Source organism: Labilibaculum antarcticum (genome assembly GCF_002356295.1).
GTDB lineage: Bacteria > Bacteroidota > Bacteroidia > Bacteroidales > Marinifilaceae > Labilibaculum > Labilibaculum antarcticum.
In genome coordinates this window covers 2,998,916-3,056,586 of record NZ_AP018042.1, presented here as the reverse complement: position 1 = coordinate 3,056,586, position 57,671 = coordinate 2,998,916, and the positions used below count along the sequence as shown (strand labels likewise).

The 57,671-nt window shown below is 37.3% G+C and carries 37 protein-coding genes, 2 tRNA genes and 2 rRNA genes (1 of these 41 cut by a window edge); 14 read left to right on the top strand and 27 right to left on the bottom strand.

The window, feature by feature from the left end:
- The 7 genes from ALGA_RS12050 to ALGA_RS12000 all read right to left on the bottom strand — a co-directional run.
- A protein-coding gene (locus tag ALGA_RS12050) for a beta strand repeat-containing protein (protein WP_145957621.1) crosses the window boundary here: on the bottom strand, positions 1-1,995 show its 5' portion. Its footprint begins 867 nt before the window's first position; only the first 1,995 of its 2,862 coding nucleotides appear in the window; it begins with the start codon at positions 1,993-1,995; its stop codon lies beyond the left edge, outside the window.
- A gap of 289 nt (positions 1,996-2,284) precedes the next feature.
- Positions 2,285-5,569, bottom strand: a complete 3,285-nt coding sequence (locus ALGA_RS12045; RefSeq protein WP_096429529.1) for a CUB domain-containing protein — start codon at positions 5,567-5,569, stop codon at positions 2,285-2,287.
- Between the two features lie 800 nt (positions 5,570-6,369).
- Positions 6,370-6,858: a hypothetical protein gene (locus tag ALGA_RS12040; protein WP_096429528.1), complete on the bottom strand. Its 489-nt coding sequence runs from the start codon at positions 6,856-6,858 to the stop codon at positions 6,370-6,372.
- A 360-nt stretch (positions 6,859-7,218) separates the two neighbouring features.
- Positions 7,219-14,241, bottom strand: coding sequence for an ice-binding family protein (locus tag ALGA_RS23185; RefSeq protein WP_197705554.1), 7,023 nt, complete (start codon positions 14,239-14,241; stop codon positions 7,219-7,221).
- An 860-nt stretch (positions 14,242-15,101) separates the two neighbouring features.
- Positions 15,102-15,905, bottom strand: a complete 804-nt coding sequence (locus tag ALGA_RS12010; protein ID WP_096429527.1) for a hypothetical protein — start codon at positions 15,903-15,905, stop codon at positions 15,102-15,104.
- Between the two features lie 926 nt (positions 15,906-16,831).
- Positions 16,832-17,752, bottom strand: coding sequence for an immunoglobulin domain-containing protein (locus tag ALGA_RS12005; protein ID WP_096429526.1), 921 nt, complete (start codon positions 17,750-17,752; stop codon positions 16,832-16,834).
- Between the two features lie 415 nt (positions 17,753-18,167).
- Positions 18,168-20,174 (bottom strand): PA14 domain-containing protein, encoded by a 2,007-nt coding sequence (locus tag ALGA_RS12000; RefSeq protein WP_096429525.1) that lies wholly within the window; start codon positions 20,172-20,174, stop codon positions 18,168-18,170.
- 107 nt (positions 20,175-20,281) lie between these two features.
- On the opposite strand from ALGA_RS12000, the gene ALGA_RS11995 reads away from it, so the two are divergent.
- Positions 20,282-20,983, top strand: a complete 702-nt coding sequence (locus ALGA_RS11995) for a YjjG family noncanonical pyrimidine nucleotidase (RefSeq protein ID WP_096429524.1) — start codon at positions 20,282-20,284, stop codon at positions 20,981-20,983.
- A 613-nt stretch (positions 20,984-21,596) separates the two neighbouring features.
- Here the strand turns inward: ALGA_RS11995 and ALGA_RS11990 are convergent.
- Together ALGA_RS11990 and dnaB are read right to left on the bottom strand one after the other, a co-directional pair.
- Entirely contained in the window at positions 21,597-22,886 is a 1,290-nt protein-coding gene (locus ALGA_RS11990; RefSeq protein WP_162845437.1) for an asparagine synthetase B, read from the bottom strand.
- A 47-nt stretch (positions 22,887-22,933) separates the two neighbouring features.
- On the bottom strand, positions 22,934-24,466 hold the full coding sequence (gene dnaB, locus ALGA_RS11985; RefSeq protein WP_096429523.1) for a replicative DNA helicase: 1,533 nt from the start codon (positions 24,464-24,466) through the stop codon (positions 22,934-22,936).
- A 192-nt stretch (positions 24,467-24,658) separates the two neighbouring features.
- Between dnaB and ispE the strand changes: the two genes are divergently transcribed.
- Positions 24,659-25,474 (top strand): 4-(cytidine 5'-diphospho)-2-C-methyl-D-erythritol kinase, encoded by an 816-nt coding sequence (ispE, locus tag ALGA_RS11980; RefSeq protein ID WP_096429522.1) that lies wholly within the window; start codon positions 24,659-24,661, stop codon positions 25,472-25,474.
- A 71-nt stretch (positions 25,475-25,545) separates the two neighbouring features.
- Here ispE and ALGA_RS11975 read toward each other — a convergent pair whose 3' ends face one another.
- The 4 genes from ALGA_RS11975 to tgt form a co-directional block, all read right to left on the bottom strand.
- Positions 25,546-25,854 (bottom strand): biotin/lipoyl-containing protein, encoded by a 309-nt coding sequence (locus tag ALGA_RS11975; RefSeq protein WP_096429521.1) that lies wholly within the window; start codon positions 25,852-25,854, stop codon positions 25,546-25,548.
- 12 nt (positions 25,855-25,866) lie between these two features.
- A complete protein-coding gene (locus ALGA_RS11970; RefSeq protein ID WP_096429520.1) occupies positions 25,867-27,411 on the bottom strand; it encodes an acyl-CoA carboxylase subunit beta in 1,545 nt (514 codons plus the stop codon).
- 204 nt (positions 27,412-27,615) lie between these two features.
- Complete coding sequence (locus ALGA_RS11965) at positions 27,616-28,692, bottom strand: LptF/LptG family permease (protein WP_096429519.1); 1,077 nt, start codon at positions 28,690-28,692, stop codon at positions 27,616-27,618.
- A 119-nt stretch (positions 28,693-28,811) separates the two neighbouring features.
- Complete coding sequence (gene tgt / locus ALGA_RS11960; protein WP_096429518.1) at positions 28,812-29,942, bottom strand: tRNA guanosine(34) transglycosylase Tgt; 1,131 nt, start codon at positions 29,940-29,942, stop codon at positions 28,812-28,814.
- A 245-nt stretch (positions 29,943-30,187) separates the two neighbouring features.
- Between tgt and ALGA_RS11955 the strand changes: the two genes are divergently transcribed.
- The 7 genes from ALGA_RS11955 (at position 30,188) to ALGA_RS11925 (ending at position 36,085) form a co-directional block, all read left to right on the top strand.
- Positions 30,188-31,321: a glycosyltransferase gene (locus ALGA_RS11955; RefSeq protein WP_162845436.1), complete on the top strand. Its 1,134-nt coding sequence runs from the start codon at positions 30,188-30,190 to the stop codon at positions 31,319-31,321.
- Entirely contained in the window at positions 31,312-31,926 is a 615-nt protein-coding gene (locus tag ALGA_RS11950; protein WP_096429516.1) for an RNA polymerase sigma factor, read from the top strand. Before ALGA_RS11955 ends, ALGA_RS11950 begins: the two co-directional genes overlap by 10 nt.
- A 79-nt stretch (positions 31,927-32,005) precedes the next feature.
- A complete protein-coding gene (gene rsmG / locus ALGA_RS11945; protein ID WP_096429515.1) occupies positions 32,006-32,626 on the top strand; it encodes a 16S rRNA (guanine(527)-N(7))-methyltransferase RsmG in 621 nt (206 codons plus the stop codon).
- Between the two features lie 103 nt (positions 32,627-32,729).
- Complete coding sequence (gene rpmH / locus ALGA_RS11940; RefSeq protein ID WP_096429514.1) at positions 32,730-32,888, top strand: 50S ribosomal protein L34; 159 nt, start codon at positions 32,730-32,732, stop codon at positions 32,886-32,888.
- A 287-nt stretch (positions 32,889-33,175) separates the two neighbouring features.
- The gene (locus ALGA_RS11935; RefSeq protein WP_096429513.1) at positions 33,176-34,003 is read left to right on the top strand and encodes a PASTA domain-containing protein; all 828 of its coding nucleotides are present in this window, start codon (positions 33,176-33,178) and stop codon (positions 34,001-34,003) included.
- 14 nt (positions 34,004-34,017) lie between these two features.
- Positions 34,018-35,094 carry an RluA family pseudouridine synthase gene (locus tag ALGA_RS11930; RefSeq protein WP_096429512.1) on the top strand — a complete coding sequence of 359 codons (1,077 nt, stop codon included), beginning with the start codon at positions 34,018-34,020 and terminating at the stop codon, positions 35,092-35,094.
- A 16-nt stretch (positions 35,095-35,110) separates the two neighbouring features.
- Positions 35,111-36,085, top strand: a complete 975-nt coding sequence (locus ALGA_RS11925; protein ID WP_096429511.1) for a D-alanine--D-alanine ligase — start codon at positions 35,111-35,113, stop codon at positions 36,083-36,085.
- 410 nt (positions 36,086-36,495) lie between these two features.
- Here the strand turns inward: ALGA_RS11925 and gcvP are convergent, their stop codons facing one another.
- From gcvP to thpR, 3 genes are all read right to left on the bottom strand, one after another.
- Positions 36,496-39,387 carry an aminomethyl-transferring glycine dehydrogenase gene (gene gcvP / locus ALGA_RS11920; RefSeq protein ID WP_096429510.1) on the bottom strand — a complete coding sequence of 964 codons (2,892 nt, stop codon included), beginning with the start codon at positions 39,385-39,387 and terminating at the stop codon, positions 36,496-36,498.
- A 263-nt stretch (positions 39,388-39,650) separates the two neighbouring features.
- Complete coding sequence (locus ALGA_RS11915) at positions 39,651-40,301, bottom strand: MBL fold metallo-hydrolase (protein WP_096429509.1); 651 nt, start codon at positions 40,299-40,301, stop codon at positions 39,651-39,653.
- A 113-nt stretch (positions 40,302-40,414) separates the two neighbouring features.
- A complete protein-coding gene (thpR, locus tag ALGA_RS11910; RefSeq protein ID WP_096429508.1) occupies positions 40,415-40,993 on the bottom strand; it encodes an RNA 2',3'-cyclic phosphodiesterase in 579 nt (192 codons plus the stop codon).
- Between the two features lie 93 nt (positions 40,994-41,086).
- On the opposite strand from thpR, the gene elbB reads away from it, so the two are divergent.
- Both elbB and ALGA_RS11900 read left to right on the top strand, forming a co-directional pair.
- Positions 41,087-41,740, top strand: coding sequence for an isoprenoid biosynthesis glyoxalase ElbB (gene elbB, locus ALGA_RS11905; protein WP_096429507.1), 654 nt, complete (start codon positions 41,087-41,089; stop codon positions 41,738-41,740).
- Between the two features lie 53 nt (positions 41,741-41,793).
- Positions 41,794-42,354 carry a hypothetical protein gene (locus ALGA_RS11900; protein WP_145957620.1) on the top strand — a complete coding sequence of 187 codons (561 nt, stop codon included), beginning with the start codon at positions 41,794-41,796 and terminating at the stop codon, positions 42,352-42,354.
- A 3-nt stretch (positions 42,355-42,357) separates the two neighbouring features.
- Here ALGA_RS11900 and ALGA_RS11895 read toward each other — a convergent pair whose 3' ends face one another.
- Positions 42,358-43,002 (bottom strand): DUF4294 domain-containing protein, encoded by a 645-nt coding sequence (locus ALGA_RS11895; protein ID WP_096429505.1) that lies wholly within the window; start codon positions 43,000-43,002, stop codon positions 42,358-42,360.
- A 77-nt stretch (positions 43,003-43,079) separates the two neighbouring features.
- Between ALGA_RS11895 and ggt the strand changes: the two genes are divergently transcribed.
- The 3 genes from ggt (at position 43,080) to ALGA_RS11880 (ending at position 47,135) form a co-directional block, all read left to right on the top strand.
- A complete protein-coding gene (ggt, locus tag ALGA_RS11890) occupies positions 43,080-44,768 on the top strand; it encodes a gamma-glutamyltransferase (protein ID WP_096429504.1) in 1,689 nt (562 codons plus the stop codon).
- A gap of 438 nt (positions 44,769-45,206) precedes the next feature.
- Positions 45,207-46,496 carry an arginine deiminase gene (locus tag ALGA_RS11885; protein WP_096429503.1) on the top strand — a complete coding sequence of 430 codons (1,290 nt, stop codon included), beginning with the start codon at positions 45,207-45,209 and terminating at the stop codon, positions 46,494-46,496.
- A 99-nt stretch (positions 46,497-46,595) separates the two neighbouring features.
- A complete protein-coding gene (locus ALGA_RS11880; protein ID WP_096429502.1) occupies positions 46,596-47,135 on the top strand; it encodes an RNA methyltransferase in 540 nt (179 codons plus the stop codon).
- 2 nt (positions 47,136-47,137) lie between these two features.
- Here ALGA_RS11880 and ALGA_RS11875 read toward each other — a convergent pair whose 3' ends face one another.
- The 10 genes from ALGA_RS11875 to ALGA_RS11830 form a co-directional block, all read right to left on the bottom strand.
- A complete protein-coding gene (locus ALGA_RS11875) occupies positions 47,138-47,950 on the bottom strand; it encodes a hypothetical protein (protein ID WP_096429501.1) in 813 nt (270 codons plus the stop codon).
- A 140-nt stretch (positions 47,951-48,090) separates the two neighbouring features.
- On the bottom strand, positions 48,091-49,815 hold the full coding sequence (locus tag ALGA_RS11870) for a tetratricopeptide repeat protein (RefSeq protein WP_096429500.1): 1,725 nt from the start codon (positions 49,813-49,815) through the stop codon (positions 48,091-48,093).
- A gap of 114 nt (positions 49,816-49,929) precedes the next feature.
- Positions 49,930-50,565 carry a deoxynucleoside kinase gene (locus ALGA_RS11865; RefSeq protein WP_096429499.1) on the bottom strand — a complete coding sequence of 212 codons (636 nt, stop codon included), beginning with the start codon at positions 50,563-50,565 and terminating at the stop codon, positions 49,930-49,932.
- Positions 50,566-50,751: 186 nt separating this feature from the next.
- Positions 50,752-51,240 carry a hypothetical protein gene (locus tag ALGA_RS11860; protein ID WP_096429498.1) on the bottom strand — a complete coding sequence of 163 codons (489 nt, stop codon included), beginning with the start codon at positions 51,238-51,240 and terminating at the stop codon, positions 50,752-50,754.
- Between the two features lie 101 nt (positions 51,241-51,341).
- Positions 51,342-53,474, bottom strand: coding sequence for a polyribonucleotide nucleotidyltransferase (pnp, locus tag ALGA_RS11855; protein WP_096429497.1), 2,133 nt, complete (start codon positions 53,472-53,474; stop codon positions 51,342-51,344).
- Positions 53,475-53,578: 104 nt separating this feature from the next.
- Positions 53,579-53,848 carry a 30S ribosomal protein S15 gene (gene rpsO / locus ALGA_RS11850; protein WP_096429496.1) on the bottom strand — a complete coding sequence of 90 codons (270 nt, stop codon included), beginning with the start codon at positions 53,846-53,848 and terminating at the stop codon, positions 53,579-53,581.
- Between the two features lie 257 nt (positions 53,849-54,105).
- A 5S ribosomal RNA gene (gene rrf, locus ALGA_RS11845) occupies positions 54,106-54,216 on the bottom strand.
- Positions 54,217-54,319: 103 nt separating this feature from the next.
- Positions 54,320-57,195: ribosomal RNA gene (locus ALGA_RS11840) — 23S ribosomal RNA — on the bottom strand.
- Between the two features lie 118 nt (positions 57,196-57,313).
- Positions 57,314-57,387 (bottom strand) — tRNA-Ala (locus tag ALGA_RS11835).
- A gap of 88 nt (positions 57,388-57,475) precedes the next feature.
- A tRNA-Ile gene (locus tag ALGA_RS11830) sits at positions 57,476-57,549 on the bottom strand.
- Positions 57,550-57,671: the final 122 nt, after the last annotated feature.

The window sequence follows — 57,671 nt, the reverse complement described above, 5'->3', positions numbered from 1 at the left end:
GCCTGTTGTATTGTCAACTCCATCAAAGGCATAAGTCAATGCACCGCTTCCTCCGCTTGCTATCAAAGTTACTGTTGCATCACCACCGTTACAGCTAACCGGAATGGTTACTGCTGCACTGGTCAAACTGATTACTGCTGGTTCTGTAATATTTAAATTACCCGTTACTGCGGTACAGGAATTGGCATCTGTAATGCTATAAGATAAACTGGTTCCAGCTGCATGAGTGAATACGCCTGTTGTATTGCTTACTCCATCAAAAGTATAAGTCAAGGCACCGATTCCTCCGCTTGCTAACAAAGTTACTGTTGCATCACCACCGTTACAGCTAACCGGAATGGTTACACCTGCACTTGTCAATGTGATTACTGCTGGTTCTGTAATATCTAAAGTACCCGTTACTGCGGTACAAGAATTGGCATCTGTAATGCTATAAGATAAACTGGTTCCAGCTGCATGAGTGAATACGCCTGTTGTATTGCTTACTCCATCAAAAGTATAAGTCAAGGCACCGATTCCTCCGCTTGCTAACAAAGTTACTGTTGCATCACCACCGTTACAGCTAACAGGACTGGTTACACCTGCACTGGTCAAACTGATTACTGCTGGTTCTGTAATATCTAAAGTACCCGTTACTGCGGTACAAGAATTGGCATCTGTAATGCTATAAGATAAACTGGTTCCAGCTGCATGAGTGAATACGCCTGTTGTATTGCTTACTCCATCAAAAGTATAAGTCAAGGCACCGATTCCTCCGCTTGCTAACAAAGTTACTGTTGCATCACCACCGTTACAGCTAACAGGACTGGTTACACCTGCACTGGTCAAACTGATTACTGCTGGTTCTGTAATATCTAAAGTACCCGTTACTGCGGTACAAGAATTGGCATCTGTAATGCTATAAGATAAACTGGTTCCAGCTACATGAGTGAATACGCCTGTTGTATTGTCAACTCCATCAAAGGCATAAGTCAATGCACCGCTTCCTCCGCTTGCTAACAAAGTTACTGTTGCATCACCGCCCTTACAGCTAACCGGAATGGTTACTGATGCACTGGTCAAACTGATTACTGCTGGTTCTGTAATATTTAAAGTTCCTGTTACTGCGGTACAGGAATTGGCATCTGTAATGCTGTAAGATAAATTCGTTCCAACTGCATGAGTGAATACTCCACTTGTATTGGTTACTCCTGCAAATGTATAAGACAGTGCTCCGTTTCCTCCGGTTGCTACCAAAGTTACTGTGGCATCACCTCCGTTACAGTTAACAGGACTGGTCACACCTGCACTTGTCAATGTGATTACTGCTGGTTCTGTAACTTCTATTCCTGTAATCGTCCCGCTACTCTCACTAACAATCATTGTAGTACCATTATCATCATAGGTATAACGGTAATACAATGTATAATTATCCGGTCCTAAATTGCTGAACTCACTAACCTCCGTATAATTACTGCCATCCAAACTAAACTCCTGAATAACATCAAAATTGGAAGATGGAGTCAACGGTGGTGCGAAAGGTGGAGTAGTATTACCTATTAATATCTTACCATTGGTTAATCCATTACAAGAAATTGGAGTCACAGTTGCGCTAACTGAAGGTTTGCGGTGCACATAAATATTCAAACTTATTAAATCTGATTCGCAATTTGCCGAAAACTCTTTTATCTGCAATAAATATGCAGTTGATTTAGGAGGATATGAGGTGGCATCCCAAGTATGAGTAAAACTCCCCTTTTGATATACAGGAGAAGAACTCGGCACATTGTTGGCTGGTGTATTCAACACAATTGGCGGAGTCAACTCTGTTCCATCCACATAACGTTTTATGGTTGAACCTTCATACCCAAAAAAGGAATAGATAATCTCAGCCTCGGAGCATACATGCTGCTCTATGGGAGGTGTATCTATTATACTTTGTGCCAACGCAGAATACCCGAACAGAATGTTCAGGCCAATTAGTAGAAGAAGTTTGAAGTGTAAAAGTCTCTTCAAGCGTTGTGTATTAAGGGTGCAAGTAAAATCACCGGTGTAAAATAAACTAAATTTTTCTTAAAACTACTCTTTGATACGGCAATTGTTAAAAAGTGTTTAGTTTTTTATTAAATAAAATAAAAATATTTTGTTTAATGATTACAAAACAGCTTATCAGAACAGTTAAAAATCATCATTTTCCGGCCTTAATCAACAATTAATTGCATTTCAAGTATTTAACTATTCTTTTCATGTAATAAAATAAAATGCAATTATTTTCTAAATGCAATACCTCCAAACCTGGCAATACTTATTCGCCAAAAATTCCTATTGGGTTTGGTTTTTTTTGTATTGTAACTTTAAAGCTCATTTCGGAAGACAGACCAACTGCATCAGTCACTTCATAAGTAACAGTATTGACACCTTCAGGAAATTCAAAACCACTTGCATCACCATCCGAATCATCTCCAAAATCAACCAACACTGCATCATCCTTAGCTTTAATTTGATATTGAACCGTTAAAACACCACCACAATTGTCGGTATAATTTACATCAGGCAATTCAATACCTGAAACAATTGCTTTCTGTGTTAATGCATCCAATGCACACATGTTCACATCATTTAGCCCAATGATTACTGGCAGGCTTATGTCTCCATTCTCAATGGTAAACAATGTGTTTTTAGTACATCCCTTATGATCAATTACCGTAAGCACATAATCACCAACAGCTAAGTTGCTTAACTTATAATTATTGCTATCCTCTTCAGAAATATTTCCATCTAGGCTAAAAGAGGCTCCATCTTTTGTACATGAGAATGTATACAAGTTCGCTGCAGTAATATTTGAGGCATCCATACCAAACACTTGCCCATAAGAATCTGAATTCACCAGGTTGGAAATAAAGCCATTACTTATATCATTTAATCTCCAATGCCCTTTTGCTGTGTGTCCTCCCGGGATTGTTCCCTGACTCAAACCCTTTAATTCATCCGTGCTAGTTATTGAACTCTCGAAGTACCAAACATCAGCAATATTGCCATCAAAGATCCGACCTCCATTTTTAGCACCATCAAAAGTAGAAGCTTCAGAACCAGTACCAATAAATGCATAACGAGTATTCGAAGAACCTAAAGCACTCCCTGAATGAGGATTAGCAGTAGAAGAATCTAATTCTCCATCAATGTAAATATATTTATCAGTACCATCGTAAACGCCTACAACAAAATGCCATTGATCATCACCTATCGTACTTAACGAATTAAAATCGTGTATATTCCCACTTGGGGAACGAGTATTGAATGAAACATGATAAACATCAGAAGCATTTATACCGCCAATTGTAAAATTGAAATATTCAGATCTGTCAAAATCCAATATTGACCAACCTCCACCTCCGGAAGCCGGACCAACTTTAACCCAGGCTGCAACAGTCATTTCGGGAATTGCTGTGGTTGAATTGTAATTCAAATCCAAGGCAATATAACTATCAGTCCCATCGAACGACATCACTTGATCTCCACCACTCACATTTATATTTATTTCTCCATCCGTATTTGCAGAACAAGTTGCATCTATTAAATTGCTTTGACTAATCGTTATTGCAGTAGGATTGTCAACGGAAACTGATTTAGAGGCAGATTCACAATACCCTACGCCTATTTTTGCTCTAATTTTCACATCGTAATTACCTGCAGATAATCCAGTAAAAATATTTGAGGCTTGCCAATTTGCGCCATCAATACTATATTCAACAGCTCCTGAACCAATTGTAATATCATTCACCACAATTTGTCCATCGATAGATGTTACACAAGTTGTATTTGCTGCGGTAACAATATTAATTACAGGCTCTGAAGCAGCAACACCAACACCTAATCGACTTGAACTCAAACAGCCCGTTGCGATATTTTCTGATTCGGCATAGTAAGTTGTTCCATTAACCAAAACTTCAGTATTAGCTAAAACAGTTCCTCCTGTAACTGCAGGATACCAATTAACAGTACTTCCTGATGGTGGTATTGCACTTAAATCAGCCACAGTACTAGTACTAGTACTACATAAAGATTGAGCTCCCGCCCCTGTGGGCGCTGCTGGCAAAGAACTAATTACCACATTTATTTCCATACTGGTAGTAGAACAAGCATTCTCATTTAATACTTCCACCTTAACTTTATCTCCATCAACAAATACTTTTGAAGACAATTGATTGTCAGTAATACTATACTGAGCATTGCTCACAAGTAGCGTATTATTCAAGAAGAACTCGTATGTATAAACACCCGTTCCTCCACTAGCATTAGCTGTAATAACAATATCATCATCGGCGCAAGCAGGATTTTTATCAACTGACAGCGATGCTGTTAGTTCAGATACAGTAAAAGTCAAGGTGCTTTCCTCATCATTCACATTCCCGCACATATCCATAATACCTGCAGCCGTTATCTTAATCTCTGCTAGCCCTGAGTCAGCAATAATTTCATCTAAAAAAATAATATAACTATTACTGCCAACACCTCCTAAATCACAATTCGAAGAAGAAATATCCGCAACACCATATGCCACACCTCCAATTTGAACAGTAATATCGTTTTTATTAAGACTTCCACAAGGAATTATCTCTGAAAACTCTACCTTCAATTTATCTTCCCCATAACAAGCCTGCACAACTCCATCTAAATCAGGCAGTACGTCGTCATAAATTATCGCTGTTCCTCCCTCATTAAAGTTAATTGTATATCCTCTATTACTTTCAGACCAATTCGATACATACAAAACATAATTTCGGTTTGGCTTTACAGGAATATCAGCATTCCACTTTGGGCCATTACTTGTTCCCGGGCCATTACAATTCCCACTTCCCTGATCTGAGTCTGCTCCAGTCTCATTATTGTTATTCGCACCATAAGTATTTCCACTAATAAACACATCACTGGTAGAAATATCAATGCTAGATAAATCTTCACATGTAACATCAGTAACATCAAAAATCACCCAATCATAATCATCTTTACTATTGCTTGGGGTAATAGAAAATTTTAGTTCAGCATCAATATCATTCTGCGGTGAAAATGCATACCAAATTCCATTTTTTTCATCAGGAATACAATCACCAGTAGGAAGTTCGTTAGTTACATTACCTTGCCCCTCTATTTCTGGAGATGGCTCATCATAAAAAGAATTACAAATTGTTTTCGCACCTAAACAATCAGCAACAGTTGGAACAGTTGAAACATTTGGATCCAAAACCTCAATTACTGCTTTCCATCCTGAATTTTCAACCGATCCATCTGAATGAAATTGAAATGTCAAATCACTCCCAGTTGATAGTACAGGACTAGGTTTGCTTAATCCGCAATATTTTCCTCTTAGAGAACTCATGGTCGTACCATCTTCATCAAAAACTTTTAACCAATCATAGTTGCAATCAGTCTGACTTTCAATATCAAAACTCTCAAAAGTAACTCGAATCACAGTTCCTGCAGCAGACTTTAAAACTAGTGTGTAGTCCTTATTTTTGCTATAATCATTGTTCTTACCATCATCATAAAAATAATCTCCAGTACTTACAGTAACAGGAGATTTACTATTCATTTTAACATCCTTTGCCAAGAGTGAACCACTCAGCGAACAAAGAATGAAAAGTAGGTAAAAGAACTTTAGGTGTAAATGTTTCGTCAAGAGTATGGTTTTAATGTACAACAAGTACTTATTCAAATTAAAAAGGCCTCTATTTTTCGGAAATATAAATATCTATACGCGAATTGTTAAAAAGGGTTTGGCTATTTTTTAGTTAAAAACGGATTACCACGACCTTACCTTCTAAACTAAAGCAGTTAGTCATTCTAAAACAGTCACACACCCACCCTCACAAGCACTTAATCAGCAATAAATTAAGCTTAATCTAAGAATATATTTCCTTGATCAATAAATATACTTGCAACACAACAGGGAAAAACCATTAAAATTGCAATTTCATTTTTAGGATGGCGAATATATCTATAAGGCGGGAAAGTAAAAAGAGCTTTTCATCGTTAATTGAGGAAGGCATCTATTTTTTTTATGAAAACAGTTTTGAATGGGAGCAAAACTCAAGAGATTTAGAAAGCTTTGACTAAATCGTAAAGAATTTGATCCTTTCAGTAAAGCTTTACTCATTTCAGCAAAAGCTTTGGTATTTTTTTGAAAGCTTTACTCATTTCATCAAAGCCTTTTCTGATTTTACGAAAGCTTTGGTAAATTTATGAAAGCTTTGATGTTTTCTTCAAACCACTTGCTGATTTTATCAAAGCTTTGATGATTTCACCAAAACTAGAGTCTTTGCCAAAAAAAAGAATGGCAAGAAAATATAAATTTTCTCACCATTCTTTGTATTCATCACCCCTGGTTAGTAACTATTCTTCTTCCGTTTTATTTGCATTCGATTTATTTCCGGTTCCCGGGAAATAGTGTTTCAAGCTATTGTAAAGGGGTTTTGCATTTGGCACACCATCTTTTGCAGCCTGCTTTAAAAAATTGTAAAAACTCAACATTGAGGAGTAAGACTCGCTGCCACTCAGCGTAGCGGTATCGCCTAAAAGACTTACCAAACGCTCAAGATCACGCTCAATAGCATGAAGCAGTTTCCATGCTTCCATATCTACCTTAACTTCGTCGAGTTTTAAATAGGGAGGCACCAATTCAGGATTTTTTTCGGCTCCTTCGAAGGCACGATCTACAAAATCCATGTAATGCTCGCCTATTTTGGGCAAATCTTTTTTCTCAGCTGCCGACAAAGCAATCAGCAAGGTGCTTAATTCTGTTTTTAATCCGTTAAGATTTGTTTCGATGGCTTCGCGTTTTGCACCATCTACTTTAATACTAATTCTATTTTCAATACTCATATTATATGTGTTTTAGTAGGGTTGATCATTTTTGAGTAATAATTCCAATCCGGCTTAAAAAGGGAATGAGAAACAGAAATTTCATATTGAAAAACCCGATCCACACAGAAGCCTGAATTAAAGCCTTTTAAAGATAGCAACAACAGCTATATTATCTTCAACACAAAACATGAAATAATCAAAACATCTACCAACAGCCATAAAATACATGTCAGGACAAGCTAGCAGTATGTCAAGTTTGTTTGTTTTTTACGAACGGATCATAAAAAAAAGCCTCAGGTAAACTACCTAAGGCTTGTATTGTTCTTAATAAATGCTTTTGCTCGTAAAAAATACAAATTATAAAATGAAGGCTTGTACTTAGTCGAAGAAAATTCCTATTGGGTGTGGTTTTGGATTAACTGTTACCCAAAATGATTTACGTTTACTTTTTCCGGCTTCATTCATCACTTTATAGGTAACCTGAGAAATCCCTACCGGAAATGCATATCCACTAGGGTCACTAGTTGTTATAGGTCCAATATCATCAGGATCACTACCAAAAGACACTATTTCAACATAAGTGGAACTCTCATCAGCCTTAAATCTGATTCTGTATTCTATTGTCATATTCGCATCAGATGAACAATTATCGGAATACTTATCTTCTGATAAGCTTAAATCGTCAACTTTCGCTGTTTGAGGTGTATCCCCCTTTGTACCCTCATCAGCACAAAGCGTTATGGACATTGATTTTAAATTTTCTAGAATTGGTTTTTCATCATCGGTTACGGTTATATCAAAACTACAAGTAGCTATATTGTCCGCCTTATCAGTAGCAGTATAAATAACAGTTGTTGTTGTTCCAACTGTAAAAATATCTCCCGATTGATGGGTACTTATTAATTCAAAAGTACAATTATCGGTAACAGTAGGTGCTATCCAATTTACAGTATTATTACATGCACCAACTGTTATATTAGTTGGGCAATCTGTGAGTATTGGCTTACTATCATCTGTTACCGTAACATTTTGCGTACAAGTCGCTGTATTTCCTGATCCGTCTGTTACCGTCCAGGTTACCTCAGTAGTTCCGATTGGGAATACAGCTGGTCCATTATTTTTTATACTTGCAATGGTACAATTATCTACTGCTGTTGGTGTTCCTAATACTACCGGATTTGTCACTGTGCTCTGACCCATAGTAACGGCAGTTTGAGCCAGCAACATCCCATTGATTGAAGCACCTGTCTGTAAAGTAGCACTAGTTTTCCCCATAATGATTCCTTCAAAATGGCTGGCTGCTCCTAAAGTAACAGCACCGGCTGTCTGCCAAAAGATATTTTTTGCCTGGGCACCTCCTGTTAAAGTAACTCGCACATTTGCACTCATATCAAGTGTACTCGCAATCTGGAATATCCAAATATCCTTTGGCCCCCCCGCAATAGTAACATCTGTTGGGATAGTAACTGCAGTCGTAAATTTGTAAAGACCACGTGTAAGTGTTTTGCCACCAATATTTCCGGCGCCTAAATCCAAAAAATCAGGACCAACACGTCCTGCAGCATCAGCATAAGCAGTTTGCATATCAGTTACGGCCGTGGCTAACCTGCTGGCATCGGTTACAACACATGACGGTCCGGCAGCATCAACAGAATATATTGTTCCGGCAACTTCGAGACAGCTTAAGGTCATTGCGGCACCTGTTATTGGACCAGAACCTACATCTCCGGTAATCGTTGATTTAAAGACACTGGTAATACCTGTTTTTGACAGAATTGCAAATTCGCCTGCCAGACCTAGATTTACGGTTGGCAATGCTTCTTCTTCGCCACAATTATCTGCAATTATTGGTGTTCCTAATGCTACAGAACTTGCTGTACACAAGCCTGCATCTACAAATACTTTTACATCATCTGGACATGTGATTGTTGGATTTATTTCATCTTCTATCGTTACAAGAGCTACACAATTACCTGTATTTCCATGTGCGTCTTTTACAGTCAATGTAACTTTGTTTGCTCCTACATTATAACAACTAAAAGTTGTTTTACTCAAGCTCATGCTGGTGATACCACAATTATCACTTGATCCATTATCTATGTCTGTTGCTGCGATCGTCACATTACACGTTGCATCTAGTTGTACGGTGATATTCTGACAAATCGCTATTGGTTCAACCTTATCTGTTACAGTCACTTTCTGGGTTGCCGTATTTTTCAAACCAACATTATCCGTTACAGTCCAAATCACTATTGTTTCTCCCAGCGGAAATGTAACTGGAGCATTATTCTTAACAGACTTAATGCCACAATTATCATCCGTTACGGGTGTTCCCAGCATAACTGAACTCGCTGTACAATTATCCAAATCTGAATCTACGGCAACATCAACTGGTGCTGCTATTGTTGGAGCTTCATTATCACTTACTGTTACTGTTTGCTTACAAGTCGCTGTATTTCCTGATGCGTCTGTCACGGTCCAGGTTACTGTAGTAATTCCGATTGGGAATACTGCTGGCGCATCACTTGTGACACTTCCATTGGCACAATTCACTGTGTTCTGATCAAGTGTCACTGCAGTTTGAGACAGAAATCTTCCATTGATTGAAGCGCCTGTCTGTAAAGCAACACTAGTTTTCCCTAAAATGATTCCTTCAAAATGACTGTATGTTCCTAAAGTAACTGCACCGGCTGTCTGCCAGAAGATATTTTTTGCCTGGGCACCTCCTGTTAAAATAATTTTTACAGCTGAACTCATATTAAGGGTACCAGCAATCTGGAATATCCAAATATCATTTGGCCCCCCCGCAATAGTAACATCTGTTGGGATAGTAACTGCTGTCGTAAATGAGTAAAGACCAGGAGTAAGTGTTTTGCCACCAATTATTCCTGCGCTGAAATTATAAAAATCAGGGTTAACACGTCCGGCAGCATCAGTATAGGCAGCTGCCATATCAGCTACGGCTTTGGCTAACCTGCTGGCATTGGTTACAGCACATGGTTTTGGGCCGGCAGCATCAACTGAATATATTGTTCCGTCAACTTCGGCACAGTCTAAGGTAATTGAGGTACCTCCAATTGGACCAGAACCTACATCTCCGGTAATATTTGATTGAAAGACACTGGTAACGCCTGTTTCTGACAGAATTGTAAATTCCCCTGCCAGACCTAAATTCACGGTTGGTAATGATCCTTCTTCGCCACTTGCAAACATACAATTATCTGCGACTTTTGGCATTCCTAATACTACCGAACTTGCTGTACACAAACCTGCATCTGCAAATGCTGTCACATCAACCGGAGAGATGATTGTTGGATCTGTGACATCAGCAATAACTACATCTTGAGTCACATCAATATCATTTCCATTGCCATCGTCAAAGTTCCAAGTAATTGTATGGGTACCTTGAGTGATATAAGTCAACGGATCTGATGTTGTTCCCGTAATGGTTCCGGCACATGCATCTGCGGTTGTTGGCGCTACTACTGTAGCTGAGCATTCACCTGTTACGTCTTCCAGTTTTGGTATTACCGGATCTGTTGTATCAGACAAGATAACATCGAACGAACAGTCACTTGAATTACTACTGGCATCAGTTGCTGTTAAAGTAATTGTTGTATTTACACCCACAATAGTTCCTGCAGCAGGACTCTGTGTCACAACAGGAGCTGAATCGCAATTATCACTCACACTTGCCAATCCAGTATCCGTATAATCGAGCAAAGTATAATTACAAGAACTGGTGTAGTTTGCATTTTGGTTGCCAGGACAGGTAATTGTAGGATCCTCATCATCAGTTACAATAACATTAAAACTGGAGGTTAGCTCATTGGCGCCATCTGTTGCCGTATAAGTAACTTTTGTTGTTCCAACAGGGAAATCATCTCCACTATTGTGATCAGAGGATAGGGTTACAGTACCACAGTTGTCTATTGCAGAAGGCGTATCCCATGTGGCCTGAGCTGAACATTTTCCAGATTCAGCAGAAATGTTAATATTGGCCTTAGTTTGAGAAGTACAGCCCATAACCTCAACTTCTGCCAATGAAAGGTAATTAGTGCCGCTTAGCTGTATTTTCACATAGCGAAAAGTATTTCCTGACGTTAAAATCCGTTTCAAATCGCTAGGATCACCGACCACATAATAACTCTCCACTGTCGGATCATGTAAAGCATCAGTAAGCGAAACACTTTGAAGATCATTATCTGAAAGTAACACATAGAAATTCTGCAAACGATCTGGACAACAATTTGTTCTTCGATATATATTCACATAATCCACATTCTCTTGAGCACCCAAGTCAACCTGCCACCATTCTTGCAGATTATTTTGGGTATGAGTTACCGAATTATCACTCCAATCTCCACTAATATTCCCATCTACGGCACGCGGAGCGATTCCACTACCATACAAACTGGATTGACTCGCACTTCCCTCAAATGCATAATTCTCGGCCTCAAAACAAAGTAGAGGAGCTTGTCCGCCATCCTGAACTGTCACCTTAAAACTTGCAGGAACACGACCAGCACCATTCGTAGCCGTATAGGTAACCACGGTTTCGCCAAAAGGGAACGCCTTTCCTGGATCATAATCTTTAGTTAATGTAACTGCACCACATTTATCTAATGCAGTTGGCTCTGTCCAATTAACCACCTGATTGCAATTAGTTATAATTATATCTGCTGGCATTCCGCCAATAACCGGAAGTTCAGTATCTCCAACCATTATCGTAGTACTTGCAGAAATACTAAGCTTTGGATCAGTCGTAAACCCACCATATTCAACAATATAACCTTTGGGCTGATACTGACCACTTCCTCCTCTATTATCTAAATCATTCCAACCCCATTCTACATTCTCAGTATGAGTTGGATCGGTAATGTGAGCATAATATTCATCACTACTATTGTTAGGCTCCGACTTATAAGTATTCGTGTTCCATCTCGAATATTCACCATTAACAGGAACACCTCCATTTTTAGATGAACGCCCCTGCCAAAAATGAAGTCCTTTACCACCATCCTTTTTTCCTTCTGGACCAGTAACCCATCTCCATTCACCATCTTCGTCTCCATCTGCATCACTAGCACCAATCCACCCAGCACCAATGGTTCCAGAGCCAGTTATTTTAGCACCTGCGAAAACAGCTTCTTCCTCAGATGTTAATGTTGCCAGATAGCCCTTGAGGCCATAATAAGTTTTTTTCTCTGCCTCATCACGTGCGTCTGTCCATGTTATATCCAGCTCCGAAACAAATTGATAAAAATGGCCCGACTCAGGAAGAAAATTGGCATCCTCTAAGGTTATTGAAAAAGTCCGGGGACCTTCTGTGCGAGGACTAGTAAGACTAACAAACTCAACATACTTTATTGCATTCTGAAACTGAGCATCAGTAGTAGAAGCCGATCCGGTTAATATAAGCATCCCTGTAGTTTCATCCCAACTCGAAGTTATATCACCTATATGATCTGGACCTGCAAAAAGCTCTAATTTATCTTCACCTGAAACATAGCCACCTGAAATTTGCACAGACATTGAAACCAAAGCAGTTCCACTCGTAACCATAATTGATTCAACAACAAAAATTTGCTTATTATCATCAGCACAAATTGACTGATCTCCTCTTGCTGTAATTTCAGGAGCTGCAGTTGTTCCCGAGTTTACAGTAATTGATAATGCAGAAGAATTACCATTTCCACATGAATTAACTCCACTAACCGTCAGGTCTCCTGAGGTAGCATCGTCAGCAAAATCAATTGTAATCTCATTGTTACCATTATTGTTTATAGTTTCTCCAGTTCCTGAATACGACCACTCGTAGCTATCTGAATTAGTAATTGAAGAAACCTTATAACTCACACTTGTTTGCCCTTTTAAAACAACATCATCACCTGCTATAATCCCAGCATCGCCAACTAAAGGATTTATGACAAGATCACCGTCACTTGTTACAGATATTCCGCCTATAGTGACAGTTATTTTACCCGTTGTTGCGTCATCCGGGAGAATTACAATTATTTCGTCTGTGGTATTCGATTTTATTGTTGCTGCTTTACCTCCAACTGTAACTTCCGTTGCGCCATCTAAATAATTTCCTTCAATTGTAATTTCAGCATTTGATTTCTCGCAGGCACTAGAAGTAATACTACTAATTTCAGGCGGTTTACGCACACCCGTAACTTTAATATTGTCGATATACTGAAGCTCATCCGTAAAGGTATTCATTAAAACCACCCTAATTTGTAACATTCCCCCATCAGGGACTGTAGTGCACGATTTTGAACCTAATGAAATATCACCTAGAAACTCCCAACTAGTATCAAATTGATACTCCACTCCACCTACTATATAATAAACCCGGACATAATCAGCCTGAACACCGGTATCCTCTAAGCTATTCCCATTTATTGCCCAAGAACCGACATCCATAGAGACTTTAATATCAGAATAACTGGAAATTGGAATCGCCTCACTCAACCACACCCCTTCATAAGAACCTGATATTTGATATGGAGATAGATTATTACCAACCAATCCCCAATCAGATTTAGACAGTGGATATTCATCTCTCTTAAGATCTCCATAATCAAAAGTAGCAACTCCTTTTATTGGCAAACTATTGAAATTCTCATTCCAAATAGCTGTTGCGCCAACAGCTGGAGTACATGGATCTGATCCGGAATCTGGAGAGACAATATTTAAAGTATAGTCTTCCACTTCACCCCAAAATGAATCTCCGCAAGCATCTACAGCACCATCATTAATTCTTATCCTCATTCTTGTACTACCTATTGTAGCACCAGATGGAGGAGTTATTGTTCTAATAAATACTGCAGAGCCACTGGAGGCAGAAATAGTTTCATCTTTATCATTGAAATCTCCATCCTGATTCCAATCAACCCAAATTCCATATTGATCTCCAGACCAATAATACCCATTCGTAATAGTTATTGAATATCCTACTCCTATATTAACATCTGTTAACAGGGATGTATAATCAGAATAACCAGACCAACCACTGAATTTATCAATACTACCTACTTGTACTCTACTTATATACTCATACTGATTGGTCGCTTTAGCTAAACAATACGGGGCTGCTACAAGAGTAACAGTCTCATCTCCAGCCTTATTCCAATCGGAGCGACTTTTCCGCCAATATTCTAACACATAATCACCCTCATCCAGTCCGTTAAAATTCAAGACATTATTAGCCTTCTGAATTCCATTAATCTTAACATACTTTACCCCATTAGCAGGCCAATTTATAGTAATACTTCCATCATTACTCGTTGGAGTGGTTGGGTGTAAAACACTTGCTGTCTGCCCCAACAAAGTACCACTCAGCGAACAAAGAAAGAAGAATAGGAAGAAAAATTTTAGGTGTAGATGTTTCGTCAAGGGGATGATTTTAATGTGCAATTGGCACTTATTCTAATTAAAATGGAATCTATTTTTTCGCAATGTAAGCTTTAGGATGGTGATTGTTTAAAAGTATTTGGCTAATTTTTAGATGATTAAGGCATTATGACAAGCCACCTCTCTAAACTCAAATAGTTAATCATTCTGAAACAATCAGCACATCCGGCCGCAAATGTTTTATCTACAAAACATTAGGCTTCCTGTAAGATTACAGTCACTTTATCAATAAATACACTTGCACCACAATAGAAAAAAAGTTGATAAAAATGCAATTTTATTTTCGATTGGTCACTTTTCTTATAAAAAGGGAAAGTAAAGAGAGTTTTTAATGGAGTAAAGAACTGATTTGATTTTTCGAAATAGCTTTGGCAAATTCACTAAAGCTTTTCTGCTTTTTTCGAATCCATCAAGATTTGCTTAAAGGGCTTCGCGTTTTATACCATCCACTTCAATACTAATGCTGCTTTCTATACTCATATTGTATTTGGGTTTAATTAGGGTTGATCATTTTTGAGTAATAATTCCAATCCGGCTTAAAAAGGGAATGAGAAACAGAAATTTCATATTGAAAAACACCATCCACATACAAGCCTGAATTAAAGCCTTTTAAAGATTATAACAACAGCTATATTATATTCAACACAAAACATGAAATAATCAAAATATCCACCAACGGCCATAAAATACATGTCAGGACAAGCTAGCAGTATGTCAAGTTTGTTTGTTTTTTACGAACGGATCATAAAAAAAAGCCCAAGGTAAATTACCTCAGGCCTGTATTGTTATTAAGAAAAGCTTTTTCTTGTGAAAAGTACAAGTTAGAAAATGAAGGCTTGTACTTATTTGAAAAAAATTCCTATTGGAGCAGGTAATGGAACAACAGTAACTTCCACATAATTACTGTACATATAATCTTCCTCATCATTCTTTTTTGAAACTTTCCTTCTAAAATAATAAGCTCCATCCATTAGTTCCAAACCAAGGGATATTAACTCAATATCAGCCTGGCCCTCAATAATGTTCCAGTTATTATTATCAACAGAATACTCCCAGGAATATTTCTTAAAAGCAGCAGGCCAAGCCACAGTCATATTTACAATTGAAGGCAAAGAAGACCCAGCACAACTAGTCGAACTGCCATCAAGCTCAATAGTACCCCCGGTAACACCACCAATTACTTTCTGGTAATAATCCCAAACATCTTTATCAATACCTTCTAATTCCGGAATTATAGAATGACCTCCAGGAAGCAATACAGGCATGTGCTGTTTATCACCTCCATAAGCTTCGTTTATGAATACTTTACTTATTGCACCTTCCTTAAATTTTCCTCCCCACTTATCGGGAGAAGTAAAACTCTCCGCAATTAAATAACCAAGAGCTGACACACTAACATTCTTCCCTATTAATAAATTCCCTGTAACAATTACGATACCTCCCTCATTAATTGTTAAACTTTCCTTCTCACCCATAACAAGGTCACCTAATACAATTAAAGTACCATTAACTATTATATTTTCATCTGATGTAAAACTGGTCTCGTGAACTTCCTCAACTCCGAGTTTAATTTCTCTTGCAAGCAAAGAAAAGCTAAACAATAAACATACAATGAATAAGATACTTTTAAAAAAATAATTTGCCATAGTACGATACCTAAATTTGTTAATTGAAAGTGAACATTAAATAAAGATTCAACTCCAGCATCAGTAGAAATATAATTAATATTTATAGATGAATTAGGCTCTTTGGCCGTATTTTTTCCTTTTTGAGCCATCAAATCATTGACTGATAGTAGTACATAAAATAAACGAACAGCGAACCCTGAAATTTGTGATGCGGGAAAAGCTTTTGAATTTAAGATGATTTATCAGTAACAAAATAGATTTAACAAAAGGGTGCAAGGATACACACAATAAAACCTCTTCTTTTACCAACGGAATATTCATTTGAAAGTACATAAGGCGTGATTCAACCAACTACTTATACTAAACAGTACAAACAAAGGTAACAACAAGTCGCACACACGCACTACAACTTAAATGTCAAGTCACAAGTATTCCGTCAACATATTCATTTGTTATGTCAGGATTATCAAACTGTTTGTCAAATGAATATTTTTACACATCAACGATTCATAAGAGATCATAAAACAAAATACGCCAGCCTTACATTCATCAATTACAACTACCAATAAAGATTAGTTTCAGGAAATGCAAAAAAAAGAGTCATCCTAAAATAGTCTGATACTTTTTATCTGACTCAACATTACAAATTACTCATGGTAAAACCCAACGCCCGTTGGGTTTTGATTGACTACAAGTGTGGCAGAATTGGTCAGATTTGCTTCACATGAACCACTTACTGCTTTGAAATTAATTACATTATTTCCAATCGAAAATCCTGCTGTCGGAATTGTAATACTATAATTCTCCACGAACGGACACGAATACATCTGGCAGTATAAGTCAGCAACTTGTCAAGCTTGTTTTTGTTTGCAAACAAATCACAAAAAAGCCTGGAGTAAACTACCCCAGGCTTCGATTTTTATGTTATAATTGAAAGCTTGTACTTATTTGGAGAAAATCCCTAATGGGCTTGGAGTTGGTGTAATTGTAATCGTTACTGCTTTTGAATTTGCAACACAGCCATTCCCTTTTTGCACTTGTCGATAATACGAAGTCGTTTGTGACAATACACCTGGAGTATAATTTAACTGAGTAGCTCCACTTATTTCAGTCCAATTCGGCACATCAGAATCAGTACTGTCTATCGACAAAAACCACTGATAGGTAGTCTCAGTACTTGCAGTTAATTGAACAATCTCTGAAGGATTATCCCCAATGCAAACAGTTTGATTACTACCAATACTACCCGGATCTATACCAACACCGCACAGAACCTCTTGATAATACTCTTCAATATTCTTTCCTTCAAGATCTTCTATATATCCATAATTACAATCAGAATTAGTATGATCTCCTGTATTACATTCCAAAACAGGATAATTTGTAAATGGATCTTTACCGCTTGGCAACGACACGCTACCCCCAACATATACTTGCGCGGGATCCTGATCACTTGTAAAACTACCGTTCTTACTACTCCCTAAAAATGCCAGATCCCCTTGAACAATAAATGTCCCACCTGCTTCAATATCAACCTTATTTGCAACAGAAACACTACCTAATACAATTAAAACAGCACCACTTCCTAAAACCAAATCGGCATTATTCCCCAAGATAAGATCACCGTAAACTACTAGAGTATCTCTAACTGTCAACGTCCCTGAATTATATTTTAAATTAGCACCAGCATTTATTTCGCCATAAATACTTGTATTTCCACTTACACCATTCAATGGTGGCATAGATGACAACCAGGATCCAGAATCTGTCCAGCTGCCAGAATAACTATCAATGGAAGTATATTGTCCAAAACAAACAGTTGAGAATGTTAAAAATAACAGAACAAAGATTAGGGGCTTCTTCATAATATTTACTCTTTGTAAAAAAAAATAAAAACAATAAATCGATAATGACTAAGACATATTACGCAAAACTAACACATTTGTTTACTTTTATTCTGTAAAACTAAAAACACTTTTTTTTAAAATATAACAAACTTAAAATACGAACACATTTTCTTCAATCTAGACCGCACGCTTTGGGATTTCAATAAAAACTCAGAGATTAGTCTTCATCAACTCTTCGAGATTACCAATTGCAATCAACATTTAGTAGCTTCCTATTCTTTAAATCCCGATACGAATATCATAACGGCAAATTATGGAATGCTTACTATCAGAAAAGGCTTACAAGAAGATTTGATGTGCCGAAGATTTTACCTGACCTTAAAAGAGGCAGGAAAAAATGAATTGCTTTTAGCAAAAGAAATTGCGAATTATTTTATTCAAAATAAATCCCAATTGGCAAAGGAATAGGATCAATATGTATCACAGCCTTGTTCAGAAGATCTAATTCACAAGCACCCTTTGCTGCATGAACAGTAATTGTATTATCGCCTACGCTTAATACTGAAGAGGGAATCGTTAATACGAGAGTAGATACACCTCCTGTAACAGAACTTCCAATTTGTGTTGTCCCATTAAATAAGGAGTACACAACATCAGTTTCGCTAGCCAGAATCGTTACACTTGCATCCACGCCTTCACATTGCGTATCGTCTGTAACCGTTAAAGAATTATCTGGTGTTCCCACAACTTTCACATTAATATCGCAGAATGTAGAATTCCCGTTCACATCAGTTACTGTGAAAGTCACGGCATTATCTCCACTATCATTACATGTAAAATTAGTTTTACTTAACGTTCTTGAAGCGATACCACATTCATCGGAATAGCTAGGATCCACCTCATCTACCGTAAGATCATAAGAGCCTGTTGCGCTAACATCCACCGTTACATCCTGACACGCTCCAGAACCATCGCTCTTCACAAACTGCCGCGCAAGTCCTGGCCCACTCATTTCTAATTTTATAACAGCACCACCTGTGCGTTCATAATACTCTAAAATAATTGGTACCACTTGTCCTGCCAATAAAGATATCGCTCCTGAATTTACTGTAGTCCCATGATCAGTCCAATTATTAACAACCTGTGACCCGGCAACCCACAAGCGGACTCCATCATCCGAGGTCGTATAAAAAGTATAAGTTCCTGCATCAACAGCCTGAACACTTCCTTGAAATCGAATGGAGAAATAATCACTTCCAACCAGAGTCGATTCAGGAGCTCCTGAGCCCCAATAATAATTCAATTCATCAACAGCTATGGTTTCTTGAAAGGTATCAAAATTCAGTCCATCGTAATAGTCTGCTAGTAAAGCTGAAATTTTAGGCGGCGTAACATCTGCAACAGTTACAGTAAAACTATGGGTCGCAGTATTCCCAGCATTATCGGTTGCAAGAAAAGTATTCGTTGTTGTTCCTACCGGAAACAAAGAACCAGAAGGCAAACCAACAGTTTGAGTCACTAAAGCACCTTCAAACTCCACAACATATCTACGAGTAGATCCCACGGGTAAATCATTCCACAGGCCAGTAGTATACATTTCGGTATAATCTTCTCCTGTGCTATAATCATTAGGTTCAGCACCATTCCAATTGGTATAGCTTACAGCTTCTCCATTAGACCAAGCAAATGTTCCTTCATTTGTCGCATCATTTAACCCTATCCAAATTCCACCAACCAAATTATCAATAAAATCGTTTTCAGTCTGACTGGTAATAGTTACTAAATGTCCTCCAACATTCGCAGCCGCTAACATTGCATCAGTTGCAGATGCAATTCCGTCGGAATAATAGTAAGTATGGTAATCTAATTCTCCCAAATAGGAAAAACCTGTTAAAGTTCCGGTGTAAGCAGAAAAATTATCTGTCGCGGAAGGCGAGGTGTAATTTACAATCTCTCCACATTCGATTCCTAATGCATCGATCGTAATATTTGCTTGTGGATTTTGAAAAACGGGTGGCGTAACATCAGCACCATCAGCAATTACAACCAATAATGATGTTGGCCCTGAAGGTGTTGCATTCTCAATTCCAGAAAGAGTTATTTTTAACTCAACTTTCGAGGAACCCCATTCTTGATAAACACCAATAATTTTAAAAGAAAAACTAGTCTCATTATTATCAAACTTCCTGTAATAAACAGCAGGTTCGATTTCAAAATCATAATTCATTGATCCTGTACCGTTCGTCTCATAACTCAAGCTTACTATAGCATTATTACCATTACTTTTTTTACTTAAGCTTACAGTAACTATAGCTTCACCTCCATCTTTTAAGATATTATCATTATCAACACTAATAGAAATCAAGGGTAGATCTTTAGCAGACACTCCCATACCAGAAAACCCTAACATCAATAAAAACAGCAATAAACACCTAGTCATATAAATCAATATTGATTATATTAATATATATAAAACTAGAAAATAGTACGCAGAACTACCACATTTATTTACTTTTATTCTGTATAATAAAAAAACTCACATACTACATGACAAGTTTAAAGTACAAACATATTTTTTTCGACCTCGACCGAACACTTTGGGATTTCAATAAAAACTCAGAAGTTAGTCTTCATCAACTCTTTAGAGATTACGAATTGCAATCAACATTTGGCAGCTTTCTGTTCTTTAAATCACGATATGAATATCACAACGGAAAATTATGGAATGCTTACTATCAAAAAAGGCTTTCAAAAGAAGATTTGATGTACCGAAGATTTTATCTGACACTGAAAGAAGCGGGAAAGGATGATTTGGCTTTAGCGAAAGAGATTGCAAGTGATTTTATTGAAATAAGCCCCTTACAAACAGTCACTTTCCCAAACACACATGAAACCCTTGGCTATTTAAAAGAAAAAGGCTACCAATTACATATCATCACAAATGGTTTTAATGAGGTTCAAGGCAAAAAACTCAAAAACTCAAAATTAGACGGCTATTTCACAAAGATTATTACCTCGGAAGATGCAGGTGCAAATAAACCGACTCCGCAAATATTTGAATATGCATTTTCTGAAGCTGGTGCTTTAGCAAAAAACAGCATAATGATTGGGGATGATCTTTCGACAGATATTGCCGGTGCCAAAAGAATGAAAATGGATCAAATCTATTTTAATCCTCACAGAACCAATCACAAAGTTGAGCCAACATTTGAGATTAGTAATTTGCTTGAAATAAAAAACATCCTATAATATGCTAATCAACATGTTTTAATTGCAATCTGTAAGCTGGTTTTAATATTTTTTAACAATTCGCAACAAAAAACAGATGAAAGCTGAGTAATTATAAGAAAAAACTTTTACATTTGTGGTAGCAAACAACAAAACCCGATATGCAAACTTGTTTTGTTGCCAACATCCGGTTTTGTACTGTGACATTCATAAATAATTCTAAAGGGTTAGTGAAGTTACTAAGGTTAATAGATTACAAATGGTTAATAATATATTGAAACTGGTATTTAACCGATGTTGAAATACGAAGGCTGCGTTTAGGGGACGCAGCCTTTTTTTTTGTCTCTATTTTTCAAAAAAAACCACTATTTCAAAGAAATGGAAATAAAGAAAAAAAGTTTCACCACAGACAACACGGAGTTACACAGAGAAAAAATCATTAAAATAGTTTTGCCTTATTCGGGTTGGAGTGGAATTATTCACAGATGTTTTGCAAGTAGAAACTTAGCACGATGAACTTCACAAGAACCAAAAAGGCACACAGCATATTGAATTTTGGACCATTTGACTTTTCGAATCTTGGACCATTTGACCTTTCAAGACTCTTCCAGACTTTTTGACTTTTCGATTCTCTTTACGTTTTTCTCTTCTTCTTCTTTGCTGCAGGAAATAAAACATTATTTAGAATTAAGCGATAACCTGCCGAATTCTTTTTCAAATTAAGATCTGTGGGTGGATCTCCAACTAAATGCTGGTAATCTTCGGGGTCGTGTCCCCCATAAAAGGTCCAGGTTCCTTTCCCCAAATTCCCATGAATATACCGAGCTTCACCGGCAGACTTATTCTGTCCCATTACAAGTACACTTGGCTTTAGTAACTCCAATTTAAAGGCCGTTGTTTGTCCCATGAACCCTTTTATTAGGTTCTTATGGTTCTGACACAACATTGTTGGCACGGGATCCCATTTTGCTGAAAACTCAAACAAGGAGAAATAATCTTCATCCTGCCTTATCGTTCTCGTTAAGGTCACATCAATATCCGAAAACTCATATACATTCGGATTTGTTTCAATCGAAAAATTTTGAAAGGCGAGAGTTTTTGAATAATCCAGATGAGACTGAGCATCCGGCTCCATTGGATCACCATCAAATACAGCAGCACAAATATCGTGTTTCCCAGCAGCTAATGAAATATCGAAGGTATCGGTGGCAGAACACATAGCAAACAAAAAACCACCCGCCTCAACAAAGCTTCTTATTTTTACAGATATTGCTTTTTTCAAATCTGAAACCTTCGAAAAACCATAGCGATTAGCCATCTCCAGATTTGATTGCACCTCATCCTTATACCATTTCATATTTCGGTAAGACGCATAGAATTTTCCAAACTGTCCGGTAAAATCCTCATGATGCAAGTGCAACCAATCGTATTTTGACAATTTCCCTGTCATCACCTCATCATCATAAATAATGTCATAAGGAATTTCGGCATAGCTAAGTGCCATAGTAACCGCATCATCCCAAGGTTTCTTTCCTTTTGGGGAATAAACTGCAATTAAGGGTACTTTTTCAAGTTTAACCGCATCCATATTCACTTCATCGCTCGAAATATCATTTAATATCTGTTGGGCAGAGACATCACTTAAAACGGAGAAACTAACACCTCGAATCTGACACTCATCTTGAATTTCCTTATGGAAAGGAACTAAAAAGGACCCTCCCCGATAATTTAACAACCAATGAATCTCATAATTATCCTCCAAGGCCCAGAATGCAATTCCATAAGCCTTTAAATGGTTCTTCTGTGTATCATCCATCTGAATCAACAAACTCGCTGAAAAAGACACATGGGCAGACAAAACAAGAAATAGCAGAAGAACTATTTTTCGAGCAAATAATTTTAAGAACAATTTATCTTCTATCATGAAAACAAGATAAGGAATTCTATTTGGTAAGAGATTTTTAGAATATATTAAAAAGGAGGAGCATCATTAAAATCATTTCCTCCGCCAAGGCCTGCATTAAAATCATCAAAACCTGAAGGTTCCTGATTCATGCTAGAACTAAATGTTTTCACATCGTCTAAACCTGGTGTTGCGAATGGGTTTGCTGCTTCACCTTCTAAATCGGTAAATCGAGCTAAATTAGTACGGAAACGAAGCTGAATATCTCCTACGGCACCATTACGATGTTTTGCAATAATGATATCTGCAATACCAATTAAAGAATTCCCTTCTGCATCTTCCGTAATTCCATATCTCTCTGGTCGGTGAATAAACAACACCATATCCGCATCCTGCTCAATCGCACCAGATTCACGTAAATCGGAAAGCATTGGTTTTTTAGCATCACCAGTTCTTTGCTCCACTCCACGATTCAGCTGAGAAAGTGCAATTACCGGTACATTTAATTCTTTTGCAATAATTTTTAGCTGTCGCGATATTAAACTTACTTCCTGCTCACGGTTACCGCGCATATCAGAACCAGCTGTCATCAGCTGCAAATAATCAATTACGATACAACTTATATCATGTTTTGCTTTTAATCTACGGCACTTTGACCGTAATTCATAAATAGACAAACCTGGCGTATCATCAACATAGATGGGCGCTTCAACAAGATCTTTAATTTTCACGTGCAATTGTTCCCATTCAAAATCCTCCAAACGTCCACTTCTCAACTTCTCAGAACCTAATTCCGTTTCACTGGATATCAAACGTTTCACCAATTGATCTGCACCCATCTCGAGTGAGAAGATAGCGATAGGTGCTTTATGGTCAACGGCCATATTTCGAGCCATAGACAACACAAATGCTGTTTTCCCCATAGAAGGACGAGCTGCAATAATCACCAAATCGGACTTTTGCCATCCGGAAGTAATACGATCCAAGGCAGTAAATCCTGAAGGCACACCACTCAAACCATCGGTACGTTTTCCCGCCTCAAGAATTTGATTGATTACCTCATCGGCCAAAGGGCGAATATGAGAAGATTCTTTTTTAATATTTCCCTCAGCAATCTCAAAAACCTCTTGTTGAGCTCTATCTAAAAGATCAGCCACATCAACACTTTCGTCAAAAGCTTGTGTTTGAATTTCAGATGAAACTCTAATTAATTCTCTCTGAATAAATTTTTGAGCGATAATTCTTGCATGGAATTCAATATGAGCTGCCGAAGCTACTCTATTGGTTAACTGCGTAATGTAAAATGGTCCACCTACATCATCTATCGTCCCCTGACGTTTCAACTCCTCAGTTACCGTTAAAATATCAACAGGCTCCTCATTAATTGAAAGAGACAGTATGGCTTTGTATATTTTCTGGTGAGCATCCTTATAGAATGAATCAACATTTAAAATATCCCCTACCGAAATCATTGCATCCTTTTCAAGCATTAATGCTCCCAAAACAGCTTCCTCAAGCTCTAAAGCCTGTGGAGGAACTTTCCCGTAATCAAGATCTACTTTATTCTTCGGTTGATTGTTATATTTATTTGCCCCAGCCATAAAATATCAAATTGTAATAATTCATTATCCCTTTAAAATCAACACTCTACATATTTAACCCAGCCTTAAAAAAAGCTAAAGAAAAATTACAGAACGCAAGGCCAAAGATAGAAAATAAAAATACTACAAATTGATTTTTTTTGCTCTTATAAATCGAGTATTTTTACCCTTCAATCATAAAACTTATTACTTGTGCTTCGCTTCCCAAATGCTAAAATTAATATCGGATTAAACATCGTTGAGAAAAGACCGGATGGATTTCACAACATCGAAACCATATTTTACCCAATTCCTCTTACCGATGGTTTGGAAATTACGGATTCGAACAATGAAAAAAATTACACTTTCAGTTCATCAGGCATTCCAATTGATATTGACGACAAGGATAATATTGTTTGCAAAGCATTTGAATTGCTTCGTGCCAGCAACAACATCCCTTCAACCAATATTCATTTGCACAAAAACATTCCGTTTGGCGCTGGGTTGGGAGGTGGATCTTCGGATGCAGCCTTTATGATAAAAATGCTGAACGATCATTACAAACTGGGGCTTTCATCGGATACAATGAAAAATATGGCTGGACAATTAGGTAGCGACTGTCCTTTTTTTATTACCAACAAACCCATTTTCGCAGAAGGAAAGGGTGATGCTTTCTCCGAGGCACTTATTGATCTTTCTGGATATCACATTATGCTGGTAAAACCAAATATTCACATTAGTACACCCGAGGCTTACTCAAAGATAATTCCTTCGCGTCCCAACAAATCAATAAAAGAACTTATTAAAGAACCCCTCGAAAACTGGAAAGACTTACTATTTAATGATTTTGAAAACAGCATCTTCCCCAATCATCCAGAACTGGAAGAAATCAAAAATAACCTGTATGACATAGGTGCAATTTATGCATCCATGTCGGGCAGTGGATCTTCTTTATTCGGGATTTTTAAGGGTGAACCAAACTGTCCCGCAATATGGAGTGACTATTTTTGCTGGAAAGGCAAGCTGTAATACCAAAAGCCTTAAAAACAGAATGAGCCTGTTCGTAACGAACAGGCTCATTTTATTTTAAATCGGAAAAATTACTCGATTTCCACCATTAATAACCTGTTGGGAACCTTTGATCCTTCAACAACATGGATCGCACCAATTTTACCATCAAAAGGCATTTTAATCTGATTCTTCATCTTCATAGCTTCAAGAATCATAATCGTTGTACCTTCTTTAACTTCTTGTCCTTCCTTAACGTATATTTCAACAATTGTACCAGGAATGAATGAATTTATATGCTTAGGGTTAGGTCTAACCCAAGGCTTTCTTTCCTCAAACTTCTTAGTTAATTCTGTTGTATAAATAGTACCGTCAACGTTGAATTGTTTTAAATTTCCCATATCGAATACTTTTTAAAATGGAGGAATACCGTGTTTCTTCGCAGGTCTGTAATCAACTTTGTTACTAGAAACCTCAATAGAGTGCAACAATATGTTACGTGTCTCCTGTGGTTCAATAACAGTATCGATATAACCTTTAGCTGCCGCAACATAAGGATTAGCAAACTTCTTTCTGTACTCAGCCACCTTTATTTTTCTCATAGCTTCAGGATCCTCTGCTGCCATGATCTCCTTTTTAAAGATAATGTTAGCCGCTCCATCAGGTCCCATAACCGCAATTTCAGCATTTGGCCATGCAAACATGAAATCGGCCTTCATATGGCGAGAATTCATCGCAATGTAACCTCCACCGTATGCTTTACGGATAATAACTGTGATTTTAGGAACTGTTGCCTCACTGTATGCATAAAGAATTTTAGCACCGTGACGAATAACACCCATATGCTCCTGATCAACACCTGGCAAATAACCTGGCATATCCTCAAGGGTAACAAGTGGAATGTTAAAAGCATTACAGTAACGAATAAAACGTGCAGCTTTATCTGATGAATCACAATCCAATACACCTGCCAATACTAATGGCTGATTCGCAACAAAACCTACTGTGTCACCATTCATTCTACCGAAACCAATTACAATGTTTCGTGCAAAATTTTCCATACTCTCAAAGAAATCCGAATCATCTACAATAGATTTGATTACGTTACGAATATCATATGGCTGAGTAGGATCAGAAGGAACAATTTCTTCAATTTTGTATTCTGGTTTTGGTGGTTTAGGTGGAAATGCCTTCGCTTTTTTCGTATTGTTCCATGGTATGAAGGTAAGCAGCTTCTTAATTTGTTCGAAGCATTCGTATTCGCTTAGAGCATAGAAATGAGCATTACCTGTGATTTCACTATGAACTTTAGCTCCACCCAATTCTTCCATGGTAATTTCTTCACCCAAAACTGTTTTTATCACCTCAGGACCGGTAATGAACATTTTAGAAATGTTCTCAACCACAAAAACATAATCGGTAAGCGCAGGAGAATAAACAGCTCCACCAGCACAAGGACCAAGAATAACTGACAATTGAGGAATTACACCTGATGCTAATGTGTTTCGGAAAAAGATTTCTCCATATCCAGCCAGTGAATTAACACCTTCCTGAATACGGGCTCCTCCCGAATCATTAATACCAATCAACGGTACACGCATCTTCAATGCATGATCCATGATTTTAGTAATTTTACGTGCATGCATAAGACCAAGAGAACCCCCAGCAACGGTAAAATCCTGTGCAAAAATACACACGGGCTCACCATAGATAGTTCCGGTTCCAATGATAACTCCATCACCATGGAGTTCTTTCTTTTCCATACCAAAGTCGCGAGCCTCATGCTCAACAAACATATCGTATTCATGAAAAGAATCTTCATCTAATATAGACGTTACTCTTTCTCTGGCAGTCAATTTCCCCATCGCAACTTGCTTCTGAATGGCTTTTTCACCGCCACCTTGAAGCACTTTTTCTTTTCTCTTTCTAAGATCAAGAATGTTTCGTTTCAATGACATATTTTGTACATTTAGTTTAGAAAATATATACTTTCATATATATATATTGAGTTTCATGAGCTCATGAAACTCCAAGATACAACATTACTAATTTTTAGGGTAAAAAAAAATTCTATTCAATATCACCCCACAATTAGCCACATATAAAATAAGCTCTTTCGTCTGATAATCAAATCAATTCAGAAAAAACTATTTGTAATTTTTCTATTTTGGCGCAGTTTTATACAAATACATCGCTATAATTGAAAAAACAATATTAGGCAACCAAACGGCAAGCAATGCATTCATACTGCCATTAGTTGCGAAAACAATGGATATCTGCATAAAAAGGATAAAAGAGAAACTTAACACTAATCCAATCCCTAAATGCAGTCCCATCCCTCCACGAATCTTACGTGATGCCAATGACACACCAATTAGCGTAAGAATAAAAATCGAGAATGGATTTGCCATCCTTTTATATTTTTCAATTTTATACGCTTCAATATTACTATCACCCCGCATCGATTGCTGATCAATATATGCATTCAACTGAGGTAAATTCATTGCCTCAACAATATTTTTCTTCGAACCAAACTCTTCTGGTCCAAAGTTAAAAGTCGTATCCTTTGTCCTTCCAGTCTCAAACGATTCTTTATCACCATCTATTGTGCGAATAAAGAAATCATTAATGGTCCATTTTTTCTTCTCTTTACTCCATCGAATCGACCGGGAAGTTAATTTAGACACCAATTCCTTTCCCTCAAACTTCTCCAGCGCAAATTTGTACCCCGTATTACTTGACACCTCGTAATTAATCATATAGATAAAAACACCAGGTTTTATCTGTCTATGAATATTTCGCTCTTTATTTCGAAATTGCTTATCAATATATGTCGCTGTAAAGTCAAGTCTTTTTTGATTGGCTGGAGGAATAATGTAATTACTTAAAACAAATGAAAAGATTCCAATAATTAGCGCTGAAATAAAGTAGGGATACATCATCCTTTGAAAGCTAATTCCACTACTTAATATGGCAATTACTTCAGTATCATAAGCCATTTTAGAGGTAAAGTAAATTACCGCAATAAAGGTAAACAACGCACTAAAAAGATTGGCGAAGTATGGAATGAAATTTAGGTAATAATCGAAAATAATTGCCCTTAGCGGAGCTTCTTTATCTATGTATTCATCGATATGTTCCGAAAAATCGAAAACTACTGAAATACTTATTATTAAGACAATAGCGAAAAAGAAAGTTCCCAAAAACTTTCGGATAATGTATAAATCTAATTTCTTCAAAACCTGAATTTTAAATTCCTTATTTCCCGAAAATTGCAGAATAACAAATTCCAGGATAAAAGTATAACTTATTCTTCAATTACCAATCGAGCTGGCTGTATTGTAAGATTTTTTAACAGTTATAAGCGAACAGCTAATTTCTTAACCATGATTTCTTTCCATGTTGAGAAGGTTCCTGCAATGATGTGCTCTCTTGCTTCGCGCACCAACCACAGATAAAATGCCAAATTGTGAATACTACAAATTTGAGAACCCAACAGCTCACCCGAATGAACTAAATGACGAACGTAAGCTTTTGAGTAGGCCTGATCCACATATGATGTTCCATTAGGATCAATTGGTGAAAAATCATCATGCCATTTCTTATTCTTAATATTGATAGTTCCTTCACTTGTAAACATCATGCCATTTCGACCATTTCTGGTAGGCATAACACAATCAAACATATCTACACCTCTCGAAATAGCTTCCAATATATTAACCGGAGTACCAACCCCCATTAAATATCTCGGTTTGTCTTCAGGTAAAACCTTATTTACAACCTCAATCATCGAATACATATCTTCCACAGGCTCACCAACAGCCAAACCACCAATAGCGTATCCGTCCCGATCTAAAGATGCTGCATGTTCTGCTGATTTAACCCGTAAATCGTTATATACACAACCTTGTATTATCGGAAATAAAGTTTGTGAGTAACCATACTTAGGCTCAGTCTCATCAAATCTTTTCACACAACGTTCCAGCCATCTTTGAGTAAGCTCCAGTGAATTTTTCGCATACTCGTAAGTTGACGTTCCCGGAGGACATTCATCAAATGCCATAATAATATCGGCTCCAATCGTTCTTTGAGTATCCATTACATTTTCTGGTGTAAAGAAATGCTTCGACCCATCAATGTGAGAACGAAACATTGCCCCTTCCTCAGATAACTTTCTATTATCAGCAAGAGAAAAAACCTGAAACCCACCACTATCGGTTAATATAGGGCGTTCCCAACCATTAAACTTATGCAGGCCTCCTGCCTTTTCCAACACATCCAAACCTGGGCGTAAATACAAATGATATGTATTTCCCAAAATTATTTCGGCATTGATATCATCTCTTAATTCTCTTTGATGTACGCCTTTTACAGAGCCAAGTGTCCCTACCGGCATGAAAATGGGAGTTTGAATTTTCCCATGATCAGTAGTCAACTCTCCTGTCCTAGCCGAAGACTTAGGATCTGTATTCAGTAATTTAAAATCCATACAAACTATTTTTATTTATTTACAAACAGGTTTCTCTTCCAATCTGTAAAAAATCAGGCAGCAAAGATACTAATTAATCCTATTCGGAAATCATTCATTCAATTCAAATGTAAAGAGCTGATATCTATATCAGGAACATTCAAAATATGAATCGGCGAACTTTTCAGACATCAATCATTCTGCATAACTAAGTTTTTTAATCAATAAGATTCTCGTATTTTTGGGAAGTATAAATAAACCTAAATTTGGAAACAATAATTACTCTACCCGCATCAAATAGTCAATGGGCGATTTTAATTATTCTCTTTATAGCATTTTGCATACAGGGATTATATCATCTACACTATATTTTATTTTTCAAAAAAGAAAAGAAAAACATTTACAGTGAAAAAACAGAACCAGTCTCAATAGTTATTTGCGCAAAAAACGAAGGGCAATACTTACAAGAGAACCTTTCCGGATTTTTAGAACAAGACTATCCCAATTTTGAGTTGATTGTAGTAAATGATGGTAGTGAAGACGACACCGAAACTATAATCGCACAGCATCAAATAAAGTACCCTAATCTTCGAACCACAAAAATACCTTTGGATGACAAATTTCATCACAACAAAAAACTAGCCCTTAGTATCGGAATAAAAGCGGCTAAAAATGAAAAAATAGTTTTCACTAATATTCAGAGCAAAGCTTCAAGTAAAAGGTGGTTACAGGAATTTGTAAATTCATGGGACAAAGGAGTACAAATAGGTTACGTTAACTTTGAAAACAAAAAAGGCTTCCTGTATAATTTTTTTAAATTTGATTTGCTTTCCAAGAACATTAAAAATGCAAGCTTCGCATCTTCAGGAAAAGCCCATTCAGGAAATGGAGATAATCTTGGATACAAGAAATCCGAATTCTATGCCAACAAAGGTTTCGTGAAACATTCGCATTTCGAGGCCGGGCATGATCATTTAATGGTTTTACAACTAAGCAAACTTTCCGGAACATCAGTCTGCATCCAACCTGAGGCAAAAATCTACCTCTCATCGGAAAACGCATTTAGTCAATGGGTTAAAATAAATCAACAATATTATAAATGCAGAAAATACCTGCCTTTAAAAATCCGCTTACTTATTGATTTAGAACCGGTAAGCAAATTATTTTTTTTCGCTACAATTGTTTATGCTCTATTCTTCACACACTTATACTTTTTCCTTGCAATAATTTATTTAGCAAGAATAATTTTAATTGGAAGCCTCTTTAAAATAAGCACTAGTCATTTGAAGGAAGAAAAATTATTTTTATCTTCGTACTTATATGACATTTTTGTACTATTTTCAAAGATCTATTTTTTATGTGCAAATTTCATTTTTAGTAAAAGCAACCAATGGAAATAAATCCTAACCTCTCGGAAAAAGCTCAACACGATTACAGGCTTGTTTTATCTGCCATTAATGGTTCACAAAAAGCATACGAAGAGCTTTTCAAAAGATACAAAGACGCTATCTTTTTCATGTTGCTAAAAATGGTGAACAACAAAAATGATGCTGAAGATCTAACTTTTGAAGCATTTGGAAAAGCATTCAGAAATATAAGACAGTACTCACCAAAATATGCATTTAGTACCTGGTTATTTAAAATTGCCTCTAATAACTGCATCGATTTCCTAAGAAAGAAGAAAGGAAATACAATTTCCATTGACGGAAGAGATGACAATGATAATGAACGGACTATTCCTCTGGAATCCAACACTCTTAATCCAGAGCAAGAATTTATTAAAGACCAAAAAGCAAAAATAATGCGCACCGAGGTAGGTCGTTTAAAGGAACGCTACCGAAGATTGATTGAACTTCGCTATTTTGAAGAGTTCTCCTACGAGGAAATTGCTAAAGAACTAAATTTACCGATTGGAACCGTTAAAGCACAATTATTTAGAGCTCGAGAATTGCTTTTCAATACCCTTAAGGATTCAGAGGTGAAGATTGAGAAGAAAAAGGAATAAGATCTGTTTCCCTTATCGCTTTCTTATCTTCATCTTCAAAAATTAGCCTATCTTTGCCAGGTTTAAAATTAGAATTGGCATGGAAATCATAGAAAAATACTTTCCCGATTTAACTGAAGAACAGAAACAAAAATTCTCCAGATTAAAAGAATTATACACTTTTTGGAACGAACAAATTAATGTGATCTCCAGAAAAGATATGGATGCTTTATACGAACATCATGTTTTATATTCGTTAGCAATAGCTAAAGTAATCCAATTTACTCCCGGTTCAAAGATAATGGATGTTGGAACTGGAGGTGGATTTCCGGGAATTCCACTTGCAATTTTATTTCCAAAATGTAGTTTTTATTGCATCGACTCGATTGGAAAAAAGATAAAAGTTGTAAAGGAAGTTGCCAGCGCCTTAGAGTTAGGAAACGTAAATGCCGAACACATAAGAGCTCAGGAAGTTAAAGAGAAATTTGACTTTATTGTAAGTAGAGCTGTTACCGCTTTTCCTAAATTTGTGGACATGGTTAAAAAAAACAGTAAGGCAAAAGATCAAAATAGTTTACCCAATGGTATCATTTATTTAAAGGGTGGTGATTTTGAAGATGAAATCTCTGAGTATGGAAGTAGAATCAGCCTTTACGAGTGTTCTGATTATTTCAAAGAAGAGTTTTTTGAGACCAAAAAAGTAGTACATCTTGATATTTAGTAAAAAAAAATGCGCTGATCTTTTTGTTAGACTAAAAAAAATCCTATTTTTGCAATCCGAAATCAACGCATATAATAACATTATTCGATAAAAATTTTTCGCGATGAAAAGAACATTTCAACCTTCAAATAGAAAAAGAAGAAACAAGCACGGATTCAGAGAGAGAATGGCTTCAGCAAACGGTAGAGCAGTATTGTCTCGTAGAAGAGCTAAGGGCAGAAAAAAACTGTCAGTTTCCAGTGAACACAAACACAAGGCTTAAATTTAATTAAGTTGATGATATACAGAAAGTAAAGGATTCTATATTCTTTACTTTTTTGTATTTTATAGAATATTATTTATTCTATATATTGATGAAGATGGAGTTCCGAGGGAGCTCTTTTTTTATGGATTAACCCCAAATCGAGTATTTAGTGCTGCTTTAAGTCATTTTTATCTGTAATCTAAAAAATCTCTGCTATTTTTGTAGAATGAAGATAAAGGAAAATTAAAGCAATATTTTCTTTTGCAGATAGTTGTTTATAAAGAATACTAAAGCCCAATATAAAGATGAAATCAGTAGAATTCTTCAAGAGTAAACTATTTCTAATACAAATAGGAATTGCTTTCTTAGTAGCAATAGTTTTAATTTGGATCACTCTAATTAGTTTAGGATGGTATACTCATCATGGGGAAAAATTGGAAGTACCTGACTTATACGGCATGAGTCTTGAAGATGCTGGAGACAAGCTTAAATCGGAACAATTAGTATTTTCCATCTACGATTCCATATTCAATCCAGATTTTGCTCCGGGCACGGTTCTTGACCAGAGACCATTGGCAGGAGCTATTGTTAAAAGAAAGAGAAATTTATTCTTGACCATTAATGCCAGTAATCCTGAGCAGGTTCGATTTCCAAATGTGGTAGATAATTCATTCCGACAAGCATATGAATTATTAATGACCAACGGATTTAAAATTGGAAAATTAGAATATGCCAACAATCAATTTTTCAATCTTGTGCTGTACCCCAAATACAATGGAGATACGATACAGGCCGGAAGCATGATTGACAAGGGAGCAAGCATTGACTTAGTTTTAGGAAAGGGTGATAATGATGGAATGATTGCACCAAATTTAATTGGGAAAACACACTCTCAAGCAAAAGAAAAAATTATATTATCCACTATGAATGTGGGAAGAATAGAATTTGATGCATCCATTAGAAATCATTTTGATTCAATTCAAGCTAAGGTCTGGAAGCAATCTCCATCCTTTACTAACAATCAAAAGATGCCTCCAGGGTCCAAAATTGATATCTGGCTAACAAAAGATTCGTTAAAGCTTCAACTTGCTGATTCTCTGCTACAACAACGTTTAAGCAACCTGCTTTACTAAAAACAATTCAAAAAATGACTGAAAAAGAGCCTTTAGATAAAATCAATATTGACGCTGAATTGGATGTAAACCAAGAACAATTCGAACATTTTCGCTTCGAGGCTGATCCTGGACAAACACCACTAAGGATCGACAAATTTCTTGTTGCCAGAATGTTTAACTCATCTAGAAATAAAATTCAAGATGCGGCTAACAATGGGAATATCTTCGTAAATGATGTGTGTGTTAAAAGAAATTACAAAGTAAAACCAGGGGATGTAATCACTATTGTACTGAGTTATCCGCCTAGAGAAATTGAAATTATTGCCCAAGATATTCCAATAAATATTGTTTACGAAGATGATTCTTTCCTAATCGTTAACAAAGAACCAGGAATGGTTGTACATCCTTCGTACGGACACTACAGCGGTACTATGGTGAATGCATTGGCATTTCATTTGCAAAATTCACCTCTGTTTAATGCTAAGGATCCTCGTCCGGGATTGGTACACCGTATTGATAAGAACACCTCAGGAATTCTTGTTATTGCAAAAACAGAAGATGCCAAAACCAAATTAGGATTGCAGTTTTTCAACAAAACCAGTGATCGAAAATATCGCGCACTAGTGTGGGGAGATCTTAAAGAGGACGAAGGAACAATTACGGGTCACGTTGGAAGAAACCTAAAAAACCGAAAAGTAATGGATGTTTTTCCTGATGGAGAATATGGAAAGCATGCCGTAACTCATTATAGAGTTCTTGAGAGACTTGGTTACGTGAATTTAGTGGAGTGTATCTTAGAAACCGGAAGAACTCATCAAATCCGTGTCCATTTTAAGAGCATCGGTCATCCTCTGTTCAACGATGCTGAATATGGCGGAGATGACATCAGAAAAGGAACCACCTTTACCAAATACAAACAGTTTGTACAGAATTGCTTCAAAATTTGCCCAAGACAAGCCTTACATGCTAAAACATTAGGCTTCATTCATCCAGTAACTGAAGAGTATGTTTCATTCGATTCAGAAATCCCTGAAGACATGGCGACTCTCATCCAAAAATGGAGAGATTACACATCTAACAGACCCTTAGAAGTAGGAGAAGAAGATTAAAACTATATAATGCCCAATGAAAAGAACAATCGCTGTAATTACCGGAGGAGATTCTGCTGAATTTGAGATCTCTCTTCAAACTGCAAGTCTAATTTTCTCAAGCTTAGATACTGAGAATTACACTCCCTTTTTAGTAATGCTAAAGGGAACAGATTGGAATGTTAAAATTGAAGATCGATATTACCCAATCGATCTAAATGATTTTAGTTTTAGTGTAGATAATAAAAAAGTAAAGTTTGATTTTGCTTACATTGGAATTCATGGAACTCCTGGCGAAAATGGAATTTTACAGGGATATTTAAATTTATTAAATATTCCTCACTCTACTTCTGATGTTTTTAGCAGTGCGCTTAGTTTTGATAAGCATGCCTGTAATACATATCTAAAATCATTTGGCTACAGTGTAGCCAAATCCATTTTATTAAAACGAGGACAAAACTATTCGACCAAAGCAATTGAAGAAAAACTAGGCATGCCTTGCTTTGTGAAACCAAATGCAGATGGATCTAGTTTTGGTATTTCGAAAGTTAAAAAAGTGAAAGATCTTGATGGTGCGATTAAAAAAGCATTTATGGAAGGAAAAGAGGTAATTATTGAAGAATTCATAGATGGCCTTGAATACACTTGCGGACTCGTTAAAACAAAAAAGGAAAGTATTATTTTCCCGATAACGGAAATAGTGCCTAAAAATGAATTCTTTGATTACGAATCCAAGTATGATCCAACCAGGATGGCCGAAGAAATTACTCCAGCAAGAATCTCGGAAGAATTAACCCTTCAATTTAAGAATTTATCATCTGAGATTTACGATGTCTTAAAATGCAAAGGGATTGTGCGAGTTGATTACATGCTTCGGAATGATGAGATTTTTATTTTGGAAGCGAATACTGTTCCTGGAATGACTGCAACTAGTTTTATACCCCAGCAAGTTGCTGCAATGAATAAAGATTTAAAAGATATTCTGAGTATGGTGATCGAAGATGAATTTTAATCCCCTGTTTTAAGTTCCATTAAACAATTGAAATTCTGACGATTACAACATTTCGTTAAATAAAGAGGGAAATATCTTTTTTTTCATTTTTTTTTCATTTTTTTTCATCCTAGGGAAAGACTTGTAATGAAAGGGAAAGAGTCATTTTTATGAAAATTACTCAAACTAAATTGAGGATCTAACCTCTTAAGAACTAAAACTTTTTCACAACTCTCACGTAAAAAAAGGTAGATTTAGTGAATTTATTCAATTCATTATTTTCATAGTTAAATTTTAGGGTTAGTAATAGAACAATAAAAGGAGGCCGGGGCAGCCTCCTTTTTTGCGTCCACAAGTTTGCACTTATATATAAAAAAATCCGATGAGAATTAACTCACCGGATTCTTACCTTTTTATATTATTTTGACTACTTAGTCAACATTGATATGTTCTTCCATATACGCTTCCAATGGAGCACATGTACACATTAAATTCCGATCACCAAAAGCATCATCTACTCTGCCTATCGAAGGCCAAAATTTATTATCAGCTACCCAAGCTAATGGATAAGCCGCTTTTTTACGACTGTATGTATGATTCCACTCATCTGCAGTTAATACCATATGCGTATGAGGTGCATTTTTCAATACATTATCAGAAACATCGGCTACGCCATCTTCGATCTCTTTCATTTCTTCATTGATTTTCGCCAATGCTTCAATAAAACGATCCATTTCTTCCAACGGCTCACTTTCTGTAGGCTCAACCATTAATGTTCCATGAACAGGGAACGACAATGTTGGGGCGTGAAAACCATAATCCATCAATCGTTTAGCAATATCAGTATCTGTAATACCTACTGATTTATTAAACTCACGACAATCAAAGATCATCTCATGACCTACACGACCATTTGCTCCTTTATAAAGGATTTTAAATCCTAACTTCTCGAATGACGAAGCTAAATAATTGGCATTCAAGATAGCCATCTTTGTAACTTCCTCCAATCCATCAGCACCTAACATGGCAATGTATCCATAAGTAATTGGCAATACACTTGCCGACCCGAATGGAGCCGCAGCAACAGCCGTAATTGCATTTTCGCCACCTGTTTTCACAAATTTGTGAGAGGGTAAAAATTGCACCAAATGTTCAGCCACACAAATTGGGCCAACACCAGGTCCACCCCCACCATGAGGAATTGCAAATGTCTTATGAAGATTCAAGTGACAAACATCAGCGCCAATAGTCCCCGGATTAGTCAAGCCAACCTGAGCATTCATATTCGCTCCATCCATGTAAACCTGTCCGCCGTTTTCGTGAATCAGATTCATCATTTCTTTAATTCCTGTCTCGAATACACCATGTGTAGATGGATATGTGATCATATAAGCACACAAATCATCTTTATGCTTTTCTGCTTTCTCTTTTAAGTCCGCAAAGTCTACATTCCCGTTCTCATCGCATTTCACGATCACAACATTCATTCCAGCCATAGTTGTCGAAGCTGGGTTTGTTCCGTGAGCCGACGATGGAATTAAAACAACATTTCGGTGACCTTCACCTCTTGAAATATGATATTCGCGGATCACCATTAATCCGGTATACTCACCTGCAGCACCTGAATTTGGCTGCAAAGTACATCCTGCAAATCCGGTAATAACCGAAAGCCATTTTTCCAGATCTTCAATAATTTCTTTATAACCAAGAGCCTGATCAATAGGAACAAATGGGTGAATCCCACCAATCTCCGGCCAGCTAATTGGCAACATTTCAACTGCCGCATTTAGCTTCATTGTACATGAACCTAAAGAAATCATAGATGTATTCAATCCAATATCTTTCTTCTCCAAGCTTTTAATGTAACGCATCAAAGCCGTTTCGGAACGGTAACGCTTAAATACATCATAAGTTAAAAATTCGCTTGTTCTTGTATATTTTGAATCGAATGAAATTTTATCTTCAATTTCCTCCACAACAACTTCAGCTTTGCCTGCTGCTTTTGCGAAAATGCATAGAATAGTACTTAATTCATCGGCACTAATTTTTTCGTCAATTGAAATTCCAATCAAACTTTCGTTGATATAATTAAAATTGAATTCAGCTTCCAAAGCTGCCTTACGGATTTCCTCAACAGAAACTCCAGCGGGAATCACAACTTGTAAAGTATCAAAGAAGTTTTCAACAGTTTGATTATAACCTAAGGATTTTAATCCTTCAGATAAAATACCTGCAGCAGAATGAATGTGCATAGCAATTCTCTTCAAACCTTCCTGACCATGATACACGCCATAGAAACTAGCCATTGTTGCCAGTAAAGCCTGAGCAGTACAGATATTAGAAGTCGCCTTTTCACGTTTTATATGTTGCTCGCGAGTTTGTAAAGCCAAACGCAAAGAATTATTCCCCTGAGCATCCTTGGTTACACCAATAATACGTCCTGGTATATTTCTTTTGTAAGCATCGCGACAAGCCATATATGCAGCATGAGGTCCGCCATATCCCATTGGAACACCAAAACGTTGAGATGTACCAACAACAATGTCAGCGCCCCATTCACCTGGAGGTGTTAACAGCACCAAACTCATTAAATCAGCAGAAACTGAAACCAAAGCTTCAGCCTGATGAGCACGCTCAACAAAACCTGAATAATCTTCAACACTTCCGTTTGAAGCAGGATACTGAACGATTGCACCAAATACATTCTCATTAAATTCAAATGTATTGAAGTCACCAATAACTAAGTCTATTCCCAAAGGAATTGCACGTGTAGTTAAAACATCTAAAGTATGAGCAAATACATTCTCGTCTACAAAAAACTGATTGGCACCAGCCTTTTTCTTCGCGCGAGAACGAAGAGCTTGCATCATATACATAGACTCGCCCACTGCGGTCGCTTCATCTAAAAGTGAACTATTAGCCAATTCCATTTTGGTTAAGTCCAAAATCATTGTCTGAAAATTCAATAAAGCTTCCAATCTACCCTGCGATACTTCTGCCTGATAAGGTGTATAAGGAGTATACCATCCTGGATTTTCCAATACATTTCGCAGAATAGCAGCAGGAGTAATTGTATCGTAATAGCCTTGACCTATAAAGGTTCGGTATACTTTATTCTTAGCAGCAATTCTTTTAATCTTCGAAAGATACTCGTATTCTGATAATGCTTTTGGAAGGTCTAATGTTTTTTCCAAACGAATACCTGAAGGGATTGTTTCATCAATCAGTGCTTCCAGAGAAGAAGCTCCAACGGTTTCCAACATTGTTTTAATATCGCCATTGCGAGGTCCAATGTGACGGGAAACAAACTTTTCAGTTGCCATATTGTTGTTTAAATTAGGTGTGTTTATAAAATACTTGTGATTGTAAAAGTAGTAAAAGATTTAAATTTACTAAGAGGTGAAACACTGAATTTCATCACTGTTTTTCAACATCCTCCACCCTAACAACAATTCTTCCTAACAAATTGTTTTATAGAATGATACAAACATGATTTTTATCATGTTCACAACTAAATGATACGCCTAAGAAGGATACAAAAAAACTCCTTATTAACTAAGGAGTTTCAAACTATTATTTTGGGGTTTTAACTCAACCCTTTTAAAAACAAATTCTTAGATCTTTCATGTCCAATAGACGTAGCCGGGCCATGACCAGGATAAACACTAACATCATCGTCAAGAACCAGCAGTTTGGTTTTGATTCCTTCAATCAATTGGTCGTAATTGCCGTATGGTAAGTCTGTTCGCCCAATACTTTCACGGAACAAAACATCCCCTGCAATTAAAAATTTCTGCTTCTCATTGTAGAATACGATATGTCCGGGAGAATGTCCGGGAACATGAATAACTTTCAACTCCGAATTTCCAAATTTAATAAGGTCTCCCTCCTTGATCAGCTTACCAACCGGAGGTGGTTCCACCACATTTTCCAATCCCAATCGAACTGCGTGATTAGGAGCTTCAGCCAATAAAAACTCATCATCCTTATGAGCTTCAGTAAGCAATCCAAACTGATCCTTCATGAATTGATTCCCCAACACATGATCGATATGCAAATGAGTATTCAATTGCTTTACCAATTTTATTCCTTTCTTCTTCACAAAATTGATCAACTTAGTCCCTTCGTCTTCAAAGAAAACACCACAGTCAATCAATACTGCTTCTCCGGTTTCGTCGTGTAATATGTATGTATTTTCCTGCCAGTGATTAAACACAAATGTTTCTATCGTAATCATATTCGAATATTTTTAAGTAGCCCAAATTTACATTTAATCATTAATTTAAAAAACCCTAAGCAAAGGAAATATCAATAAGCTCTATATAAACCTCCCTATCAGGCGGTCACAACCTAAGACCCCCGCGATCTATTCAGACTAAAATTTTCCAAAACTTTATAAATTGGCCCTTGTTGAGTAAGAACACTCTCCATCAGAACAAATTCAGTAATTAGAAGCTCACTATCCTGCCAATCTTTCAATTTCAGAAGACATTCCTTTACCTTTTCCGGATTCTTAACCCCTCCTTTAATTCGACCAATGGTCAAATGAGGTGTATACTTAGAATGCTCGATAGTGCCTTTTTTAAGAAGATCATTCAAAATTATCTTTTGCAGGTCAAATAAGCTCGAGTCGGAATTAATTCCCATCCATAGTATTCTGGGATGATCCATTGAGGGAAAAGCTCCCATAGATTTTAAATTCATCCGAAAAGGAGCAAATTGATTCCCAATCTTATTCAATTTGCTGTTAACCTTTACAATTTCAGACACATCTGTCGATCCCAGAAAAAGAAGCGTAATATGAAGTCCGTTTTTATCGACCCATTTTATACTTTCTTCAAATAAATCAAATTCAACTTTTCGAAAAAGATCATTAATTTGATCAGTATTATTTATCTTTATTGCAACAAATATACGTTTCGTATTCATTCTTTTAATTTGTATTTATACAAATGGAATATAAAGAACAGGTACTCGTAATTTAAAACAAACAACTTACACAGTAAAATAAAGCATATCAAGATGAATTCAAAGAAAAATTTTGCAGTTGTTCTAGCCGGTTCCGGTGTTTATGACGGTTCTGAAATTCATGAAGCAACCTTAGCCTTATATTCTATTTCGAAAAACGGAGGAAGCTATCAGATTTTTGCCCCAAACGTGAATCAACATCATGTAATTAACCATATTACAGGAAAAGAGATGCCTGAAACAAGAAATGTATTGGTTGAAGCTGCTCGTATTGCACGAGGAAATATCAAAGATTTAAAAGAATTCTCGGCCGATGAGTTTGATGCTATTCTTTTTCCCGGCGGATTTGGGGTCGCAAAAAACCTGTGCTCTTTTGCTTTTTCAGGTGCCGACTGTCAGGTAAATCCTGATGTTGAATCAGCCATAAAGGCAATGCACAAAGCAAAAAAGCCAATCGGGGCCTTATGCATTGCTCCTGCCCTTATCGCAAAAGTATTGGGTGAGGTTGAAGTAACTATTGGACACGATGAAGGAACAGCTGAAGCAATTTCTAAAATGGGAGCAACTCATGTTGCCACAACTCATGGTGAAATAGTATTTGACAAAGAGAATAAAATTGTGACAACACCTTGCTATATGCTTGATGCAACTATTGCACAAATTGGTGATGGTGCAGACAATGTAGTTAAAACGATTATGGCATTATAAATTAGATGTTGGCTTATTGCTGCAAGCTTTTAGCCAACATCACATTTCCTTCTATGAAAAACAGAAACACCAAAGATGTAGCAGAAAACCACATCTACCCTTTCATCATTTCAAATTTCGTGCTATTTGCTGGTATATTCTTCTCCATAAATTCTGCGAATGAAGCAGCCATACTTTTGTATAGTATGGCTCTGAATCTCTTCATCAATTGGCTGATTTTCTATTCATCACAAAAAAAGAAATTGGTTCATTTTTCTGAATACTACAACAATATGGTAATTGGAGTATTTTGCATTGCGGCCATGATACCGATATTTCTAATGATAATACCCATCCTTTTTTTTCCTGAAATTACGAATTCGCTTTTGCTATTCACAAGTCTGATACTGAGTTTGCCATTCAAGAAAATTATCCTAACAAAATATGCTTGGGAAAGAAAGGCTGAACAATACATGCATATCTACAGAATGAATATCGAAGAAAAAAAAGAGCTGGCTTTTGAAGACTTAAAAAAGTTCATTAATGAATCTGGTCGCGCTAAATTTGCTGATTACTTAGAAAAAAACCAGATGTTTGATCGCAGGATGGAGGAGTATTTAAAAAAACAGAATTGATAATCAATTGATTCTCCTCATAGGTAATTTCCCTGGAGGCGGCAATTCGCCACTCTTCATCCGATCCAGTATTTCCTCAATCATCCAATCGTCGCCCAAAGGATCGTATTCCGCTTTTAGCGATGAACCAAATATAGTAGCCACCGATTGCCAGAATATTGCTGTAAACGATCCTTTTAATTCTTTTAAATGATTGTAGCTGGTATTTCCAGTTTCCCGATCGACTAATTTCATCAACAATTTGCCTTGCGAAATTCTCAGTTTCATTAGAGGCCTTTTGTAATCTTTCATCAGTCCATTGTATTCTTTTCGGATCAGCTTACGGCGTAGCTTCTTGCTTTCGATTCCTTCCAATTCTTTAGTCAAATTCTCAATGGTTTTGGTAGCCGCTTCGGCGTATGGATAAACGATCCGAATATTTCGTACTGTGCGCCAGTATTGCCTTGTATTTTGGTAATGCTTTCGTCTCCTTTTTTTGTAGCGTAGAATTTTAACCTCGTCGAGATTAACATGCAAATTGCTATCAAGAAAAACTACAGTGTCTTGTTGTGCAATTGAGTGAATATTGCGCAACTCCTCTGCTGATGCCGAGCCTGCAAAAGCAAAAAAAATCACCAAGCCTATTTTAAACCATTTTGCCATATCCATAATTCCTATTCAAAGATAATCTTTCCTATCTTTAAGTACATTCTTCAGCAATAACTAATCCATAAAATCCCTAGAAAATGAAAAAGTCTTTTCTTCTCTGCTTACTATCAATCTTCGCGATTTCAATATTTTCTCAAGACCGGGTTACCGGATTAAATTTTGCAAGCCGATCTGAAGTTATTGCGCAAAACGGGATGGCTTGTACGAGTCAGCCGTTAGCCACTCAAGTTGCACTTGATATACTAAAAGCCGGAGGAAATGCAATTGATGCGGCTATTGCTGCCAATGCCACACTGGGTTTAATGGAACCTACAGGAAACGGAATTGGCGGTGATATTTTTGTTATTCTGTGGGATGCTAAAACAAAAAAATTATATGGTTTAAACGGAAGTGGCCGATCTCCCAAATCACTCAGTCTGGAATATTTCCAAAAAAATAATTTCACCTCTATTCCATCCTTTGGAGCATTACCCGTATCTGTTCCTGGTTGTGTAGATGGATGGTTTACCATGCACGATAGATTTGGAAAAATGGATATGGAACAAATTCTATCTCCCGCCATTCAATACGCCCGAAATGGTTTTCCTGTGAGCGAATTGATCGCCTACTACATGAATGCCAGCGCGAGCAGATTAAAAAATTACAAAGGATTTGCCGAAACTTATATGCCTAATGGTAAAATGCCACAAAAGGGTGATATTTTCAAGAACCCCTTTTTAGCAAATACATTGGAGAAAATTGCCAAAGGCGGTCGCGATGCATTCTACAAAGGTGATATTGCCAAAACCATTGCAAAATACATGAAAGAGCAAGGAGGTTTTCTTTCTTACGATGATTTGGCCGCACACAAATCGGAATGGGTTGATCCGGTATCAATAAATTACCGAGGCTATGATGTTTGGGAACTACCACCCAACGGACAAGGCACAGCCGCACTTCAAATGCTAAATATTCTTGAAGAATATGACATAGCAAAAATGGGTTTTGGAAGCAGTGATTACCTGCACACTTTTATTGAAGCTAAAAAACTTGCCTTCGAGGATAGAGCAAAGTACTACTGCGATCCTGATTTTTCGAAAATCCCATTAAAAGAATTGATTTCGAAAGAATATGCACTTGAAAGAAAAGCTTTAATTGATCCCAACAAATCAGCGAAAAGCTATCCTGCCGGTGAACTGGAACAAGGCAATACCATTTACCTGACTGTGGCTGATAAAGAGGGGAACATGGTTTCTTTAATACAAAGCAACTACCGAGGCATGGGTTCAGGAATGACGCCTGATGGTTTGGGTTTTGTTTTGCAGGACAGAGGCGAATTATTTAGCTTGGAAGAAGGACATGCCAATGTATTCGAACCTGGTAAACGTCCTTTTCACACAATTATTCCAGCCTTTATTACTAAAGATGGCAAGCCCTTTATCAGTTTTGGATTAATGGGCGGTGCCATGCAACCCCAGGGTCATGCTCAAATTGTTGTTAATTTAATTGATTTTAAAATGAATCTGCAAGAGGCTGGCGACGCAGCAAGAATTCGCCATGATGGTTCGTCACAACCAACCGGAGGGAAAATGACAGATGGTGGATGGGTAAATTTGGAATCGGGAATATCTTATCAAAGTATTCGTGAGCTGATGGAAAAAGGACACAAAATAAAATATGACATGGGCGGATATGGTGGCTACCAAGCCATTCTTTACGATGAAGAAAGAGGGGTATATTTTGGTGCCTCGGAATCGAGAAAAGATGGACAGGCTGCTGGATATTAAATTGGGAATAAACGTAATTGAAATTATCCCTCCGTATTTCATGCAAATGCTTGCGTTAAGGATTGAAGCGGCTACCCCACAGACATATCTGAAGCGAAGCGGAAGGTTATGGCGAGGAGTAATAGCGAAAAGCCTGACCTAAATTCCCCGAAACAAAGTGCAGGGGAATTTAGGGAACGCCCAAAATAAATAATTTAAATGAGTTGATATTACAAAATTAAAAACGTCGGTGCTTAACATAGGCCGCTGCGCTACTTGAAAAAAGGAATCCTTCCTACTCGTCATTACTTTAACTATTTCAGACACTTTGGGGGTAATTTGGGATTTACTTAACTCATTCCTTTGTCTATGCACTAAATTTTCACTTTATTTGCAAATCGGAAAATATATTTTCTGGATACCAACAATTACTAACAAATGCTAGTTTAATAAAGAGGTATGACAAAATTTGTCGAATTAAATGTTAGATCGGAGATCGGAGAATTAGAAGGTGTAATCCTTCATACTCCTGGTTCGGAAGTTGAAAACATGACTCCCGAAAATGCAGAAAGAGCCCTTTACAGTGATATTTTAAATTTATCGGTTGCAAGGGATGAATACAAACAGTTGACTGGTGTTCTATCAGAAATTTCAGAAACCTATCAGGTTAAAGATTTATTGGCCAATGTTCTTGCAGACGATAAAATAAAAGAGGTAATTATCGACAAGATATGTGCGATGGAACCTCAAATTAGTGTGAAAGGGAATACCCACTGCATTAAAGATCTTTTGCTGGAACAGAACCCAATGGATCTGGCTTCTTTACTAATTGAAGGGGTGCCCTTAAAAAGAGATAACCTGACCAAATTTATGAGTAAGGAACGTTATGCGATTCGTCCATTGCACAATTTTTTCTTTACAAGAGATGCATCAATGTCGGTTTTGGATGAGGTTCTTATTGGCAAAATGGCCAGTTCGGTTCGAGATAGGGAATCTTTAATTATGCAGGCGATTTTTGATTATACTCCTGGTTTTAAAACCAAAACGGTTAATCCTATCGATAATCCTGCCATGGATCCAAATTGCACGATTGAAGGTGGTGATTTACTAATCGCCCGCGATGACATCATGATTATTGGTAACGGAACCCGTACTTCAACTCAGGGTATTGACTTTATTTTGGCTCAGTTACTTTGTCAGAAAGAAAAGAAACAACGCCATTTATTGATTCAAGAGTTACCTAGTCATCCTGAATCGTTCATTCATTTGGATATGGTGTTTACGCTTTTGGATGTTGATAAATGTATGGTTTACGAACCATTAATTATTCGTCCGAACAAATACCAAACGGTTCATATCACAATCGAAAACGGTAAAGTTGTTTCTATTAAACATGAGAACAATCTTCTTCAGGCCTTGAAAAAACTAGGCATGGATTTGAAACCAATTTATTGTGGTGGAAATGGTGATCCTTGGAATCAGGAAAGAGAGCAATGGCACAGTGGTGCTAACTTTTTTGCTGTAGGTCCGGGTAAAGTTATTGGCTATGGTCGAAATATTTACACCATGGAAGAGATGAACAAAAATGGATTCGAGATTCTTCGTGCTAAAGACATTATTCGTCATAAAGTTGAACTTTCGGATTACGATAAATATGTAATTACCCTTGAGGGATCGGAATTACCGCGTGGTGGTGGTGGTGCACGTTGCATGACTATGCCGGTTCGCCGTAAACCTGTTAATTGGTAATAATACCAACAAAATAAATCAAAGGAATCTCAAAAGGATTCCTTTTTTTATATTTTTGTATCCAAATCGAACAAAACCCTCTTACATTCCAATTAAGCAATGAGAAAACTAAAGAATAGTGAATTAAACCGAAAGAGTATTGATGAGTTTAAAGAGTCTGAAAAGACTCCTATTATAATCGTATTGGATAATGTAAGAAGCCTGAACAACATTGGTTCTGTTTTTCGTACATCGGATGCGCTTTTGGTTGAAGCGGTTTATCTTTGTGGAATTACTGCTACTCCTCCTCACCGGGAATTGCACAAAACGGCTTTAGGGGCTGAGGATTCTGTTCACTGGGAGTATTTTGACAAGACTGAAGATGCGACAGCGAAATTAAAAAGTAATGGATTTGACGTTTACTCGGTTGAACAAGCTGAAAACAGCACTTCTTTGGAGGATTTTAAAGTAGACACTTCAAAGAAATATGCTTTGGTTTTTGGAAATGAGGTAAAAGGGGTTCAGCAGAATATTGTCAGCCAATCGGAAGGCTGTATCGAGATCCCTCAGTTTGGGACAAAACACTCTTTTAATGTATCGGTAAGTTGCGGTATTGTTCTTTGGGATATTTTCTCGAAACTAAACCATCACAAGAAATAAGATTATTCCTGAAGGTTGAATTCTAAGGAGACAACAGATCCTGGAAATTCTTTTTCGTACAATTTTGAAAAAGTTCGGTGTTTCACTTGTTTCCATACTCCATCGCCCGACATAATTTGAATTCGGCCTCTATTTTGTTTCACAAATTGGCGAATGGTATACAATCCAATTCCTTTGTGAGTATCTTCTTGTGTTGTATTTCCTTCTTCAACGGCCCATTCTATTGCGCCTACGTTATTTAGGTTTTTATTTAGAATTTTGTTGACCAATAAATTAAATGGCCGCCCCTGACTGACAATGCTAACAATCAGCTTTTTATTATACACCGAATAGTAATGGGCAATAAAAACCTCTTTGCAATTACTGTGTGCAAATGCATTTCGATACACTTCGGCAACACACAACTGTACCGCCATTTTTAATTGCTGATTTAATTTTATTTCAGGACGTTCAGGAAATATTCTTTTTACCAAATAGTCAGACAAAGCCTCTTCATCGGCCGAGGCAAACTGCTGGCATTTCACGAAACTCTTCCATAAATATTTTCGTGCAGAACCATTTATCAACTTCTTGGAATTGAATAAATTCAGAATGGACTCTTGCATGTTTACGAGCTTAATTTTATTCTTCCTACGCTCTAAACCAGCAACAACACTTCCCAAGATGGCAAATAAATTAGATTCAATCACCTTTGTGTTTGCAAAGTTCAGAACAATTCGCTCCTCGTAACAATTCTTTGTTTGGTGATGCATTTCCGAAAAGAAAACATATCCTTGAAAATTATTTAATACTTTATATGGGAATTCGATTTCCATTCTACAATCTATTTAATGCTTTATTTCACAAACAAAAGTGACATGACGAAGTTAAAAAATCTACTGAATAAACTACTTTCATGAATAAAAAAAAGCGACCCATAAATGGGTCGCTTTTCAATATTTTTAAGAATAACGAATTACTCTACAATAGCTTTGAATTTAGCATCTTCAAAAACTTTAGCAAATTCCATATCAGTTTTTGCAGTCGCTTTTAATGAAGCATCTTTAGCAATAGCTGTTTCAAGATTTGTGAAAACAAGATTATTGTTATCAGTTCTTGCACCAACTACAGCTTTCAAGTAATAAACGATAGCATCATCGCTAGTGTTAGCATTTAGCTTGTCTAAAGCAACATTGTATTTTCCAACAAGGATGTTAGCCAATGCAGCATTAGCAGCAGTACACTCACCGAATTGCTTAACAGCAGTATCATATTGTGCTTTTTTAACAGCAACGATACCTAAGTTGTAATTCACTTCGTTTCCAGCACCAGTTGCAGCACCAAAAAGAACTTCAGCTTCGCTTACATTACCGTTAACTAACTCAACAGCTCCTAAGTTGTTTTTAACAACAGGGTTGTTAGCAGAAAGTTGATCTGCTTTATCGAAGTTAGTTTTAGCTTCAGATACTTTATCCATTCCGAACAAGATCATACCTGCATCATTATAACCTCTCCAGTCTTTAGGAAATTGCTTTTTAGCAGTTTCGTAAACAGCCAATTTATCATCAGCAGATTCTACTAAAGTAGCAGCATATAATAATTCTTCAGCATTTAATTCAGAAGGATTACTCATTACAAGAGATTTCAATTCAGCATCAGTTTTTCCAATTAGATCAACGTTAACTACAAATTTAGCTCTTCTCAATTTAGGAAGTACTTCTTTTTTCACTTCGTCAAAAGCAGCAGAAATATTTCTGATTTCTTTTTCACGTACTTCAGGATCTGAGTACATAGAAAGAACACGTAAGATCAACTCTTTATCTTGAATGTTTGAAGCTTTCATTAATTCTTGGAATCCAGCCCAATCTTCTGGAGTTACATTACTTTTGAAGAAATCATCAGAAGTATACTCATCCATTTTAGCTTTCTTCATTTCCTTCTTGATGAACTTAGAAGAAGAACCTTCACGGTTGTTAGCTAGTTTCTCATTAAAATCTTGCTTTCCATCAGGAGATGCATAAGCAGAAACTTCAACACCTTTGTATTCTTTTTTCTCATCCTTTTTAGCAGCATCTAAATATACTTTAAGAGCAGCAATATCTTCAGCATTCATTTCTGACCAACGAACTTGAGAACTGTTGATCAAGTAATGAAGATCGGCATCTTTGCTTTCTGCAATAACTCTTTGGAAAGCATCTTTTCCAACAATGTTACGTGGAGCATTTTGAACCAAAGTAGCAGTAGCGATAACGCCATCAGCAACTTTATAAGGCTCAAATTCCTGAGACTTGTCACCTTTACTACCAACCATTCTTACTTCAAGGTCAGAAATTCTCATTGCTTGTTCGTAAGGAATTTTGCCAGTGTAAGTGATTGTTTTACCTGTTTCGTAAGGAACTACTGTGTTGTTTCCTTGAACTTTTTCACCTTGCAAAGTTTTTGAAGGAAAAGCCTTCTCTCCTGATTCGAATTTTAGAACCGGAGTTGCAACTAAAACAACATTCTTGTTGAAATACTTTGCAGGAATATTAACTGTGATTTTTACATCAACCATATCTGCATGAGCTTCCAAAACTTCAGGAGTCACTTGATACTTGATGTTACTTGCTTCTTTCTTCATTTTGCTTAATCCAGCACAGCTCGAAAGAACTACAACTGACAATAGCAAAGAAGCTAGGGAAATAACCTTTGATCTTTTCATAACAACTACTTAATTATTTTAACTTTAAACATTATATTCTACTTCAAAAACAAATTTAAGAAAATTTTATGCAAATTAAATCGATTCCATATTTTTATTTGATCTATGAAGGCTTCAAAGAATGATTCTATTTATCCCCTTTTTACAATCACAGTCAAAAATAGCCTTTGAAACTTTCGCATAATCAGTTGTATTATTAACGAAATCGATATTATTTGTGTCAATTATCAGAAAACTAAGCTCTTGTTGCTGCTTAAAAAACTCGAAATAGCTATCCTGTATTTTTTGTAAATAGTCTACTGAAATTTCTTGTTCATACTCTCTACCTCTGCTTTTTATGTTGGTTAACAGCTTGTCTACATTGGAATGAAGGTAGACATACAAATCGGGTTTGACTAAAGAATTATAAATAATGTGGAAAAACTGCCGATATAGATTATACTCATCATCCTTAAGCGTTTGCTTCGAAAAAATCAATGATTTCATGAAGTAATAATCTGCTATGGTAAAGGATTTAAACAAATCTCTCTCGCCTAATTCTCTTTTTAATTGATTGTATCGATCTGCAAGAAAAGACATCTCGAGGGGAAATGAATATTTCTCCGGATCCTCATAAAATTTTGGCAAAAAAGGATTATTTGCAAACTGTTCCAAAATTAGTTTTGCATTATACTCTTCAGCGATTTTATGTGAGAGTGAGGTCTTCCCTGCACCAATATTCCCTTCGATTACGATAAACTTATAATCCATTAATAACGAGTTACAGATTTGAAGACATAAAAATAGAAAATGAGGAGTAAATATCAGACTTTTTTAAATAAAAGGAAGAGCCATTTCCAATAAAAAATGACCAATAGCTCTTTACTTTAAAAAAAAAGTCAATTTGCTCGTAGATAATCGTAATTCATCAAGCAATATACTTCTTTCTTTACCCTCCTATATCTGTTTTCCTTCGCGAACACATTCTTTGTCTTTCCTGCTTCCCATAATGTTTCCCAGAAACATTCCTACTCCTGCCGGCATAAAGAAAACTGACGGATTAAAACTCGAAAACATACCGTAAGTCAATACAAGTCCAAAACCAGCACCAACGAGGGTGAAAATTGTCGAGTAAGTATAAGTAAAATGATGAGCTTGAAATACGTTGTGTTGATCTTTTAAATGCTCTATCAACTTTTCAACCCTTTTCTCATACTCCCCTCTATTTACACCTGACTTATTAATCAACCGATCTAAATCCAGTACAATTTCTTCCAACTCTTTTTTTGCGGATTTACACTCCGAACAATTCTTCTGCCTTTGTAAATGCTTAGCAATTCTCTTTAATTTTTCAATCTGATAGAAACGATAATCGCGAACTGATATATAAAGATCAATTTGCTCATCTACATCTTTTGAAATTTTATCAACCCAATTCCCGTCCATAAAGTTTATTCTATTTTAGAAGTTTCAAAGTTAGACAATCAGTCAACAGCAAAAAAAAATCCCGGACTAAATCCGGGATTTCAAATCATATATTTGATTTACTATTTTTCGTCTTTCTCAGGCTTTGGTAACAAAGCTTTTCTAGAAAGTTTTAATTTACCAGATTTAGCATCAACTTCAATAAGTTTCACTTCAATAATCTGACCTTCTTTCAAAACTTCATCAACTGTATTTAATCTTCTGTGTTCTATTTCCGAAATATGAAGTAAACCATCTTTTCCTGGAAGAACTTCAACAAAAGCACCAAAAGCAACTATTGATTTCACTTTCCCTTTATAGATTTCTCCCACTTCAGGAATAGCTACAATACCCTTAATACGAGCTAAAGCCGCATCAATTGCTTCTTTATTATTAGCAGAAATATCGATAACACCTTTATTGTCAATTTCCTCAATAACCAAAACAGCACCTGTTGATTCTTGAATTTCTTGAATAATTTTTCCACCTGGTCCGATTACCGCACCAATCATCTCTTTTGGAATTTCCATTGACACAATACGAGGAGCGTGAGGTTTCAAGTCTTCTCTTGGTGCAGCAATTGTCTCTTCTATTTTACCTAAAATATGAAGACGACCTTCTCTTGCCTGATCCAATGCTTGAGCTAACACTTCATAAGGAAGTCCGTCAACTTTAATATCCATTTGAGTCGCTGTAATACCATCTTTAGTACCAGTTACTTTAAAGTCCATATCACCTAAATGATCTTCATCACCAAGAATATCAGACAATACAGCATATTTCTCAGCCCCTTTGGTAGAGATCAATCCCATAGCAATACCTGTTACCGGATTTTTAATTTTAATACCTGCATCCATTAACGCCAATGTTCCTGCACATACAGTAGCCATTGATGATGAACCATTAGATTCTAAAATATCAGAAACAACACGAATAGCATATGGAGAATCTTTAGGAATCATTCCTTTTAACGCTCTAAAAGCCAAATTACCGTGACCTACTTCTCTACGGCTAATACCACGGTTTGGACGGGCATCTCCAGTTGAGAATGAAGGGAAATTATAATGAAGTACAAATTTCTCTTTTCCTCTGTACAATACATCATCTACCAATTTCTCATCCAACTTAGTACCTAAAGTAACCGAAGTTAATGATTGAGTTTCACCTCTGGTAAATATTGCAGAACCATGAGCACCTGGTAAATAATCAACTTCAGACCAAATTGGGCGAATTTCGTTGGTTTTACGACCATCTAAACGTACACGATCTTCTAAAACCATTTCTCTAACGGCATCTTTTTCTACATCGTGATAGTAACGACCAATCAAAGATTTGTTAATATCTGAAGCCTCTTTGCCTTCTGAATATTCAGCAATAAATTCTTCTTTTACAGCAGCAAATGAAGCAGAACGTTCGTGCTTATTTGGATTCTGTAATCTTGCAACTGCTAATACCTTAGCATATGTTTTATCCACGATTAACTGACGAAGTTCTTCATCGTTAGTTTCGTGACAATATTCTCTTTTTACAGTTTTACCTGTTAGTTCAGCCAACTCAATTTGAACCTGACATTGAACTTTAATAGCTTCATGACCGAATTTGATAGCTTCTAACATTTCAGCTTCAGAAACTTCAGACATTTCACCTTCAACCATCATGATGTTATCCATGGTAGCCGCAATAATCATATCAAGATCAGCAGTAGCTAATTCTTCACGACCTGGATTAATCATCATTTTGCCATCAATTCGGGCAACACGAACTTCAGAAATTGGTTCTGCAAACGGCACATCAGAAACAGCAAGCGCTGCAGATGCGGCTAAACCAGCAAGAGCGTCAGGCATATCATTTGCATCAACCGAAATAAGGTTAATTACAACAAAAGTTTCTGCGTGGTAATCTGCAGGGAATAATGGACGTAGAGCACGATCCACAAGACGACAAATAAGAATTTCATAATCCGAAGGTCTACCTTCACGTTTCATGAAACCTCCAGGGAATCTGCCTAAAGCACTATATTTCTCCTTGTATTCTACCGATAAAGGCATAAAATCAACATCAGCTTTTGCATCTTTTGAAGACACAACAGTAGCCAACAACATGGTCTTACCCATTTTAACTACAACAGCTCCATCAGCCTGTTTCGCTAACTTCCCTGTTTCAATTGTGATGGACCTTCCATCACCTAAATCAATTATTTTTTCAATCACTTTCATCTTTGTGTAGTTTGTTTCACACTCTTTTTTTAGGATAAGCAACAAGATGTCGCCATATATTACAAAAAGCAATCCCGAGTAATCGGGATTGCTTTAATATGATATTATTTACGAATATTTAAAGCTTTAATTATAGCTCTGTATCTTTCAATATCTTTTGCTTTTAAGTAATCAAGAAAATTTCTTCTCTTACCTACTAGCAATTGCAGTGCACGTTGGGTACTGTAATCTTTTCTGTTTTTCTTTAAATGTTCAGTCAAGTGACTGATACGGTATGAAAACAAAGCTACTTGTGATTCTGCAGTCCCAGTATCTTTGTTAGACTTCCCGTACTCTTTGAAAAGCTCTTGCTTCTTCTCTGCTGATAAATACATAATACTTCTTTTAAAAAATTAAACTTAAAAAACTGATTGCACAATACAATCAGTTCGCAAAATTAAGCAATATTTTCTACAAAGCAAGATATAGTATATAAAAACATCTTCTCAAACTGCTGAAATATTGTGAATTACTATCAAAATAGAGCATTAACTAATTGAGACGATTTATTCTTCCCTGTCCATTGCACCTTTCGGCAATTTTAGGGCACAAAAAAAGAGTCTTACTCCTAGTTGGAATAAGACTCTTTAAAAGTTGGCGTCGACCTACTCTCCCACCAGTCGGCAGTACCATCGGCGCAATCGGGCTTAACTTCTCTGTTCGGAATGGGAAGAGGTGGAACCCCGATGCAATAGACACCTAAAATCATTAATCTATATTGGACCATAGCCCTCAAGATAATATCATAGACATATCGAAAAATTAAAGCAAAAATAACATTGAAAAGATTCAATGATGAACCCCGCACTCAGAAGTATTAGGGTAATTAGTATTGCTCGGCTTTGGTGTCACCACCTTTACACCTGCAACCTATCAACGTCGTAGTCTCCAACGACCCTTAAAGGAAATCTCATCTTGAGGTAGGCTTCGTGCTTAGATGCTTTCAGCACTTATCCCTTCCGAACGTAGCTACTCTGCAATGCAGCTGGCGCCACAACAGATGCACTAGAGGTTCGTCCAACCCGGTCCTCTCGTACTAGAGTCAGATCCTCTCAAATTTCCAACGCCCACAACAGATAGGGACCGAACTGTCTCACGACGTTCTGAACCCAGCTCGCGTGCCACTTTAATGGGCGAACAGCCCAACCCTTGGGACCTTCTCCAGCCCCAGGATGTGACGAGCCGACATCGAGGTGCCAAACCGCTCCGTCGATATGAGCTCTTGGGAGCGATCAGCCTGTTATCCCCGGCGTACCTTTTATCCTTTGAGCGATGGCCCTTCCATACGGAACCACCGGATCACTATGCTCTACTTTCGTACCTGATCGACTTGTCTGTCTCACAGTCAAGCACCCTTGTGCCATTGCACTCTACACACGATTACCAAACGTGTTGAGGGTACCTTTAGAAGCCTCCGTTACTCTTTTGGAGGCGACCACCCCAGTCAAACTACCCACCACACACTGTCCGTCGTTAGACGTTAGACTCCAGATAAGCAAAGGGACGTATTTCAAGGTTGACTCCACAACCCCTAGCGAGGCCGCTTCGTAGTCTCCGTCCTATCCTACACATTACTTACCCAAAATCAATGTGAAGCTGCAGTAAAGGTGCACGGGGTCTTTCCGTCCCGTTGCGGGTAATCGGCATCTTCACCGATACTACAATTTCACCGAGCTCATGGCTGAGACAGTGCCCAGATCGTTACACCATTCGTGCAGGTCGGAACTTACCCGACAAGGAATTTCGCTACCTTAGGACCGTTATAGTTACGGCCGCCGTTTACTGGGGCTTCATTTCAATGCTTCGCCGAAACTAACATCTCCACTTAACCTTCCAGCACCGGGCAGGTGTCAGGCCTTATACTTCAACTTTCGTTTTTGCAAAGCCATGTGTTTTTGATAAACAGTCGCCTGGGCCATTTCACTGCGGCTCTCATCGCTGAGAGCGTCCTTTCTCCCGAAGTTACAGGACTATTTTGCCGAGTTCCTTAGCCATGAATCACTCGAGCGCCTTAGTATACTCTACTTGACTACCTGTGTCGGTTTGAGGTACGAGCAGCACCAACCTGAAGCTTAGAGGTTTTTCTTGGAAGTAAAATTAGGCACACTATCTGCGCTGCCGTAGCATTGCAGTACTATCGACTTTCAGCTCAAGATGCGGATTTGCCTACATCTCTCATCACGTACGGTCTTCAACGAACTATTCCGTCAGTTCGCGGTGCTTTCATCTCTTCGTCACCCCATCGCAGTTGGCGCCGGTACAGGAATATTAACCTGTTGTCCATCGAGTTCGCCCTTCGGCTACCCCTTAGGTCCCGACTAACCCTGATCCGATTAGCGTTGATCAGGAAACCTTAGTCTATTGGCGTGCGGGTTTCTCACCCGCATTATCGTTACTTATGCCTACATTTGCTTTTCTAGAAGCTCCACAATGCATTACCACACTGCTTCTGCGCCGCTAGAATGCTCCCCTACCAGTTAGAATAAATTCTAAATCCATAGCTTCGGTAGTATGTTTTATGCCCGATTATCATCCATGCAAGATCGCTCGACTAGTGAGCTGTTACGCACTCTTTAAATGAATGGCTGCTTCCAAGCCAACATCCTAGCTGTCAATGCAATCTCACCTCGTTAGTTCAACTTAACATACATTTGGGGACCTTAGCTGATGGTCTGGGTTCTTTCCCTCTCGTCCATGGACCTTAGCACCCATGGGCTCACTGCCAGATATAAGTTATAGCATTCGGAGTTTGTCTGGATTTGATAGGCGGTGAAGCCCTCGCATCCAATCAGTAGCTCTACCTCTATAACTCTCGACTCTGACGCTGCACCTAAATGCATTTCGGGGAGTACGAGCTATTTCTCAGTTTGATTGGCCTTTCACCCCTACCCACAGTTCATCCCAAGACTTTTCAACGTCAACGGGTTGGGCCCTCCACTCTGGATTAACAGAGCTTCAGCCTGACCATGGGTAGATCACCAAGTTTCGCGTCTACCCCCACTAACTTTACGCCCTATTCAGACTCGCTTTCGCTTCGACTACGCACCTGAAGTGCTTAATCTCGCTAGTGAGGAGTAACTCGTAGGCTCATTATGCAAAAGGCACGCCGTCACTACACAAGGTAGCTCCGACCGCTTGTAAGCGTATGGTTTCAGGTACTATTTCACTCCTCTATTCGAGGTGCTTTTCACCTTTCCCTCACGGTACTTGTTCACTATCGGTCTCTCAGGAGTATTTAGCCTTACCGGATGGTCCCGGCAGATTCACACAGAATTTCTCGTGTTCCGCGCTACTCAGGATACTGCTAGATTCATTTTGCTTTCGTGTACGGGATTATCACCCTCTGTGATTTGTCTTTCCAAACAATTCCACTTCACGCCACTTCTCATATCGCAGTCCTACAACCCCTACATTGCCGAAACAATATAGGTTTGGGCTGATCCCCGTTCGATCGCCACTACTAGGGGAATCACTTTTGTTTTCTTCTCCTCCGGGTACTTAGATGTTTCAGTTCTCCGGGTTTGCTTCCCTTGCGGGATATCTATAAATAGATGGGTTGCCCCATTCGGAAATTCACGGGTCAAAGGTTATTTGCACCTCTCCATGACTTATCGCAGCTTATCACGTCCTTCATCGCCTCTGAGAGCCAAGGCATCCGCCATACGCTCTTAATTACTTCTTATTGTGTTAACAAAAATAAATCTCGTTACCGAAATTCATCTATGTCTCTTTACTTGTTACTTCTACTTTAATTTTGTTTCAATATGTCAAAGAACTTTAAATACACCATAGTATTTGTGTGGAGAATATCGGAGTCGAACCGATGACCTCCTGCGTGCAAGGCAGGCGCTCTAGCCAACTGAGCTAATCCCCCATATCGTTTCACTTCAATTAATAATGAATAATTAACAATTAATAATAAAATATTACCAATTATTAATTTATAATTACCAATTAAATAGTAGTCCTGCGCAGATTTGAACTGCGGACCCCTACATTATCAGTGTAGTGCTCTAACCAACTGAGCTACAGGACTAAATACCTATCAGCTTAGCGGTGAAAACACCCTAACGCTATGGGTTATGGTATAAATAAATTAATGAAAACAGTCAGTTAGGAAATACAGATAAAACCATTATCTGAATTACAATATCTATA

What these genes read in the sequence shown, in the direction of transcription:
- ALGA_RS11925 (WP_096429511.1), top strand. Translation starts at nt 35,111, where the DNA reads ATGAAAAGAACAATCGCTGTAATTACCGGAGGAGATTCTGCTGAATTT.
- ALGA_RS11875 (WP_096429501.1), bottom strand. Translation starts at nt 47,950, where the DNA reads ATGGAAATCGAATTCCCATATAAAGTATTAAATAATTTTCAAGGATAT.
- gcvP (WP_096429510.1), bottom strand. Translation starts at nt 39,387, where the DNA reads ATGGCAACTGAAAAGTTTGTTTCCCGTCACATTGGACCTCGCAATGGC.
- ALGA_RS11880 (WP_096429502.1), top strand. Translation starts at nt 46,596, where the DNA reads ATGAGAAAACTAAAGAATAGTGAATTAAACCGAAAGAGTATTGATGAG.
- ALGA_RS11895 (WP_096429505.1), bottom strand. Translation starts at nt 43,002, where the DNA reads ATGGATATGGCAAAATGGTTTAAAATAGGCTTGGTGATTTTTTTTGCT.
- ALGA_RS12010 (WP_096429527.1), bottom strand. Translation starts at nt 15,905, where the DNA reads ATGGCAAATTATTTTTTTAAAAGTATCTTATTCATTGTATGTTTATTG.
- ALGA_RS11995 (WP_096429524.1), top strand. Translation starts at nt 20,282, where the DNA reads ATGACAAGTTTAAAGTACAAACATATTTTTTTCGACCTCGACCGAACA.
- ALGA_RS11860 (WP_096429498.1), bottom strand. Translation starts at nt 51,240, where the DNA reads ATGGACGGGAATTGGGTTGATAAAATTTCAAAAGATGTAGATGAGCAA.
- elbB (WP_096429507.1), top strand. Translation starts at nt 41,087, where the DNA reads ATGAATTCAAAGAAAAATTTTGCAGTTGTTCTAGCCGGTTCCGGTGTT.
- ggt (WP_096429504.1), top strand. Translation starts at nt 43,080, where the DNA reads ATGAAAAAGTCTTTTCTTCTCTGCTTACTATCAATCTTCGCGATTTCA.
- ALGA_RS11950 (WP_096429516.1), top strand. Translation starts at nt 31,312, where the DNA reads ATGGAAATAAATCCTAACCTCTCGGAAAAAGCTCAACACGATTACAGG.
- ALGA_RS12000 (WP_096429525.1), bottom strand. Translation starts at nt 20,174, where the DNA reads ATGACTAGGTGTTTATTGCTGTTTTTATTGATGTTAGGGTTTTCTGGT.
- thpR (WP_096429508.1), bottom strand. Translation starts at nt 40,993, where the DNA reads ATGAATACGAAACGTATATTTGTTGCAATAAAGATAAATAATACTGAT.
- ALGA_RS11870 (WP_096429500.1), bottom strand. Translation starts at nt 49,815, where the DNA reads ATGAAAAGATCAAAGGTTATTTCCCTAGCTTCTTTGCTATTGTCAGTT.
- ALGA_RS11935 (WP_096429513.1), top strand. Translation starts at nt 33,176, where the DNA reads ATGAAATCAGTAGAATTCTTCAAGAGTAAACTATTTCTAATACAAATA.
- ALGA_RS11915 (WP_096429509.1), bottom strand. Translation starts at nt 40,301, where the DNA reads ATGATTACGATAGAAACATTTGTGTTTAATCACTGGCAGGAAAATACA.
- ALGA_RS11990 (WP_162845437.1), bottom strand. Translation starts at nt 22,886, where the DNA reads ATGATAGAAGATAAATTGTTCTTAAAATTATTTGCTCGAAAAATAGTT.
- ALGA_RS11900 (WP_145957620.1), top strand. Translation starts at nt 41,794, where the DNA reads ATGAAAAACAGAAACACCAAAGATGTAGCAGAAAACCACATCTACCCT.
- dnaB (WP_096429523.1), bottom strand. Translation starts at nt 24,466, where the DNA reads ATGGCTGGGGCAAATAAATATAACAATCAACCGAAGAATAAAGTAGAT.
- ALGA_RS12040 (WP_096429528.1), bottom strand. Translation starts at nt 6,858, where the DNA reads ATGAGTATTGAAAATAGAATTAGTATTAAAGTAGATGGTGCAAAACGC.
- ALGA_RS11885 (WP_096429503.1), top strand. Translation starts at nt 45,207, where the DNA reads ATGACAAAATTTGTCGAATTAAATGTTAGATCGGAGATCGGAGAATTA.
- ALGA_RS11865 (WP_096429499.1), bottom strand. Translation starts at nt 50,565, where the DNA reads ATGGATTATAAGTTTATCGTAATCGAAGGGAATATTGGTGCAGGGAAG.
- rsmG (WP_096429515.1), top strand. Translation starts at nt 32,006, where the DNA reads ATGGAAATCATAGAAAAATACTTTCCCGATTTAACTGAAGAACAGAAA.
- pnp (WP_096429497.1), bottom strand. Translation starts at nt 53,474, where the DNA reads ATGAAAGTGATTGAAAAAATAATTGATTTAGGTGATGGAAGGTCCATC.
- ALGA_RS11975 (WP_096429521.1), bottom strand. Translation starts at nt 25,854, where the DNA reads ATGGGAAATTTAAAACAATTCAACGTTGACGGTACTATTTATACAACA.
- rpmH (WP_096429514.1), top strand. Translation starts at nt 32,730, where the DNA reads ATGAAAAGAACATTTCAACCTTCAAATAGAAAAAGAAGAAACAAGCAC.
- ALGA_RS11930 (WP_096429512.1), top strand. Translation starts at nt 34,018, where the DNA reads ATGACTGAAAAAGAGCCTTTAGATAAAATCAATATTGACGCTGAATTG.
- ALGA_RS11970 (WP_096429520.1), bottom strand. Translation starts at nt 27,411, where the DNA reads ATGTCATTGAAACGAAACATTCTTGATCTTAGAAAGAGAAAAGAAAAA.
- tgt (WP_096429518.1), bottom strand. Translation starts at nt 29,942, where the DNA reads ATGGATTTTAAATTACTGAATACAGATCCTAAGTCTTCGGCTAGGACA.
- ALGA_RS12045 (WP_096429529.1), bottom strand. Translation starts at nt 5,569, where the DNA reads ATGAATAGTAAATCTCCTGTTACTGTAAGTACTGGAGATTATTTTTAT.
- rpsO (WP_096429496.1), bottom strand. Translation starts at nt 53,848, where the DNA reads ATGTATTTATCAGCAGAGAAGAAGCAAGAGCTTTTCAAAGAGTACGGG.
- ALGA_RS12005 (WP_096429526.1), bottom strand. Translation starts at nt 17,752, where the DNA reads ATGAAGAAGCCCCTAATCTTTGTTCTGTTATTTTTAACATTCTCAACT.